Origin of the sequence: Blastopirellula sediminis (genome assembly GCF_020966755.1) — a bacterium.
GTDB lineage: Bacteria > Planctomycetota > Planctomycetia > Pirellulales > Pirellulaceae > Blastopirellula > Blastopirellula sediminis.
The window spans coordinates 4030863-4071442 of sequence record NZ_JAJKFT010000010.1; the positions used below are offsets into that span (position 1 = coordinate 4030863).

The window sequence follows — 40580 nt, forward strand, 5'->3', positions numbered from 1 at the left end:
CGAACCGCTGATCGATCGTATCGAGCGGCGCCGTTCCCAGGTACGAGACTTCGCCGTACTTCTCGGGACCTTCCAGCTGCAACCGTTGCCAGGCGTGCAGCGCCAACAGCAAACCGCCGCTGCCGACCGGTTCCAGCTTTTGCGAGAGATCCCCTTCGATCTCAATCGCCGATTCGCGACCAGCGACCGTAGCGGCGGCTTTCTGCGGCGTCAGTTCGATCTGCACCGCGTCGCCGTCGGCCAGCTGACCGCTCACTTTCCAGTCGTTCGCGTCAGACGCTTCGCCCCGCTTCCAGGCTTCCCAGGTGCGGGTTCGCTCTTGCAGATTGAAGTAGTAGTTGGCGTAGCCTGATCGCGCCTCGAACAGCTTTTTCAGCTCTTCGGAGACCGGCTTCGTCTCTTCGCCGTGATGGTCTTCCGGCTTCGAGCCATCGGGGCTCGGCGGAGCGACCGACTTTTGGATCTTGGCGAGCAGCTCTTCGCGCGAGTGAACGCCGGCCAGGCGAACGACGATGTCATGTCGGGTGCCGCCGCGGAAGAAGCCAACCGGCACGCGCCAACCGCGGGGATAAATGCCGAGGGCATTCTTGAAACCGTTCACCGTGGTGACCGGCTTCGAGCCGAATGAGACGAGCTCGTCGCCGTAGCGAAGTCCGCGGCGATAGGCGTCGGAAGTGTCGAGGATGTTCGTCACGATCACTTCCCCTTCCGAGTCGGTCGAGACCGTGGCGCCCAAGGTCGCATGGTCGACCACGCGGCCGCTCTTCAGGTAGCCGAGGAAGTTCATCACCTGGTTCATCGAAATCGCGTAACCGACGCCGACGTTGACGCGGCCTCGCTTTTCGATCGAGATACGGCCGTTGATGCCGATTACTTGGCCATCTTTGTTAAAGAGCGGGCCGCCGGAGTTGCCGGGGTTGATCGACGCATCGGTCTGGATGCAGTCGGTGTATTCGATTAGCGTGCCACTCGGGTATTGATAACGGCCGACGCCGGAGACCATGCCCCAGGTGACGGTCGGCTGCATGTCGGTCGCGAGCAAAAACGGATTGCCGATGGCGAAGCACCAGTCGCCGACCTGCACCTTGTCGCTGTCGCCGATGTCGGCGGCGGGAAAGTCGTCGCGACCTTGCAGCTTGATCAGCGCGACGTCGCCGACCGGATCGATGCCGACGATGACCGCGTCGTACAGCTTGCCGTCCGACAGACTGCATTTCATGAACGAGCCAGCCGGATCGGCGACGTGGTAGTTCGTAATCGCGTAGCCATCTTTGGAGATCAAGACGCCGCTGCCGCCGCCGGCCGCACCGGCGAAGACGCAGACTGACGAGCGAGTCGCCTTTTCGATCGCGGCGATCCGGGCGTTCTCGGCGTCCAGGACCTCTTGCGGAGGCGCAGCAATAACGCGAGACGACGTCCCCAGGGACGTCGCAGCCAAGCAAATAGCGAAACAGGCGAGCGTACGCATTATTTAATCAACCGTGGTTGGCACAGATAAACGCGGTCTCCCAAATCGCCGTTGCCAGCGAAGTCGACCACGACCTTCAGACGGCGAGCGCCTCGGACGTCGCCGTGTATATCGAGAGACGATTGGTTTTCGTCGAGGACCGTATCGATCAAGGTCGTCTTGTCGGCGGTGATCGTCAGTTTCAAAGGACCGCTCGCGCCGGCCGGCAGGCCTGCGAAGGCATGAAACTGGCGAACGTCTTCCGGCAGCAAGTAGGTCAGTTCGGTTCGAGCATGCAATGCGATACCGCTGGCGAAAGATTTCGATTCGCCGCTGAGCGACAGTTCCAGCGGCTGGGCCGTCGAACCGGTTCGGACGTCAGGAGCGTAAATCAACGACAGCTGATCACGCGACAAGTTGGACGGAATAAAGGTCGCCCACGCGTCCTGGTCCGGGGTCAGATCGGTCAGCGGAATGATGTTGCCGGCCGCAAAGTCCATCGACTCGATCGCGGCGAGCGGGATCGTAAACTTCCCGCCGGCGTTCGATTCAACCTGCAGCAGATCCCCGTCCAGCATGATTTTTCCGGCGAAAATCACTCCCCCGTCACGCAGTTGCAATTTGCACAGCGGGGCGCCCAGCTTGCGATTGTTGCGCTGATAAAAGAGGAGCCCGGCCAGCTTGCTGAGCGGAATCTTCGCTTCGAGTTCGTCGAGCTGAATTGACGCCTTGTCTTCGACGATCGACTGGATGATCGCTTCCTGGAACGAGAGGTCGTCATTGCGACGAATCACGACGGCGTCGCCGAGAATCTTTTCTTCGAGCAGCTGATCCCACCGTTTGTCGAACGAACGCTGTTCGCTATCGAACCGGAGCATTCGCAGCGCGGCGGCGGGAACTTCAAATTGCGTAAAGCTCTCCGAAGTGACGACGAACTTGCGGTTCTCGAGCGAGAACTTTTTGATGTTCAGCTGCGAACCGTCGGCGAGCTGCAACATGGCGCCCCCTTCGGCCAGCGGAACCTCTTCGCCAGGAATGTCGACCCGCATCAGCGAGTCGTACGGGAACTTCTCATCGCCGACGCTGGTGCGCAGTCCGATCTCGTCCGCCGACAGTTGACGCAGTTCTCCCTGCAGCGTGCGACCGTCGAGCGTTTCAATGTCGACGGTCACTGCGGCCGAAAGCGTGGAGGCGGCGATCAGGATCAGCGGAATGCAGTTCACTTCGATTCCTCTTCGCGGGCCAGCTTGCGGAAGTATTCTTCAATGACCCGACGATAGTGAGACGGGAATTCGTTCGAGATTTGTTGCAGCGCTTCCTGCCGTTCTTTCGGCGGCAGATTTCCCCAGTTGTCGCCGGGGTTCATCTTCTTCGGATCGACGTTGCCGGGGCCGCTGCCGCCGGCCGGCATCGTGTCGTTCAGCGGGCTGCTCGGTTGGGTGTTGCTCCCCCCTTGCTGTCCCCCTTGCGACTGCTGCTGTTGCTGCTGCATCTGCTTTTCCAGCTCTTCGATCATCTTGTCGAGCTTGGCGACGACGTCGTCTTCCTGGGTGCGAACCTTCTTGCCGGCGCGGCCCAGATCCAAGCGGCGTTCGATGTCGCGCATCAAACGAGCCACTTCGTCGAGCGAATCGGTCTCCAGCGGTTGAATGTCGGCGAGCATCAGTTTGGAAACGGCCAGATAGCGCGGAGCGATCTGCTCTTGGTTCGAGAGCAACGATCCGAGCGTCGCGACGCATTCCTTTTTCTTCAGCAGGTAGTGTTCGCAAACGGCGCGGTTGAACAACAGCGCCGCCGGGTCGGCCGCTTCGGCGACCGGAATGTCTTTCAGCTGTTGGTACGCTTCGTCGAGCAGACGCTGTTCGGCGAGCCAACGGCCATATTGGAAGCGTAGGTTATCGCGAATCCAGCTGGGATACTGCTTCGACGAATCGGCCAGCCAGGGGAACTGCGGCGTTTCCTCGGCCGAGCTCGTGGCCAGCGTCGTCACGGCGAGCTCTCGTGCGTCGGCGTCGACCACGGCGACCGTCTCCAGGATCCGAATCCCCAAGTCGGCAGGCGTCTCGTCCGGGGCCTCTTCGGGCCAAAGCTGCGAGACCGCTTTCGCTTGCGCTTCCGGCGGATCGGTTTCGGTCATCCAGTCGATCACTTTTTGCCGGATCGCCGGATAGTCCGGGTTATGCCACTCGGCCTGTTTCTTGAGAGCGTCGGCGGCGAAAACCGATCCAGCGGTCGCCAGGCCAAGGGCGATCGAGAGCAATAGTCGGGGCGTCATCATTGGTTTTTCCCCAGAACGTTGTCTTGCGTGATTTGGTAGACCCGTTGTTGCCGCTGGGCGAGTTCGCGCAGCGCGTCGAGCACTTCTTCGCTGGTCGCTTGACCGACTTCGTCATCGACGTCGCGAAGGAGTTTCGCATATCGTTCCGTCCGTTGGTTAATGCGGACCTGCATCGACTTGATCAGCTTCAGCTCTTGGATTTTGTTGACCAGCGCTTCGTCCTGCGGCTGACCTTGTTGCTGTTGCTGCTGCTGTTGTTGCTGTTTCCGTTCTTCCTGCTCCTTCTGGGCCTGCTTGAGCGCGGCCAGCAGTTCTTCCAGCGTGTCGATCACGTCTTGTTCCAGCGTCAGGGTCAACGGGTCGACCTTCGACTGGCTCAAGCGATCGGCGATATTCTCCATGTCGTCGCGCAGCTGCTGCAGCGCTTCGGGGAAGGCGATTGACGATCCTTCTTCCTGCAGCAGCGTCATCGCTTTGTCCGCTTCCAGTACGATCTGCTTTTCGGAGAAGGCGAGCTTTCCGGCCTGAATGTCTTCGGCGGCGCCGCGCTGCGCTTCGGGAACCTGCGACAGCCGTTCCGAGTCGTCGTAAACCTTCAGCTGCATCTCGAGCATCTTCGAGAAGCGGGCTTCCAGTCGCGCCAGCACGCGTTCGATTTCTTCTTCGCGCAGCTGACGCAGAACTTCTTCCAGCTCGGCGATCGCTTTGGCGAGTTCCGTTTCGGCTTGTTTCTGCTCTTCGATCGCCTCCGGCGTCTTCTTTTCGTCGAGCTTCTTCTTCGCCTCTTCCATGCGGCGCTGCGCTTCTTCGACTCGCTTGCGAGCCGGGAAGTCAGGCTGTTGTTGCTGCTGTTGTTGGTCTTGGCCTTGCTGTTGGTCCCCTTGCTGCGGTTGGCCCTGTTGGGGCTGTCCTTGCTGAGGTTGACCCTGCTGCGGTTTGCCTTCTTTCGGTTCGCCTTCTTGCGGCTCCCCTTCGCTGGGCATCGGTTCGCCCGGTTTCTGTTCACCAGGCTTTTGTTCGCCTGGCTTTTGCTCACCCGGTTTCGACTCTTCGCCTGGCTTCTTTTCGCCCGACTCTTCGTCTCCCGGCTTTTTCATTTCTTCTTCGCCCGGTTTGTTTTCACCTGGCTTGCTTTCGCCTGATTCGCCCGGTTTCGATTCGGAACCGTCCGAAGGCTTCTGCTCCCCTTCCCCGTCCGAAGGTTTCATTTCCCCTTCGCTCGGCTTCGACTCTCCTTCTTCGCTCGGCTTTTTCTCGCCGGGCTGCTGCTCTCCTTCTTCCCCTTCCCCTTCGGAAGATTCTCCTTCGGCTTCGGGCTCTTCGTTTTCTTTCATCCGCTGAGCGAGCTTGGCGGCGTCTTGCGACAGCTGGTCTTGCCCGTCGGAGAGTCGTTCGGAGTTTTCGCCCCCTTCGGTGCGACCTTGCAGACTGCGCTGACGATTGAGGAGCTTCTTCGTCTCTTTGATGTACTCGCGGATCCGCTCTTGTTCCGACTTCAGTTCGTCGTCGCGGTTTTCGCTTTGCAACAGTTGCAGCAAGTTATTGAGATCTTTGGAGACGTCCTTCTGACCGTCGACCGCACGCTTCAATTTGCCGTCGCCAAGAATCGCGACCAGCGTCTCGAGCTGCGAACGGATCAACTTGTCTTTGCTCGCGTGAGCCGCTTCGCGCAGCAGTTTGGCTCGCTCGGGATTTTCGATCTCGTCGATCTCGGCCATCTTGATCATCAGATCTTCGAGGCGCGAGAACCCTTGCGCGAGACGGGCCTGACGTTCGGCCAGCGCGGCTTCCGGTTTGGCCGGCGCAGCGGCGTCACCTGCGTCTTGAGCCGATACACAAGCGGCGAGGGATAGAAAGACGGTGACCGCAGACGCCATAAGCGAAGAATTGCGTACCTTGATCATCGTAAGGTCCCTCCTGGGCGGCATAGCCCGCCGTTACTCCAGTTTAAGCGGATTGTCCGAATCCGACGACTCTAAATTAAATAGATCGCGGAATAGCTTTTTCTGCTCCGTTTCGGTGTCTTTTTGGAGCTCTTCCTGCAATTGAATGATTTCGCGGATCTGATCGACCAGCTCGTTGAAAGTCTCCAGATCGAGCATTTTGTCCAGAACCTGCTGCATCGCCAGAATGATTTCGTCCGTTTTGGCGATCGCGGCGCCTGCCTCATCCACCGATTGGGTGGGGTTGTTGAGGGACGCTTCCAGCCGCTTGATCACTTCCCGCAGCTCCGGCTGCTGGACGTCGGCGATCTGGTTGATCGGGGCGATCACGTCGTTCTCAAGACGTTCCTTCCGTTTCTCGGTATCGACGCGATTGTTGATGATTTCTTGGCGAATCTCCTCAAACCCGTAGGCGACCCCCCGTAGTTCGTCTTCCGCCTTGCGACTCGCTTGGGGAGTTCGCTGCACGCGCAGCAGTTGCAACTCGACCGCTTGCTTCAGCTTGGCGACCGGATCGTTGTTCTCGTCCCCTTCCAGATCGCTGGAGGAAAACGAGCTCGGCCCAGTCGCAATCCGTTTGGCGTCAAGCTGCACGCGGACGAATTCTTCTCGCAGCTGTTGGGTCTCTTGCAGGATCTGTTCAAAGCGGCGACGCAGGCCAAGTTCGCGAGCTTCCAGCAGCGACAGCAGCTTGCTGGGGGTCACCACGTCGAGCGGATAACGCGTGCTGGCGCCGATGTTCGGACCGCCGGTCAAATCATGCAGGTCGGTCGCTTTGAGCAGCAGCGACAGTTGGGCGCCAGCTTCCAGCTTCGGGGCGCCTTCGGTTTCTTTCAGGTCGAGCACATAGCTCAATTCCCCTTTGTTGCTCGGCTTGATCGCAAAGGGAGTGACGTCGCCGTCGCCCGGTTGGACGTCGAGCCAGACGTCTTTCGTTTCATAATCGTCGGTAACGGTCCCGTTGAGCGGGATGCGAGCTTCCGGCGTGATCGCGGTTCCGATCCCGGCCAGCTGCAAATTGACGTTTGGCGCCTGATCGACGTTGGCGGCGATCTGCACGCGGAACGGGTTTTCGCTGTAGATGCCGTCGCTGTCGATCAGCGTCAGCTCGAGCGACAGGTCGTCGGCCAGCGGCGGGAATTCGAGTTCAAACTGGCTAGCCGGTTCGGCCAGCGTCATCTGGCGATTCGACTGCTCGCGGAGGTTGGCGATTTCGACGCGCACGATCGGCTTGTTGGTCTTGGCGACCAGCTTGTACTGCGAGCCGACCGGCAGTTCGGACGAAGCGGTCAGTTCTTCGACCCGCGGCAGCAAGTTGGTGTAGGCGGGCGGCGCGGCGTCGACTTGCATCGTCAGAATGGTCGGGCTGTCGACCGCTTCGATCCGCAGATCGCGGACCCGGTGGTCGTAGCCGATCACGTCAAACGAGATCGACGAGAGGATGCTCTTCAGCGGCTTGCGCTGGAATATGTAACGCTGATAGTCGCTGCGCGCGGTACCGACGCGCTGCATCGCGACGCTGCCGCGAGCCCCATCTTCGGTTTCGTAAACGATCGTGCAGTAGGTCGGAACAACCTGGGCGTCCGCTTTGGCGCGAACGAGCAGTTTCGGCGAAGTGCCGCGCGCGACGGTCGCGACCCCATCTTTGAACGGGATCGTTTCGACCACTTCGGCGGCGGTCACGCCATCGGCGGCGCCGGCGGGCCGCGTCACTTCGACGCCGACCACTTCGATCCGCGCCAAACGAGGCCACGCTTCGTCCGACAGCAAGTACAACCGGCGTCCCCAGATCTGGAACGAGTCGAACGAGGTGAACGCAAAGACGCCGATGCTGATCAAGAGCAGGATCGCCAACACGATGTTCCGCGTCAGCGGCCATGGATTGAAGATCTCGTTCAGCTTCACCTGGCGGCTGCTTTCGACCGCCTGGGAGACGGAGCGGCGAATCATCCCTTCGCGAAAAGCGACGTCGGTCAGCTCTTCTTCGACCGGACTTTCGATCGCGGTGAGGAGGCTTTCGTGGAACTCGGGATAGCGCCGTTCGATCAGGATCGCCATGCTGGTGTCGGACATCCGCGTCAGCAGACGAACCAGAATCCAGCGGTAGAAGATGTAGGCGCTAACGCCGTAGATCGCGACCAGGCAAACGATCCGAGCACCCCGCGGCATTTCGCTGGCGCCGAACGTGACCGGCAAGTAGTCGACTGCCAGGCCGATCCAGTAGGTCACCGCCAGCCAGACGATCAGCAGCGCGAGCCCTTCCAGAAACACGTAGAGCCGAATGCGCCGCCGCAGCGAACTGAGCAGCTCGCGCAGATCAGCGGGGACTTCGGGTTTCGGTTTGGGCGTCGTCATGGTCGAGCGCTCGTCAGGTTTACGCGAGTTTCAACAAGCGTCGCGTCAGCCACTCCAGGGCCAACACGCCGCAAATCAAGCCAAGCAGCCAGGTCCGCAGCAGTCGGTCGAACTTGCGATCGACCAGGTCCGGCAGCGCGGTGTACATATCTTGCGGGGGTAAGGTCGCCGGCAAATAGACCGCCGGTAGCGGCGATTTGCCAAGCGCGGCGTCCATCCCTACGTAGTAGACGCCGCCGGTACCCTCCGCGATTTGTCGCATTGCAACATCGTCACGTTCCGGGCGTTCAATTTCCTTGTCCGGGAGGCGAACGCGAATGTCTCGCGCCAGCAAAGCGTCTTTGCCGCCGCCCGCCAATTGCAGTTCGATGTGGTAATCCCCTTCGATCAGCGGGGTGAACTGGCCGTGGTATTGGCCCTTCCCCCCCTGCTCGGCTTGGGTCAGCGTCAGTTCGTCGCGTCGGCCGTCGGGACGGGTCACGGTCGCTTTGACGACCGGATCGGTCAGCGGCTCATGCTTGGCGTCGGTCAGGTGAGCCCGAACTTCGACCGTTTCGCCCACCAAAAGGCGATCTTTGTTAGTCAGCAGCACGCCGCGGCTCGAATCGCGGAGCAAACGCCCCTGCGAAACGTAGCGGATCAGCTTCGTGTAAAACTGCTCGAAGTAACCTTCGTGCAACGCCCGGATACGCCACATTTCGGAGCTGGCCATGAAAAAGACGCGGCCGGCGCCGTAAAACTGCGTCGCCATGTAAATCGGCGGATCGTCCCCCAGGGCGGCGTCGGGATCGTTGTAGCGAGCCAGAACCGAGGCGCCTTCCTTCTTGTCGCGAACCGCGTAGTAGCCGTAGACGCCGGGGAATTCTTCCCAGCGTGATGCGCTGGTCGAACCGTCGTTGCCAAGCCAGAGGAACGATTGCGACTGACCTTCCGGCGTAAAGACCAGCGGCCAGGCTTTTTCCGAACCAAAACGATCCAGGCCGATCGACGTGCCACGGCTGTGGAACGTCACCGGGTAAAGTTGCTTCACGATGTCGACCACCGGATCGCCGCGCCGTTGGCTGGCCCACTCGGCCGTGAAGACCGGACCGGTGGTGACGATCAAACCGCCTGCCTTTTCGGCGACCCAACGTTCGAGCAGTTCCGCTTGTTCCAGCGTCAGCTGCGACCAATCTGGATCGAACGCCACGATGCAATCGTAGTTTTCAAACAGGTCGGCGGCGTCTTTCGGGAACTCGAAGAGCAACTCGTCCGACTCTTGCGAGATGCCGGGCTTGCCGCTTTGCAGGTAAACGTGCAGCTCGACGTCTTTGTCGCGGAAGAGCTGGTTTCGCAAAAAGCGGAAGTCGCGGGACGGGCCGCCGGCCATCAGCAGGATGCGATTCTTCCGCTGAATGACTTGGACTTTCGCCTCTTTGTGATCGTCGCTGGTGTCCTGGTCCGATCCGGCCGGCGACAGGATGCGCAGTTGATAGGTCCGTTCGCCGAGCGACTCCGGCGTCACGTCAAACGTGGTCGCGACCACGGCGCCGTCGGCGCCCAGCTGCACGCGTCGAGCTTCCCCTTCCAGCGTTTCTTCGCGGAACGTGCCGTCGGCGTCGGTCGTGCCGGAGGCGAGCTGCACGTTGATGAAATCGGTCTTGGAGGCGAAGGCCTGGATGTAGCCGGTGATCTGGAAGGCGTCGTTCGGGAAGACCCGCGACGGGGCTTCGAGGTCGACCACGCGGAGGTTGATCGGGCGTTCCGACGGACCGAGCCCGATCGGGAAGACCGGCGTTTCGGAGTCGGCCGCGATTTGAATCGCTTCGCGAATTTCGAGACCGCCGTTGTTCACGCCGTCCGACAGCAGCAGGATGCCGGCGATCGGGCGACCCCGTTCTTGTTGCACGATCTGGGCGATCGCGTCGCCGATGCGCGTTTCAATGCCGCGCGGCTTCAGTTTGTCGAGCCAATCGATGTCGGCGTAGGTCGGCGCCGCTTTCTCTTCTTCTTCGGTCGCTTCGGGCGCCGCTTGTTCGGCCGCGTCGACCGACAGCTCGCCCATCGCCAATTGACGAAGACTCAGTTCCGGAGCCCGCAGGTTCGCGGTCGCGGCGAGCGAAGCTCCGACGACCAACGCAAACGCGCCAACCATCGCCCAAGCGGCCGCGGTCTCACGCCAACTGGGCGCCATCCGCCGAGTCGCGAAGGCGATCAGATAAGCGAGCAGGCTGATCACGATCACGCCGCCGCTGATCATCAGCAGCAAGCGAGCCGAACGGAAGCGGGCTTCGGTCTCGGCGGAGTCTTCGGTATCAGAGACCGTATCGGTCTGCGGTCGACGGAAGACGGCCAGTTCGGTCGGCTGGGCGGTTTGATCGAATTGATAGATCAAAACGTCGTGCTGCTGGCGAAGCTGTTCGAGCAGTTCCCCTTGCGAGAACTTGCTGACGATCTGTTCGTACCGCGGCGACGAACCGCTTTCGATGCTGTTGGCCAGCGCCATGCTTTGGCTGGTATCGACCAGCACGACGACGCGGGAGTTTTCATGCAGTTCGCTCTCGGTCTTCTTTTCGAGGTTGAAGAAGAAGAGGAGCAAGCCGGCCAACACCGCCAGGCGGAGCCCGGTCAACGTCCAGCGGACCGGACGCGATAGTTCGCGGGTGTCGCGGCGATAAAGCCAGCCGACGAAGGTGATCATCAGCACGACGATCGCGACCAGCAGCGCCCAGTGGCTCCACTGCGTCATTTCGGCCAGACGCGAGAACTCATACGTGGTTCGCGTCGCGGCGGCGTCGGTTTGGGCGAGCAATAACATTAGCGGGCGCCTCCCATCGCGGGAGGATGATAGCTCGTCAGATAGGCCAGCAGCTGTTCCACGACCAGTAGTCCTAACAGTGCGTAGAGCAGATAGTCTTGCCAGGCGAAACCTTCGCTGGCGCTCCAGCTGTAGTCGACCGACTCGACGGTGTGATAGGTAAACGTGACCGGCGCGAGCGCCGCTTGCAGTTCGTTGCGATCGGTCGTCGTCAGGTCCCCTTCCAGCGGATCGACGTTCAACGCGAACCGCCGCAAGTTAGGATGCCCGTCGCTTTGGGTGAGCCAAACGTCGTAGACGCCAGAGAGTCCGGTCAGCGAATCGCCGGTGACGTTGTTGACGCCGACGTAGTCGAGTTCCAGCAAGGCGCCGCCGTCCTGCTTGGTCAGGGTTGCGCGGTCTCGTTTCACGGTCGGCATCCGATCGGCGCCAGGAGCGAAAACGAGCGCGTCATTGCGGAAGTTCGCCGCATCAACTTCGACGCGAATCGGGCCGCCGACAAGTCGCTCGGCCGATTTCCGCGTGCCGGAAGCGAGATAGGCTTGCAGTTCGAGCGCCGTGACGATGAAGCCCGGCGTGATCGACCAGTTGTTCCAGTCGGGGGTTAAGCTGGTCAGGAAGGTGACGACGCTGCCGTCGCCAACTTGTTGTTCGACGATCAACGGGCGGCCGTCGCGGAGCTTGCCGAGGATGGCGCCCTGCTCTTCCGGCTTCCAAGTCGCGTCGAGATCGTAGTACTGATAGAACTTCAAGTCGTTGCGGAACCGGTTCTTCTCGCCACGGAAGACGGAGAAGATCGGGTGTTCCGACGGGACGAAGTCGACGGTCTCTTCACCGGCGATCGGCGGAGCCAGTTCTTTCGTGCCGATCACCTTGGCCGGCAGCAGGCCCCCTTCGTGCAGCGAATTGAGGGCGTCGACCGTCGAACCGGGACCGGCGAAAACCGCCACCCCGCGACCGCTCGCGGCGTAGTCCTTCAGCTTTTTGACCGCATCGCCGTCAAAGCGAGCGACGTCAAACAGGTAGATCGCATCGAAGCTTTGCAGCGTTTCGAGCGACGCATCGCGTAGATACTGCGGACCGACGACCAGCGGCTGGATGCCGGTGTTGACCGCTTCGCCCGGTTGGAAGACGGCGGTCATGAAGTAGGCGTTGCGCTGCTGCACGTCTCCATCGACGAGCAGGACGGGAATCGCCGGCGGAGCGTTCAAAATCTGGAAACGGCGATTGTCGGCGGCGACCGCGTCATCCGGCAGTTCGGCGACGGCGACATGCTGACCGGCAGTCGGGAAGTAGATCTGAGCGCGGCGCGTCACTTCTTCGCCCGGCGGGACTTCTTCAAAGTAGACGGTCGGTTCGCTGTGCGGAGCGCCAAGTCCTTCGCCGGCGCTGGCGAACTTGCGATCGGTGTCGTCATCGTGATAGGTCGAAAGTTTGACCTGCACGCCGGTCGCGGGAGTTTCGCTGTAGTTGCGCACCGTCACTTCCAGGAAGGTCGGCACGCCGGCGGCCAAAGTCGCCGACTCCGGAGCGAGTCGCGTAATGCCCAGGTTGATCGGGTTGCGGCGCGAGCAATTGACCAGGTGAATCTCGGCCGCCTTGTTCGAGAGCTCTTGCAGCCGCTGTTTCACATCTTGCGACTGCGACCAGTCGCGGCGGCGGAAGTCGCCGACCAGGTAAACGAGCGAGTTTTCGCTTTCGACGTTGTCGGTGATGAAGCGATTGACGGCGGCGATCGCGCCGGCCGGGCCGATGGCCAGTTCGGTCGAATCGACGACGCGGAGCGACTCTTCCAGCGAATCGCGGAAGGTCGAATCGACGTCATCGCCGCTGATGTCGACGCGAGCGACTCCGCCATCGCCGGCGGCGGCTCGCGACGTGCGGAGCAAGGTAAGACGCTGCGGCGTTCGCTTCTCGGCGGCGACTGCGGCGATTTGTTTGATCACTTCTCGGCCGCGATCCATTACTTCGACGCCGCCGGTTCGGTCCGACATCGACATGCTATCGTCGAGGATCACGTAATGATGCGTTCCCCCGCCGCCAAACAAGGTCGACCATTGATCCGAGGTGGTGAGCCCCGCCATGATCGCGACCAACAGGCCGATCGCCGCCATGCGAGACAGCAGGAGCAACAGCTGCTTGAACCAGACCGAGCGTTGATTCCGCTTCTGGCTTTCGAGCAGAAACTGCATCGCCGCCCATTGGACGCGCCGACGTCGCATCATGTTGATCAGGTGGATCAACACGGGGACGAGCAGGAGCAAGAAGCCCCAGGTCAGCGCTGGATGAACGAACTGCATAACGGAAACAATTCAGGGGTTAGTTGCGGTGGTGCATGCCAAGTCGGCTGTTCAAATAGGTCGAGAGGACCGCGCCCAGAGAATCGCTGGTGCGGACCAACGCGTAGTCGACCGTGTTCTTCGCGCAGCCGCGGCGAACTTCGTCGAGGAAGACCTGCAAAGCTTGCAGGTAGCCGTCACGGAGCGCTCGCGGGTTGCAGTCCAACTGGTCTTCGGTCTCCATTCCTTCAAAGCGGGTCGGCCCAGCGAACGGAAAATCCAGTTCGTCGTCGTCCAGGATGTGCATTACCAGCACGTCATGTCCGCGCTGGCGAAGGAGCTTCAGTCCTTTGATCGTCTCTTCGACGTCGCCGAACAGATCGGAGAGGACCACCATCATGCCGCGGCGCGGATAAGCTTCGGCCGCTTCGCGACAGATTCGCAAAAAGCTGGTCTTCTCACGCGGCTGGTTTTCGTCGAACGCTTTGATGACCGAGAGCAAGTGATTCCGTTTGCTCATGGTCGGGACGCGGGCGCGGATCTTTTCGTCGTAGATCGCACAGCCGATCGCATCTTGCTGCTTCAGCACCAGGTAAGCCAGGCTGGCCGCCGCAGTGCAGGCGTATTCGTACTTGTTCAGCGGGCCCGCGCCGTACTGCATGCTTTGGGAAGCGTCGACCAAGAGCGTACAACGCAAGTTGGTCTCTTCTTCAAACTGCTTGATGTAGAAGCGGTCCTGCTTGGCCCAGACTTTCCAGTCGATATGACGTAGATCGTCCCCGGTCGCGTATTCGCGATGCTGCAAGAACTCGATCGATTGGCCAAAGTAAGGGCTGCGATGCATTCCCGAAAGAAAACCTTCGACGATATGCCGTGCCCGTAACTCCAGCCGAGCGATCGTCTTGATCGCCTCAGGATGCAAAAATCTTTTGGAATCGGGCATCGCTCGTTAGCTCATCTTCCTTGGTGGGGGTCGATTCCAGAATTCGATCGATGATGTCGTCCGGGCTCACGCCGTCGCTTTCGGCGGCGAAGTTGACCGAAATGCGATGCCGCAGCACCGGTTTGGCCAAGGCTTGGATGTCGTCGGTCGAGACGTGCGTACGGCCGTGCAGCAAAGCGCGAGCCTTGCCGCCGAGAATCAAAAACTGAACGGCGCGGGGACCAGCGCCCCAGCTGACCAGATCCTGCACAAAGTCAGGCGTTCCGGCCCCGCCGACGCGCGTCTGGCGGACCAGCGACAACGCGTAGCGGATCACATGATCGGTGATCGGCACTTCGCGAACGATCTTTTGCAGTTCGATCAGCTCTTCGCCGCTCAAAACGGGAGCGATCTCACCTTTCGCGCCGCCGGTAGTGCGGCGAGCGATTTCAAATTCGTCGTCGAAGTTCGGGTACTTCACGTAGACCTTGAACATGAAGCGGTCTTGTTGCGCTTCCGGCAGCGGGTAGGTACCCTCTTGTTCGATCGGGTTTTGCGTCGCGAGGACGAAGAACGGGTCCGACAGTTCGTGACGGACGCGACCGACGGTCACCTGACGTTCCTGCATCGCTTCGAGCAGCGCCGCCTGCGTCTTGGGAGGCGTACGGTTGATTTCGTCCGCGAGAATGATGTTCGAGAAGAGCGGGCCTTCCAGGAAGCGGAATTCGCGATGGCCGGTCGAACGGTTCTCTTCGATGATTTCGGTGCCGGTGATGTCGGCCGGCATCAAGTCGGGAGTGAATTGAATGCGGCTAAAGCTGAGGTTCAGCGTTTTCGCCAGCGAACTGATCATCAACGTCTTCGCCAGACCCGGCACCCCTTCCAGAAGGCAGTGACCGCGGCTGATAAGCGAGATCAGCAATTCTTCGATCACGTCGGTCTGCCCGACGATGATTTGCGAAAGCTGCTCATGAATCTGACGACGAGCAGCGGCAATTCTCTCGACCGCAGCGGCGTCTGCCTGAAGGGGAGAGTCGGACATGAGCGGTTCCTTCAATCGGGCGGCAGAAAAGGTCGGCGGGCGGAAATTCGTAGGGCGAACCTGCCAGCCATTAAAACGGCGATTTGTAGACTTCGTGTCGCAATGTTCACAATTAGTTCATCGAAGTCGATTTTGGACTCCAAAAGGTAGCTCGCAAATCAACAATTGGCGGCCCCGCAGAGCTGACCGGCGGGGCTTTAACGATTGTGAGGATTGCGCTAAGTGGTTGTGCAGACAGACTTTCGGAGTGATAGGCCCGGCGACGAAGGGTTGCGGATTAACGCTTCTCTTCTACCGGGGGGTAAGTGATGGCGGGAAGGGAAGAACCGCTCGGCGCCGGAGGAGCCGGAGCGGCGGTGAAGTTGAGCGAGAACGACATCTTGGTCAGCAGCACCCGCAGCGTCTGGTTTTCGGGATCCCCAAACAGCTGGTAGGTCGCGGTGTGGTCGGTCTGGCCGTCTCGTAGCAGGACGCGGCCGTCGCGACGATCGACCAGCAGCACGATCGCTTCGTGCGCTTTCTTGTCGATCCGGTTCTGCCGCGACGCAAAGGCGAGCACCGGCAGCCGCGGCGATTGTTCCGCTTCGATCAGGTGGAAGTCGCGAATCGGTTCCGGCGTCTGCCATTGCAGCTGACCGTCCGACCGCGAGAAGCTGTAGACCCGCGAAACCGGTCCGGCAGGCTCCTTCGAGTTGTATGGAATGCTCTTCGAGGTGAAGCGGCTTTCCTTGCGGCTGGTGGTGACGATCAACTGGAAGTCGTCGGCGCCTTCAACAATCTTGATTTGCGAATCGCGCTGGCCCAGCTCTGGAGCGTCGTGCAACTTGGCGTCGATCAGCTTTTTGCCGTCGGCCAGATTGAAAACGTGGAACTGACCGTTCGGTTCGAGGATGGCGACCTGCGAGCCGAAGACCTTACCGCGAGCGCCGTTCTCTCCCTGGTAGCGCCACAGTTCTTTGCCGGTCAACAGATCGCGGGCGATCACCGTCTGATGGTCGTCTTTTTCCCAGGTCAGGTAGTTCGTGCCGTCGGTCGCCCAGATCATCTCGCGGACCGGCGCTTTGACCGTTCCAATCTGAACCCCGCTGCGCAGATCAAACAGCAGCGCTTCGGTTTCGGTAGCGCCGTCGTTTGACTTCCGCGGCGGAATCGCCGCCAGGACCGAATCGTTCGACAGCAGATAGCAACCAGGCGTAACGTTGTCCCGTTCCCAGTTCGAGTCGCCGGTCAGCGGATCGACGCAGATCAGCTTGTTGCCGCGCTGGAAGCAGAGCGAATCGTAACGGAGCGAGCTCATGTAGCCGATCGGGCGCTCGTTGAGCGAGTCATGACCGTCATACGGATAGTCGCCGAACGGGTTGTCGTTGACTTCCACTACATTCACTTTCGGCCGGCTGCGGCTGCTGCTTCCTTCGGGCGACAGATTCTCTTGCCACAAGGCTCGTTCGCGGAGATCCTCGTCATCGCCGCGCTGCAGCGTGTCGAAGGCGTGGACTTCGTTCCCGAACGAGACGATCACCAGGTGCCCGATTCGATCCGCATGGATCTGGGCCGTTTGCGAGTTGTAAAGCTGCGCTTCGTTCAACATGGTGAACGGCAGATGGAGTCGCTGGTTTCCATATTCGTCGATCACCACGATATGGCGTTCTTCGTTGTCGAGCTTGAGCGCTTCGCGGGGAATGTCGAAGCCGAACCGCTCGTCGATCCGAATCGGATGAAGCAGACGGACGGCCGCGGCCAGATCTTCGCTGCGGCGATCCAGGTTGACGGCGCCGTAGTTCCAATACGGATTGGCGACGTTGACCGCTTGTTCCATCGCCAATTGTCGGCCTGACTGGCCGTTGGCGAGTTTCTCGTTGCGGAATCGATCGGCCAGGCGGCGGTAAACGATCGACGCGTCCGCCTTATGACCGCGAGCGGCGAGCAAGCCGGCCAGGTCGGCGGTCGCTTGAGCGGCGACTTGCGGATCGTCGCCGAAGGCGAGCTGCTGCCAGATCGTCTCGGCGGCAAGTTCGTTGCCGTTCGCCAAGGCGACGCGGGCCAGTTCCAACTCGGCCGAACGGGCCAGCGGAAACGCGCCGAAACGTCGCGCGAAGCGGCGAAGCTTTTCGGCGTAGTCGTCGCTCTTCGCATGTTCTTTGGTCCCGTCCCAACGCTCGGCGACCGCTTCATTCATCGAGGCGGCGACCGTTTCGTCGACGGCGCTCCGCAGTTGCGCCAGCTGCCCGCCGATCCAGCGATCACGCTGGACTCGCAGGTTCGGCCCGATGCTCTGCAGCGGGCGTTCCGACTTCCCTTGGTCGATAATCTGATCGAGCAGATCGACGTAGCGAATGTAATCGTTGAACGCGGCTTGATATTCGCCGGCCTGATGCAGACCGATCGCGGTGACGCGGACCAGTTCCAAGCGGTCATCCATGCTCTCGACGATCGATTCGAGTTTCTGCGCCGTATCGCGATTGCCGGCGAAGTCTTCGCGCAACGCTTCGAGCGCCGTCGAGACGTAGGCCTGCTGCGTTTCGGGCGAATCGACCAGTTCCAGCGAGCGATGCAAGGTCGCCAGCGCTTCCTGGACCTTGCCGTCGTGCACCAACAGCTCTCCTTGATTGCGGAGCGCTTCGGCGTCGTTGGCGTTTTTCGCCAAGCGGACGCGGACTTCTTCTCGCAGCGCGTCAATCTGTTTGAACGACGCGACGAAGTTGACTCCTTGCGAGATCACGTAACGTCCGTGGCAGACCAGGTTCCCCAAGGTTCCTTCGGTCGGGATCGATTTGTCGAGTTTGCCGTCGCGAATGTTGATTCGCACGATCTCGTCCTGGGTCGTCGGCAAGTAGTAATAGTCGCCGCTCAAAAAGCCGCGGCCGCTCGGCAAGCCGCCGTCCGGAATCGGCTGGCTTTCCCACGCGGCGTCGCCGGTGTCGACCTTCAGGCCGTAGATGTTGTTGGCGCCGACGACCAGCGCGATGTCGCCGGAAACGGTCGCCAGGTAAACGCCATCTTCCCGCGGCTTTTCCCACAGCAGCTTGCCGGACATCCGGTCCAAGCAGAAGATCTGGTCGGTTTCCGGCGGCGTCAAAAAGACTCGATTCCCGGCGATGACCACTTTCCCGTCCGACCAGTGATCGCCGTAATCTTGACGCGATTCGGTCGGGCGACGCTGAATAAATCCTTGTCGCGGCTGGCGTTCGACCTCTTGGTACTGATAGCCCCAGAGGAGCGAACGTTGCCGAACGTCAATCGCGGCGACCACCCCGATATTGGTCGGGCAGATCAGCACGCCGTCGGAGAACGACGGCGAGGCGCCGTAGCGGCGATGGGCCGGTTCGTTCACGCTCATCCACAGCCCGTCGAGCTGCGCCAGTTGCTGCGACCAAAGCAATTTGCCGTCGGCCGAATTGAACACGAGCAGACGAATTTCACCGTTCACTTCCGCGATGGTGTACAGCGAGCCTTCGACCGGGAGCGGAACCCCCAGGAACTGCGCTTCGGCCAAGGCTGGTTCGTCGCTCATCTCGCTGCCGGCGATCCAGAGGGTCTCCCCTTCTCCGCGCAGACCAAAGCAGCGGAGACGATTGGGCGACGGAGCGCGGACCACGCTGAAGAGCGCGATACCGGGACCGCGTTGCTGCGGTTCGCTCGGGGTCGCTTCTTCGATGATGAAGACCCGCTCGCCGTCGGACGAAATTTGCCCGTAGCAGCCGTCGAGCCAGGTGCGGCGTTTGATTTGATCGAGATAGCTGGAGCCGGGATCGTTCGACATGGCGCTGAACCGCGAGTCGACCCGGCTGACGTCCGAAGCGTCCCAGGGATAGTTCCATTTCACCTTGCCGGTGCCCAGATCGACGCCGAGCAGATGCCACGGAGTTCGGACCAGCACTTGATCGCGAACGACCAGGGGCTGAGCGGCCGGCAACACGGCGATGCCGTTTTCGATAAAGCCTTGGGCGGTGTCTTCGGTTTGCTCTTCGTCATTGCTGCTGCGGGCCATCCGGACGTGCCAGTTCAAATTCCGCAGCGGTGCGCTCCCTTTGGTCGGCGCATTTCGCGCAGCGTCCCCGCCAAAGACGACCCACGACTGCGGGACCTTGGAACTGGGGCTGTTCAAATCTTGAAACTGGGCGGATAGCCACTCGCCCGGCTTGGCCGATTCGGCGAACAGCGGTTCGAGGGACTGGGGAACTTTGAAGTTCAAGTTCTTTTGAATCGCGCGGAGGTTGTCGAGCGTTTCGACGGCGTGGTCTTCGTCGCCGGCGGCGTAATAGCCGATCGCCATCAAGAGCGAGATTTCAGGTTCGTACTTGTCGAGCGCCATGCGGCTGTTCAGCAGCGGCTGCAGCGCCAGGACCGCCGACATCGGCAGACCCTGATCCAACTGCGACCGAGCAAGCAGGATGGTCGCCTGATAGCCGGCGTCAGTATGGGCGAAACGGCGCGAGATTTCGGCCAGCATGCTGGGGTCGCGTGAGGAGATCGCCTGCTTGAGCATCGCCTTGGCGTCGGCGCCGTAGAGGAGCTCGAACGCTTCCTGCCCTTCTTTGGGAAGCGAGTTGAGGAGGTCGCGGGCCTCCTTCTTGATGCTCATATCGACCGGCCCCGAAACGTTGCCCGGCAGGAAGAAGTCTTCCAACTCCGGATCGTTCAGCAGCAGCCCCAGCTCTTCGGCCGCGGCGGTCCACTTCTTCGCCTCTTTGGCTTCCCGGGCTCGTTCGATCTGGAGTCGAATCTCACGCGGGGGCGCCAGAAAGACGGCGTCGTCGTTGGTTTCTACCTGTCCCCAGACCGAAGCGGCGGTGGCGGTAACCATCAGGAGGGCGACCAGATGGATCCGGCGAAGCGGCTCGCCGCAGGTGGGGAGAGAGGGGAGAATGCGAAATTTCACGCTCGGAGGCTCCAGCGTTTTGAATAGGAACTTACTTCCTCAATTTACGACAACCGGACGAAAATGACCAATTGAATCGTCACAGGTTAGTCGCTGCGGAAAGCGATTAGTTCAGCGCCGATGGGATCGTCTGGCGCGAAAAGAGGCCCTGGGAAGCCTAAAAAAGAGGGTCGAAATGTGCCGATTCGGCGTTATTTCCCGGTTTTTCGGCGTTTTTGGCCGTTTAGCCGCGATGTCAGGCTTGAAAAACTCGACTGAAATCTTTTAATCAACGCGTTCCGCTCAACGGACGGACATACCATTCCACACTGCACAGCCTCGCAAGGAGGGAAAAAATGGCGAAAAAAGCCGCTGCGGCCACCACCGCGAAGAAGCCGCTGACGAAGACCGAACTGCTGAACAACATTGCGGAAGAAACCGGCGTCGCCAAGAAGGACGTGGCGACCGTCCTGGACGCGCTCTCGAATCAGGTCAAGAAGTCGCTGGGCAAGTCTGGCGCTGGCGCCATCTCGATCCCCGGTCTGATCAAGATCGAAAAGAAGAAGGTTCCCGCTCGTCCCGCCAAGAAGGGCGTGCCGAACCCGTTCAAGCCGGGCGAACTGATGGACGTTCCGGCCAAGCCGGCTTCGGTCAAAGTCAAGGTTCGCGCGCTGAAGAACCTGAAGGACATGGTCTAATTGCGTAGGCGATTTCTTCGCCGAACTGCATAAGACGCACGTTACGAGCGTAAGGCCGCAGGATACGAGGGGCGTGTTAACCGCACGCCTTTCCATCCTGCGGCCTTACGCCGTTTCTTGTTGGAATCTTTGGCGCCATGCTCTTGCCACGTCTTCGTGGGATGAGCATGTCTTAGCCCTGTCAGAACGCATTGAAGACATGCTCTTCCGTCGAAGACGCCGTACGAGCATGGCGCCAGTAATGCGCTAGCCGGAAGCCGCGGTTTCGAGCAAAAACGGCGGCAATTTCTCGAGATAATACGCAACCGGCGGCGTTTCCAGGTCTGGATCTTTCCCCAGATCGTCAAAGCGCCGCAGCTCGAGCGCCGCTTGCCAAAACGGCTCCTGCTCAAACTGGGCGATCTCCTCGGCTGACATCGGGCCTCCCTGCAGTTTCAAGCTTTGCAGCGATGCGGCCGACAAGCCGCGGAGGTATTCCGAATCGGTCGCACACAAGTAGCGCTTCGCCGCGACATGCAGACGTCCCGGCTCGACGATCCCCGGCCTGAAGTGCCGCGACAGAAAACGAGCTCCGAGCTCTTCGTGCTGTGCGTCGATTCCCTGGTCGGCGATCAGCTCCTCTTTGCCGGTGATGAAGTGCCCGAAGTCATGCAGGAAGCAGGCGACCACCATCTCGTCGGCGGCGCCGGCCTGTTCGGCGAAGTAAGCCGACTGCAGCGCATGTTGGCGCTCGGTCACTTCTTCGCCGTAGGTGCGATCTCCCAACTCGGCAAACTTCCGCTCGATGAATTCGATGACGTTCATTTCGGTCCAACAGACAGGGAAATAAGCCCATAAGGAGGGAATCTAGAACGAGTTACCTAGCTTATCGTCCCACGCGAAAAGCGGAAGATATTTTCAACAATCTCAAAAGAGGGAGACGTGAAGAAATCGGCCGCCAAACGGCGTCTGACTGCGCTCTGGCGAGATACGGCAGTCGTAAATTGCACATTTCCGGCGAATTCCGAGGTTCAGAGGGCGAGAGGGACTCGCGCCGTTGCGGAGAGCGCAAAAAAGAAAGGCCGAAGGTCTTTGGTAAGAAAGACTTGCGGCGTTTGCTAGAAGTGGTCAGGGCCGGAATCGAACCGGCGACACTTGGATTTTCAGTCCAATGCTCTACCAACTGAGCTACCTGACCAGTGGGCGAAAAGACAAATCTAGGTTAGCTGACCCTGGTTGTCAATTGGGGTCAGACGCGTCCCAGATAAAGAACCTGTCGTGACTTACGTCACGTGAAGATCACCGCAGTTTGCTTGACAGTTTGCAGCGGAACTTCTAGCTTGACCAGAACCTCTTCTTACGGAACATTTGCTTAACAACGTGTAACGCCTGACGCCGTACGTATCGACCCGTCGATCCGTATCAGGGTTCGCGTTCACTTTTCGTATTGCGTTAGGCCATGCGCAGCATCGGACGACGTCACTTATTGAACCACCCATGGTGGGGCGTATTTCTATTGACGCTCTGCCCTACGGTCCTTTGCGCCTTCACTCCGGAAAGTCCGGAGGTGGTTGCGATGGTCGAAAAAGGGGTGAAGTATCTCGGCGCCCAAAACCATGACCGGCCAGGCGGAAAGTCGTTGATGGCATTGGCCCTGTTAAAATCGGGGCAACCGCTCGATCATCCGCGCGTGCAATCGGGTCTCGCCGCCGCCCGCGCGATGGGCGCCAACGTTCCGTCGCACAGCGGCGACAACGTTTACGACGTTGGGCTCTGCTTGATTTTGCTCTGCGAAGTTGATCCCGAAGGGAGCAGCGAGCAGATCAAAAACATGGTCAAGTACTTTGTCGACACGCAGAAGCCGGGCGGAGGCTGGGGCTATCGGGATAACGATACCGGCGACAATTCGATGACGCAGTACGGCGCTCTCGGATTGTGGCTGGCGCAGCGGAGCGGTTTTGAAGTCCCGATTCCGGTGATCGAACGGCTCTGCAATTGGGTCCTGCGCTGCCAGGATCCGTCCGGGGCTTGGGGATACCAAGGGAACGATCCTGGCGTCGGTAATTTTCAGCGCGTCTCACAAGCCGATATTCGTTTGACCATGGTCTGCGCGGCGCTCGGCAGTCTCTACATGGGGACCGACCTGCTCAACATCAATGACCGGCGGCGCGCAGACGAAGGAAAAGGTTTCAATCTGCCGGGCTTCGTCCGCGAAGTGAAAACTCCGGAAGATTTGGCGCGGAACAAGATTCTGACGAAAGCGGTCGACGCTGGTCGCGTCACTCAGTCGAAGGCGGCGGGACGTAACTTCCTGACGGCCAATTTTACGATCGCGCCCAACATGTGGGATTATTACTATCTCTACGCGCTGGAACGTTACGAGAGCTTCCACGAGTTGGACGTTGGTCGCAAAGATCCGAAGCCGGCCTGGTACGACGCCGGCGTAAAACGCCTGCAATCGGCGCAGCAGCCCGACGGCCACTGGAAAGGGCTCAGCGAAGATGCGACCGTTTCTACGGCGTTCGCCCTGCTCTTTCTGCGACGGAGCACCGCCGAATCGATCAAAAAGCGGAGTCGCGTGTTTGACGAAGGTCGACTCGTCGGCGGTCGCGGACTGCCGAAAGTGGTCGAAGACGCGACCATCAAAGACGGCCAGGTCGTCAATAAATCGGAGCTCTTGGAGTCGGAAAAGTTCCTCTCGATGATCGAGGCCGACGACGCCGAACTGGAGCGTTTTCTGCACGAAGACGTGCAGTTCGAGTTGAGCGAAGATGAGCGGGGACGCTCGGAACAAATCGTTCAATTGCGGCGAAAGATTCGCGAAGGTTCCTTTGGAGCTCGACTGTTAGCGATCCGAGCGATTCGACAGTCGAAGGACTTTGACAGCATCCCGGTGTTGATTTACGCCCTGACCGATCCGGATGGGCGCGTCGCGATCGAAGCGCGTGACGCCCTGCGGTTCATCTCGCGTAAATTCAACGGCTTTGGGATGCCGCGCGGGGCGGACGTCATGCAGCGGTCTCTTTACGCGAACCAATGGAAGCAATGGTATCGCTCCGTACGCCCTGATGCTGAGTTCTTGGACTGAATGGCTGGCTCTTCGATTTCATCTTCTTCCGCAGCCTCCCGGCCGAATCGTTCGACGCCGCCGATGAAGGTGTCGTCGTATGATCGCGTCGCCAGCATGTTGGTGGCGCTGCTGGTGTTGGTCGGCGTGGCGGTCTTGATCCTGTTCGGCATCTTCTTGACCACCCGCACTTATCCAACGCAAACGGCGGTGCCGGTCGTGCTTGAAGAAGTCTCGGGCCGCGGCGAAAACGCGGCCGGCGTCGCTCGCGATCTGGAAGCCCCGGGCCTGGACGAGCTGAACGAAGAGGTCGAGCCGCAGCTCGACATGTCGGCCGATGCGATCAGCGAAGCGGTCTCGTCGCAGTCGACGGCTTTGGCCAATCTGGAAGGGCAACTCAGCTTCTCCAGCGGCGGCGGAGGACTGGGCGACAGTCGACCGGTTGGGCCGCCGGGCGACGGCGAAGATGTGATTCCTCGCTATGAGCGGTGGGAGATTCAGTTTGAATCGTCCGACCTGCCGACCTACGCCAGACAGCTCGACTTTTTCAAGATCCAGCTCGGCACGCTCGCCGGCGGCGACAAGGTGATGTACGCGTCGAGCTTGTCGAGCAAACCGCAGCGAAGCGAAGGCTCGACCGCCAAAGAAGAGCGACTTTACATGACGTGGCGCGACGGTTCGTTCAAAGAAGCGGACAGCGAGCTATTGGCCAGCGCCGGCATCACCCCGGGGCCGGTCGTCATGCAGTTTTACGATCCCGAAACGGAAAACCTGCTCGCGTATCTCGAAAAGACCTACGCCAAAGATCGGACGATCGGTGAGATTCGCCGCACCTATTTCGGCGTCCGCCGCAAAGGGAACGAGTTTGAGTTTTACGTTTTACGACAGGAATATCGCAGCGTTCGCTAATTGAGCCGGCGCTTTACGTTTTCACTTCCAATAAGGTTCCGGCAACTCGATGGACATCAGCGGCCTCACCACAATCTTCGGTTACGTCATCTACGGCGCACTTGCGCTGATTGCACTTTGGGGCGCCTTCTGCGTGATCGTGGTTTGGATGCGCGTCGCCGAAAAGCGCTTCCGCAGCGAAGCGGAGCAGGACGAATTCCTCGACGCGATCGAAGAGCCACTTGCTCGCGGCAACTACGCCGCCGCCGAAGAGCTGTGCGAAGATGACGCGCGAGCCGTTCCGCAGCTCGCCCTGCTGGCGCTTCACATGCGCGACAACAGCTACGCCCAGATCAAGCAGATGATGCTCGATCGCTTTCAGCGCGACGTGCTGTCGGACCTCGAGTATCGCTTGAGCTGGGTTTACACCGTCATCAAGGGCGCCCCGATGGTCGGACTGCTCGGTACGGTGGTCGGTATGATGGGGGCGTTCGGCAAGTTAGCGGCCGGCGAAAGCGGCGGAACCGACATCGCTACGCAAATGGCCGAAGATATCAGTCTGGCTCTTATCACCACCGCGTGCGGTTTGGCGATCGCGATTCCGCTCGTCTTTTGCACCGCCAGCATCAACGTCCGGATTCGCAAGATGGAAGACCTGGTCGGCGTCGGCGTGACGCGGTTTCTGGGCGCACTCCGCGAATGTCTGAGCCGGGAAGCGTAAACATGTCCGACGCAGGTCAGCACAAGACGAAAGACGGGGCGTTGCCGGTCGAGCCGGAAGCGATCACGTTCAGTCGTCCCAAGGTAAAGAAGGATGAGGCCGATCTCGACATCACGCCGATGATCGACATCACCTTCCTGCTGCTGATCTTCTTTCTGGTCGCGTCGCGGCTCGATTCCGACTCGGTTCGCAATCTGCCCGACGCCAAGCAAGGAGTCAGCATCTCGGCGACCAACACGGTGATCCTGACGGTGACCGCTGACGGACCGGATGGCGCCGCGGTCGTCTTCTTGGGAGACGGCCCGCTCGCCGACACCCAAACGTCGGATGGACTGGATGCCCAAGAGGCCGAGATCATGGACTACGTCGAACGAGAAATGGCGTCGCGCCCCGCGCGGTCCGTCTTGATCAAAGCCGAAAAGACGGTCCGGGCCGGCGATGTGGTCCGCGTCATGCGGGCGGCGGCCAGCATCGAAGGCGCCGAAGTTTCCAAGGCCTACATCGGGGTAAAGGACGGAGCATGAGCGAAAAGCTGTTTCGATTCCGCTGCCCTGCTTGCGGAGACGTCCTTTCGGCGAGCACCGACATGATCGGCGCCGAAATCAAGTGCGCCAACTGCGCCACGCGTCTCGAAGTGCCGGCCCCGGCCAAGCCCCGCTCTACTCCGACTGACGAAGAAGAGTCGAGCGGCAAGACGAGACGATCCGACGATGCGATCGCCGACGAGACGCCGGTCAAATTTGGCAATCGCGGTCCGCTGGAAGAAGATGAAATGGATCTCACGCCGATGGTCGACGTGACGTTCCTGCTCCTCATCTTTTTCATGGTGACGGCGTCGTTCAGTTTGCAGAAGACGCTGGAAACTCCGGCGCCGCGCAACGATTCGGCCAGTGCACAGTCCCGCACCATGGACGAACTGCTCGACGATCCCGACTATGTGGTCGTCCGCATCGACTCGTACAACACGTTTTTCGTCACCTGCGCCGCGTGGGGAGACGAACGGGAAGCCCCCAGCCGCCAAGAGCTGCTGGTGCAAATCCAAGAGGCTCGCAACTCCAATCCGGCGTCGCCGCCGGGGACGCTGCTGGTCAACGCTCATGTCAACGCATTGCATGAAAAGGTGGTCGCGGCGCTCGACGCCGGCAACACCGTCGGAATGAACCAAGTCAAATTGTTGACGACCGAGGAAGAGTAATTTTCCGGTAGTCGCTTCAATTCAACCGCTAGTAAGCTGAACGAAACGCTGTCCGCTATGATGAACGTCCCTGAGTTTCTCGATCTGCTCGATACGTATGAGTATCTGGCCGAAAACCAGATCGCGGCCTTGCGCCGTCAGCTTACGCAGATGGACGCGGGCATCACGCCGGAGCAGATCGTTAACGGCTTGCTGCAGCGCGGTCACTTGACCAAGTACCAGGCCAAACGCCTGATCGCCGAATCGCAAAGCGGCGCCTCGCAGCGTAAGCAAAGCGTCAGCAGCGGTCGCAAACGGGCCCAGGAAAAGTGGCTCAGTTCGGCGCCGGTCGAAGAAGAGATCGTCGATCTGGGCGCCGGCGACCTCGTTCCGCTGGATGAAGACGCCCCCAGCGCCTTTGACGACGTCCTCGGCGACGACGCGCTGGTCGAAGATGAAGGGCTGTCGCCGCTCGGCGGATCGCGATCGGGCAAGGGAAAGAAGTACGTCAAGAAGGAGCAGCGGAAGAATCGCTGGGACTCTCCGCTGTTGATCTTCGGCGGCGCCGGCCTGGTGATGCTGCTGTTGGCCGGCGGTTTGCTCTTCGCCTGGCTGTCTTGGGACAGCGGCGATTCGGTCTTCCAACTGGCGGAAACCGATTACGAAGGACGTAAGTACGCCCAGGCGGTCTCGAAATACGACAAGTTCCTCGGTTCGTTCCCCACGCACTCGCAAGCGCCGACTGCCCGGGTGAAACGCGGCTTGGCGAATCTCCGTCTGGCGATCGAAGGCACCAACAACTACGAAACGTCGCTGGTCCGGACTGAAGAGATTCTGGGCCAAATGAAGGATGAGGAAGAGTTCGGCATCGCGCGGCCGGAACTCGCTTCGCTCCTCCCCGATCTGGCCAATGGTCTCGCCCAAGCGGCCCTCGGCGAAGATACGATCGACAAACGCCGCGAACTGGTCGGCAAAGCCCGCGAGGCGATGACCTTGGTCGACGACAGCAACTATCTGCCGACGTCGCTCCGCAGCGGTCAACAGACGCGGATCGACGGGATCGTCGCCGACATCCAGCGCGTCGAACGAGGGATTTCCCGCGATGAAGAACTGGCCGCCGCTGTGGCCGACATTCAATCGGCCGCCAAGGGGAATGACTTTGAAACGGTCTATCGACGCCGCTTGGCGCTGCTCCGCATTTATCCAAGCCTGAGCGAAGATCCGACGCTGCAAAGCGCCGTCTGGGAAGTGGTGACCGCGCTCGAGTCGCAGGTCGTCGTCTCAGACGAAAAGATCTCCGCCGAGCGGCAAGACCATCCGCTTGGACCGGCCCGAACCGTGATGATCGCCGCGCGGAACAGTTCGGCGACGCCGCAGCCCGCCAAAGATGCGGTCACGGTCGTTCTGGACGGCGCCGTTTACGGACTTGATCGTCGCGCCGGGACACCCCTTTGGCGCCGTTTCCTCGGCTTCCCCGATACGGTCGATCCGCTGATTCCGGCCGATCATTCGGCGATCATTGCGTTTAGCAGTCAGCGCCACGAGCTGGTGCGGCTCGACGCGCTGACCGGCGACTTGAAATGGCGTTTTCCGATTGCCGAAGAAGTGGTGCAGCTTCTTTCTTTGGGGAATGACCTGTTGGTCGTGACGCGGCAAGGGAAGCTGCTTCGCTTGAATCAAACCTCCGGCGAACAAACGCAGAGCGTCCAGTTGCCGCAACAAGCGGCGGTCGCCGCCACCGTCGGCAAGTCGCAAGATCGCATTCTGGTGGTCGGGCTGCACTCAACGCTCTACGTGCTCGACTCGAAGAGCCTGGCCTGTCGACAGGCCCTCTTCCTGGGGCACGAAGCCGGCGCCATCGTCACTCCGCCGGTCATGACCGAACTGGGACATTTGTGCTTGTTCGAGAACGCCGGCGCCGACTTCTCGCTGCTGCATGTCCTCGGTGAGCAAGAGAAGAAACTGACGCAGTTGCAACCGCCAACTCGCTTGCCAGGCCTGATCCTGGCGCAGGCCCTGACCTTCCAATCGCGCGTCGCCGCGGCCAACGACCGAGGCGCCATCTTCGTGTTTGAAGGGGGAATGTCGAAAGAGAACCCGGTGCGCTTGCTCGCTCAGACGAAAGCGGAACGGGGCGAGCGGCTCTATTCGCTGATGGGGCTCGAAAATGGCTATCTCTGGGTGGGGGACAATCGGCTCTCACGCTACGCGTTGCAGCTGTCGCAGCAGTCAATCGTCCCGCGAGTGGTCGAATACGATCGAGACAATTTCGTCTCCCTCCGCATCGATGGCGATTTGCTCATTCATGTGCGGCGACCTTCGCAAGGAGGAGGCGTGATCGTCTCTGCCGCCGACTTGAACGACAGCGGCGCCAAGCAGCGCTGGGCGACAACCTTGGCCGCGCCGCTGACCGGTCCTGCGTTTGCGATGGAGCAGCAAGGTCCGCCGCTGGTGATGACGTCGCGAGGCGATCTGTTCGAGCTGACCAGCGCCGCGGTGCAAAACGGCGTCGCCGACTCGCCGACCGACTCGTCCAATTACGTCGCTCCGCCGCTGCTGAACAAGCAGGTATACGTTTCGCCGGCGCAGCGTTTGTTTACGGCGGCTTCGCCTGAGAATCGCGCCCTCTTTTTCAACGCCGCACGCAGCGGCAGCTTGTTGAAGCAAGTAACGCTCGAAATGCCGAGCGACAGCGTCACCCCTGGCGCCGTCTTCGCCGGAACCGGGGTGGTCGCCCCCAGTTCGCAAGGGCAAGTCTTCTACTTGGATCCCGCCACCGGCGCCGCGGCGGCCTTGCCGTTCCAGCCGCGACTGGCGTTGGGAGAACAGCTTGACTGGAACGTGCCGGTCGCTGATGGAGATGCGGCGATTGTCTTTGACGGCCGACAGACTCTCTATCGCCTGCAAGTCAACGATCCGGCGGCGCCGCAATTGACCGCGGTCGCCGAATGTGCGGTCGACGGCAAATTGGGGCCGCGGATGGCGGTGATGGGACCGATGTTGATCGCCCGGAAGATTGGCGACACCTCGGACGAACTGGTCTTCATTTCGCTCCCCGATTTGCAATCAACCCAGAACGTGCCGGTCGACGGCCGCGTGATCGCGGGGCCGTTCGCCGTGGGAGATCGCACGCTCGTTCAAACGTCGCAAGGCGTGCTGGCCGCCTTTGGCGGCGATCAACAAGAGCAATGGCGCGTGCCGACCGATACGTCGGTCCTGGTCGGTGAGCCGATTGTCGACGGCGAGAAGATTGTGATCGCCTGCGAGGATGGGCGGATCCTGCAAATCAACTCCGCTACCGGCGAGATCATCAATTCGCTGCAGCTCGACGAGCCGCTCGCCGGCGGGCTAATGTTGCAAGACGGCCAGCTGTGGGTCAATGGATATGGCGGCGTCGTTCACCTTTTGAATTGGCAGTAACGAATCAACGTGACGCGACTTTCCTGGACAATTCGAGCGATTCTGCTGTGCGGCGTCTGTCTGACGACGTCGACGCTGGCGGCGCAAGATACGCCTCCGCCGCGCGCCGTACGCCCTGACGATGTTCCGTTCGAGCGGGTCATCATGCGGGAAAAGAACGACTACTTCGAGCTCAACATCCGGCCGCTGGTCATCCCGAACGGGAAGTTTTGGGACACGATGAAAGAGACCGAGCTGGTCCGGATCGTGACCGAAGATGGTCGCACGCTGGAGGTGAAACGGAAGTTCATCACGTCGTACGTGAAGTTTCCGCAACTGCTGCTCGACGAGGCGAATCGATTGACGTCGATCGGCCAATTGGACGCCGCCTATATCTTCTACGATCGATTGCTGTCCGATTATCCGCAGTACGAGGGACTTTCGACTTCCCTTTCCGGCTACTTGTACGAGAACGCCAAGGTTGCGTTTCGCGGCGAGAAATATGGAGAAGCGCTCGGCTTCTTAGAAGAAGCGAACTCGTATCGCCCGCCGGTCGATAACCTCGATACGGCGATCAACGCCGCCGCCGACAAGTTGATCGGCAACTACGTGCTGAAAAAGGAATACGCGTCGGCACGCGATTTGATCGCCCGACTTTCGCAGCGGCGGTTCGGCAATGTCGAAGCGGTCGCCAAGTGGAAGGCTCAGCTTGAAGGAGAAGCGGCTCAGAAGCGAGACGAAGCGAAACGGTTGCTGGCCGCGGGCGACTTGAACGGCGCCTTCGTCGCCGCCAAGCAGATGCGGTTCATCTACTCCGACGTCAGTGGCGGCGCCGAGCTTTCGGAAGAGATCGCGCGGCGGTTTCCCTTTATCCGCGTCGGCGTCACGGTTCCGTCCGTTACGACCAACTCGGCCAGCATGACCTTTGCCGCCACCCGCGATCGTCGACTCTTTCAGCGTAATTTGACCGAACTGATCGGCTTTGGCGCCGACGGCAGCCAATACGCATCGCCGTTCGGCACGCTGGGACGTTCGGCCGGCGGCGTCGAGTTCAGTCTCCTCTTCCGCAACCCGAGCGAAGCCTACCCCTGCTCTGCACAACTGCTGACGCAGCCTGCCACTTCGCCGCGACTGGCGCTGTTGCAAGAGTCGCTTTCGTACGTTGATCTGGAGAACGGACGCGAGCTGCGGGTGCAGCTAAAGACGCCGCACGTTCGCCCCGAAGCGCTCGCCCGTCTGGAAGTGGTTGATCAACTTCCCGAAGCGGTTCCGTACCAGGACAAGACGAGCGGCGGTCTTCGCCGGTACGTGGTGAATCCCAACTACGCGATGCGTAACCCGCTGCAGCCGCAAGCGCTGGAGATCGAAAACTTCCAGTACTCCAGCCGTGCTCTCGCCTCGCTCCGAGCCGGACAGGTCGACGTCGTCGATCGCTTGTTTCCGACCCAGGTCGATGAGGCGAAGGCCGACAGCTCGCTGGTGGTCGACTACTACCGGACGCCGTCGGTTCATTTCCTGGCGCCCAACTTCGACAACCCGCTGATGCAGTCGCCGACCTTCCGGCGCGGATTGCTGTACGCGATCAATCGAGGCGCCATCCTCAACGGCCGGCTCTTGGCTGGCGCCGAGATTCGCGGTTGCCATTTGATCAGCGCCCCGATTCCAGCCGGCCTCGAAGCGGATGATCCGGCCGGCTATGGCTACGACAACTCGATCAATCCTCGCCCCTACGAACCGGAAATGAGCGTCACCCTCTTCCGCTTGGCCCTGCTCGAATTGCAGCAGCAAGCCGAAGCGGCCGGTACCGAGGCCCCGGCGATGCCGAAGCTCCTGAAACTCGGCCATCCCGACAGCGAAATCTCCCGCGAATCAATCACCGCGATCGCCAAATACCTGGAGCGGGTCGGGTTTGAGACCGAAGTGGTCGTTACTCCTCCTGAAGCGATTCGCGCCTCCGACGCTGGAGTCGATCTGCTCTACGTCGAAGCTTGCGTGCAAGAGTCGCTGGTCGACATTCCTTTGCTGCTTTCGCAATGCGTTCCCGAAGAACACCAAAGCCGCTATCTGCGAGCCGCCGTGCGTCGTTTAAACGAAGCGACCAACTGGACGCAGGTTCGTGAACGCTTCTGGACGGTCCACCGCTTGACCTACGACGAAACGACCCTCATTCCCCTCTGGCAGATGCGCGACTACTTTGTCCGCTCGGCCGAGTTCGGCGGCATTTCGCGTCAGCCGATGACGTTGTTTCAGGATGTCGAACGCTGGTCGGCGCTTTCCCTTTCGCCTGGCAAGGGGAACAACTGATGCGTACCGCTTGGGCATTGCTGATCGTTGGATTCTCGCTGCTGATCGCCGATACGGCGTTGGCCGTGCCGTGGGAATTTGATCCCTATCGGATCGAAGTTTGGATCGCCGCCGATGATCCGCGGTTGATCGAAGAGTCGGCGCAGCAGCAACTGCGCGAGCGGATCGAGCAGCGGAGCTGGATCTCGGCCAAAGCGGTCTGGGAAGTCGACGCTCTCCCCTGCCCTGCCGATCTTCGCTGGGATGCGTTTCACAATCTCAGCGGGCTGACGCAGCCCGTAAAGCCGCTGGCCATCGAAGTCCCCAAAGACAAGATCATCCTGGTGACCATTCAGTCGCAAGGAACGCAACTGGAACTGGCGGCCCGGCAGTTCGACGTCCGGACGCAGCGCTGGAGCGGCGTCCATCGCGACCAGATCGGCAACATTCATTTGGTCAGCAGCGTCGTGGTTGATTTGCTCCGCCGCTGCTTCGAGCCGATCGGTCAGATCGAACGAGTTGATGACAAGGAAGCGCTCGTCGTGATGAAGGCGCAAGGCCTGGCCGAAACGCCCGATTCCCCGGCGGTCGTTCCGCCTGGAGCGGCGCTCACCGTGGCGATGCGGCGACTCAATCGCGTCGGTCAGTTAGAGAAGAACGGCGTGCAGACGATTGACTGGACGCTGCTGGAAGTCCTCGAAGATCAGTTCCACTTCAAACGCTGCGAGATTTTTTCCGGCTTTCGTCGTCCGCTCGCCGGTCGCAAAAGCATCCGCGTCGAACGTTTGGCGGTCGCCGTGAAACCATCGCACGAGCAAACCGAACTGCGGCTCGCGAGTCGTCAAGGGAGCCCGCTCCCCGGCTACGAAATCTACGCGAAACAAACCCGCACCGGCGATAGCGAGCGTCTGGCCGAAACCGACGAGCATGGCAACATCGACCTGATCCAAGATCCGCAGCATCCCTTCCGCTTGCTCTATGTCCGCAGCGGCGGCAGCTTGCTGGCCCGGTTGCCGGTTGTGCCGGGACTCGAACCCGAATTGACCGCGACCGTCAGCGACAACGCGCGGCAGATCGAAGCGGAAGGGTTTGTGCTTGGTTGGCGGCGAAAGATGCTCGACGTCATCGCGCGCCGCGAATTGCTCGCCGACCGCATTCGTCGTCGGATGGAAGAAGGGGACGTCGCCGGCGCCGAGATGTGGCTCGAAGAGCTGCAGAAGATGACGACCATCAACGATCTCCTGTACCAGTTCCGCCAGGCGAAAAACGACTTCCTCGAAGGGGAAGCCTCCGATCCGCGGACCAGCGCCCAGATCTCGCAGCTCTTCGACAAGGCGCAGCAACTGGCCAGCAAAAACTACAACCGCAATCTCGAACGGGATCTGGCCGAAGAAGTGAAACAGATGCGCAAGTCGCAAGACAATTTCGGCGGTTCTAGTGCGGCGCCGATCAGTTCCGACGAATTCGGAAAGTAGCGGCTAACGCGCGGCCAGCGCCAGATACGTGACGAGGGCGCCCATGATCGCCGACAGCGGCAAGCCAACCAACAACGCGATCGTCAGCTGACGTTCGCGGCGAGTTTGACGCGGCTGAAAGAGAAGCCGCGAAGAACTGGGGGACTGAATCGCCGCCGTATCTTGCGAGGCGAAGAGCGACTGTTCGGTCGATTGCGAAGTATGGCTCGGACTATCGTCGGGGCTTACTTCGTAAGCGTTGGAGCCTGCTTCCGTATCGTTGAGGTGACCGCCGTTGGCGTAAACCGGCGGCGGAGGTTGCCACGCCGGCTGAATCGTTTGGTTCAACTCAAACTGGCGCGAGTCCGATACCCACGGTTCCAATCGCGCCGCTACTTCAGCCGCTGATTGAATCCGCTTGTCCGGATTTTTCTCCATCATCTCGGCGATGACGTCGACCAGGTCGCGGTCGATGTCAGGATTGAATCGATGCGGGTGGAGCGGCGGTTCGTCGCGATGGCGACGCGCTTTGTCTTGGACCGATCCGCCCGGGAACGGCACCTTGCCGGTCAGCGCGTAATAGAACGTACAGCCGAGCGAGTAGATGTCCCAAAGCGGCGAAACGTCGAGCGGATCGCGGATTTGTTCCGGCGCCAGGTAATCGATCGTCCCGACGATCTTCCCCGAGGCGCCGGCGCTGCTCGCTTCGTTCATGAAGTCGGCCAGACCCAGGTCCGAAACCTTCGCTTTGCCGTCCGGAGTTACCAGAATGTTGCCTGGCTTTACGTCGCGATGGCAGAGATCTTTTTGGTGGGCGTATTCCAAACCGCGGGCTGCGTGCGAAACGATCGTCGCCGCGTGGTACTGCGTCAGATGTCGCTTCGCCCGGATCAGACGCCGCAGGTCGGTCCCCGGCACGTACTCGGTAACCAGATAATGGACATTGCCGTCCTGGCCGGCGTCGTACGCTCGTACCAGGCAAGGATGATCCAATTGGGCCTGCATGCGGATTTCGCGCATGAACCGGTTGATCGCTTCGGGGGTGCTCCGCTGCAGCGGCAACACCTTGATCGCGACCTGGCGACCCATAAAGTTGTGTTCGGCTTTGAAGACCTGACCCATCCCCCCCTGACCGATCCAGTCGGTAATCACATAGGGGCCGAGAGTCAGTTTGGTCAGCCCTTTGCGGAGCTGATCGGCCTGATACTGGGTCAGCATCTTCCGATCGACCAGAGCGGCGGCGAGATCCTCGTCGCTGATGTTGCGACGGATCGACGCCGCATTCAGTCGCTGGATCGTCTCTTCAATCTGCTCCGAAGAGACGAGCCCGCTAACTAACGCGGTTTCTCGAAATGATTTAGCGGACCCAGTGGACACGGCGTTCTTGCCAGAAAGAGAAGTAGTTGAGTTGATTTTACTCACTCCCGCCGCTGTTCAAGAGGCGAGAAAAGGAAATTAAGCATTTTTCAAGTTTGCGTCATTTCTACGTCAAAAGTAGGGCTGCCACGCCTCCGGCAGAGGAGCTTCGATCGTAAGTCTGGTCTTCAGCGTTGGATGCGTAAACACAAGCCGCCGAGCATGTAACGCAATTCCAGGTGCATAGCGGTCGGTCGAACCATACTTTTTGTCCCCCAGGATCGGCGCGCCCCGGCTGGCGAGCTGCAATCGGATCTGATGCTTTCGCCCGGTGATCAATTGGAGATCGACCTTCTGGCAGTTCCGGAGCCGCTCCTGAGCGACGATTTCCAGCTCCGCCTTGTCGGCGTCGGCCGTCCCTTCCGGAACTACCACCATGCGGTGGAGCCGGTCTTCCTTCCGCATCCAGTCGACCAGCTTGCCGCTCCGAATTTTAGCGCCGGACGGAATCAGGGCGCTATATTCTTTGAGGGTCGAACGATCCCGAAACTGTTCGGAAAGACGCGACGCCGCCTTCGACGTTCGCGCAAACAGCAGGACGCCGGTCACATGCGCATCGATCCGGCTGACGATGCCGACATAGACGTTACCCGGCTTATCGTACTTCCGTTTCAGATAATCCTTCGCCCACTCCGCAGCGCTCGGTTCACCTTCCTTGGCGCCCATCGTCGCCAACAATGCAGGTTTCGAGATAGCGAGTAAATGGTTATCTTCGTAAAGAACTAGCGGAGTCGCAAACTTCATAGGATGATCTTGGCACTGCGCGAAAACATCGATTCTACGCCTCCCACGCCTCCTTGTTCCAGTCCTGCGAATGTATCCCAGCTTGATCTTGGCGAGCGGCTCTCCTCGACGGCGCGAATTGCTGACCATGGCCGGCATCCCGTTTGAAGTCGTTCTGCCGGCCGATCATGCCGAGACCGAGCCGCATCCCAGCGAGTCGCCGCGCGAAACGGTGTTGCGTTTGGCCCGCGACAAAGCGGACGATGTCGCCCAGCGAACCAGCGAAGGAATCGTGCTGGCGGCGGACACTTTGGCCGAATGCGACGGGCAGCCCCTCGGCAAACCGCGCGATCGGGATCATGCCCGCGAGATCTTGCAGACCCTCCGCGGCCGCGAACATACCGTGCTGACCGCGATCTGCTTGTGGCGTCGCCCGGAAGATTTTGTGGCCCTCGACGTCGCCGAATCGCATCTGAAGATGCGGATGTTGAGCGACGAAGAAATCGAAGAATATCTCGACACCGGCCTCTGGGAAGGAAAAGCTGGCGCCTTCGGTCTACAAGATCGCATCGACTGGATCGAAGTCACCAGCGGCAGCCAGTCGAACGTGGTCGGATTGCCGCTAGAACTGCTGGCGATCCTGCTGCTGAATTTTCACGAGTAGCGAAAAACGGTGCGCCACTGCTGGCTTGTCCAGCAGTGGGAAGCGGGCGCCAATTGCCCACTGCTGGACAAGCCAGCAGTGGCGCCCCAAGACTAGAACCCGCCCTGGTAATCGGCGATCAATTCCCGATCGCTCAAAATCGACGGGCTCTTCCGGCCAATGAAGAAGAAGGCTGACGCCGCATCAAACGACGCTTTTTGGCGCGCGAGGTAATAGTCGAAGTACTTCAGCCAAAACAAACTGCATCGCGCCGCCAAGCTGGCGGCCGAGCGAAGACGTTTCGACTGGAAAAAGCTCATCATGAAATAGCGCGCCGTCCAGGCGAGCGCCATTCCGGGTCCGCAGGTCACGCCGCTTTCGACTTCTTCAAAGTGGCGAAACAAGCGGCGATGTCCCAGTCGCGTGAATCGGGTGAAGTCGAACTGACGGCCATGCACTTGTTGGATGAACGGGGTGTCGGCATAGACCAAGCCGTCCGACTTCAGCACGCGATAGATTTCTTCGACGCAGCGCTGCGGATCGAGCACATGTTCGAGCACCGCTTGGACGATTACCGCGTCAAACGCGTCATCTTTGAACGGCAAATTGTGGGCATCGCAGATCAACTGCGTCTGCGGTCCCCACGAAGCGTCGGTTTCGACCACTTCGATTTCGGAATCTTGCAGCAACTCGTCGAGCCCGGCGCCGACAACTCCCCCGCCGACGACCAACACGCGAACCGGCGCTTGGCGGGCTTTCAGCAGTTGGGCGAGCGTTTCGAGATTGCGTTTGGCCGAGACGTTGCACGATAGATCGGGCAGATGTTCGCTGATCCACTCATGAATCGGGTGATTGGAGCGGAAAAAAGTCTCTTCGTCCGCTTCAAAGCCGCTGGTGTCGAAGATGCTATTCGCTTCGTTGATCAAAATCGGCACGGCGCGCGACGACGGGAAGACCTGGCCGCACTCCGGCGACTGGCAAACGAGCTTTTCGTCCTGGTTGGCGAGCGACTGCCCGCAAATCGGACAGGCCAATACGTCTAACGGAAGCGACATGGCGAAATTACGTCTTGAGGGAACGAACGCCGCGCTCGCGCGCGGTTCAGATCAACCATAGGTCGCCGAGAGATGCGGGAAAAAGAGAAGCGGCGGTTTTCGGTGGTCTGGCGCGGCGAATTCCCGATAACCGGTAGAATCGGAACCGTCTATTGCAGCTCGAACGTGCCGTGATCGGTTTCGAGCGCCGCCGATTCGTAGTTTCCCTGGTTATCCATCTCGGTCACGACCAGAACGCCGCTCCCTTTCGTCCCTTTGAGATCAAAGACGACGACGTGGACATGCCGCGTTCGTTCGTAGTTCCCTGTCTTTTGCAGATTGGTCGTGCACTCTTCCCACTCGCCGATATGTTCCAGGATCACTGGATTATCGGCGAACGCCTTGCGGGCTTCTTCTTCCATGTGATCGCTGGCCATCGTGACGACGGTGTAGGCGAGCACTCCGATTGCTCCAGCGGAGAAGAGGCCGACCAGGATCCAGAGGACGATCTTCGTCGCGGCTCCGTGTCGTAGGGGAAAGCGAAAAGCAACGCGACGACGAGGTGGGATTGAAATGGACATGGCGAGCGCCTGCGGAAGGTGGGAATCAGCAGAAGCAGTATAAGGGGCTTGCCGCGAAGATGCACCAATTAACTGGGAGATCGACCGAATTCATCGCCGGGCTGTTACTTGGGACGGCCGGGGCCTAGTTCGTACGTTTCGTCGCCGACTTTCAAAAAGGCCTGTGTGAAATAACCCTCCTGATCAATATCGATAGGGCCCATAATGTAGAGTCGCCCGGTCCCCTTCGAGCCAACGACGTCCATGCAGAAAGTGGCGCGGCCAAATTCTGCAGCCAGTTCTCCATTGTGGGTGAAGTTGATCGAGCTGGACTGCCACTCGCCGATGTGTTCGACCATCGCGGGAGAGTGCCCGTAAGCCGCTTTGACGTTCCGTTCCAGGTAATTCGACGTCGGCGTATTGAAGTACAAGTAGCCGATGCCGGTACAAAGCAGCGACCCAATCAGGAATGTGATGACGAATGAGAGGAGAACGATCTTCAAGGCGCCGCCACGTCGCTTTCGCAAGGCATTGTCTGTTTTCACAAGTCTCGACTCAAAACTATCGGTCAATGGAGAAATCGCTTCACGCACTTTCCTTGCGATTCGAACACCAATCAACGTCTAATCGGCGTCTTCCTCTGCGCCGACTCCAACCTTCAGATCGACGACCCTTTGCCCGATCTCTAACTTCGCAGATTCCAAATCTCCGTCGTCGTTAAGGTACGACGTGATCCGGCCGCGTCCCTTTTCGCCCACGACCTCATAATGGAACGCGTTGAGATCGTCATCGCGCAGGGTGCCGCGAAAGCTATGCTCCAAATGCTTGATTTCTCCCAGCTCGGCTTGCAAAACCGGAGAGTCTTCAATATCCACCAAGAAGCTGTCGTCCACGCTATACTCCGACGGGTCAGGATCTTCGACTTGCAGATCCCATGACTTGCCATCCTTTTCCAGTACCATCGAGATGACGAAGTCCCCCACGTAGGAAGCCTTAAGCTTACCGCTGCCGTTTTCGCCGGTCACATTGAAAACCTTCTTGTCAGATCCTTCCGCAAGAAAATTGCCGTAATCAATACTGGCCGAAGCGTTCTTCCCGATTTCCGCCTGAAATGTGGGGTCATTCTGGACAGCTGCGACCGCGTCCTGGGCGACTCGATTTCCACCAATCACAAGCACTGCCCCGCAGCACCCGCAGGTAAGTAGAAACGGCGTAAGGATCGCAGCAAAAACACATCCCAGGATCCAGCGTCCTATTCCCCCGCTCGACTTGGTCTGCGGCGAGTTCGGGGGGACATGATCTTCTACGACAAAGCGATCGTCTGCCATCGTGCGGTTCTCTTCGGGGCTAGCGTCTACCTCAACTGGGAAGAGTATAGCTATGCCCCCCGCGGGGTGCGACCATAAAACGGCATGCTGGACCCATAAAAAAGCCCCAGCAGGGACTGCTCGGGCTTTGTGGTTAGTGCTTTAATTCGGCGATCGGCTCACTTCGATCGGGATCGTTGCGGGGACTTGTAGATCATTTCTTCTTCTCCGTCGCGCAGTTTCGCCCAAATGACGCGATCGTCTAACAGATCGATACGCGCCACGACTTCGGCCGTTCCCTTTTCTCCAGAAACTTGAACCACGTAGAGGTCGTCGTCTCCTTCTTCCTCCGCCAATTGCTGCGTCGGCCGCCAATCGACTTTGGCCGTCTGAACCGGGCCGATCTTCTTCTCGAGGGCCGGAGATGTCTGGATCGCATCCAGGACGACCTGATTTAGCCGGGGATCGTCCTCCGGAATGATGATCAGGTCCCACGATTGTCCTTCCTTTTTCAACTCCACCGAGACGAGAAATGGCCCGAGCATGTCGGCGTGAAGCTGGCCGCTTCCCTTTGTCCCGGAGACGTCGAAGACTTTGACGCCATTTCCCGTGTTGAAGGAGTCTCCCCAAGAAAACGCAATACTCTCAATCGAGCCGATCTCGGCCAACAGCGTTTCGTCGGTCTCGATCGCCGCTCGCACCATTTCCGCATCTTCTGCGACGCCGTCGCGGATTGCGAAACCGCAAAAGCCGCAGCACAGCAGCATGAGCGAAGAAAAGACGCCGATCGCAATGAGCGGGATGCGCGAACTCGACTTCCGCTTCTTCGGCTCGGGCGGCAGCGCTTGCACGAACTCCGACTCGTTGTTCATCATGGGGGCAATCCTACGGGGGGCTGAAATTCGACTGCGACGAATATAGCAGTCGACGTTTCGTAGGGCGATTAGAAGACGGTGCAATAGCGCATAAAAAAAGCCCCAGCAGAGACTGCTGGGGCTTGGGAAGTGTAAATAAATCCGGCGATACCTACTTTCGCGCTTTTGGCACTATCATCGGCTCGAAAAGCTTGACGGCTGTGTTCGGAATGGGAACAGGTATGACCTTTTCGATATGGTCACCGGAAGAGACTTGCGTTCACGTGCGGGCGAACGCGAGCCTAGTGACTCATGGCAAACGGCGGATCGCTTTTGGCGATCCGCAGCGTAGTGGCCACTGGTCGCACGTCTGAAGCATTGAAGCTTCGTTAATCGAGCCCAAACGGGGTTGAGCTTAAACGTGCGACGGTTATTCGTTTGAATTGGTAGAGAATGCTA

28 protein-coding genes, 1 tRNA gene and 1 rRNA gene (1 of these 30 only partly in view) are annotated in these 40580 nt (G+C 60.0%); 10 read left to right on the forward strand and 20 right to left on the reverse strand.

The annotated features are described in order from the left end of the window. The 10 genes from LOC68_RS27965 to LOC68_RS28010 all read right to left on the reverse strand — a co-directional run. Window positions 1-1468 carry the 5' portion of a S1C family serine protease gene (locus LOC68_RS27965; protein ID WP_230225104.1) on the reverse strand. It extends 254 nt beyond the left edge of the window, so only the first 1468 of its 1722 coding nucleotides appear in the window; the start codon lies at window positions 1466-1468; its stop codon lies off the left edge, out of view. Next, window positions 1468-2670: an NPCBM/NEW2 domain-containing protein gene (locus LOC68_RS28690; RefSeq protein ID WP_230225105.1), complete on the reverse strand. Its 1203-nt coding sequence runs from the start codon at window positions 2668-2670 to the stop codon at window positions 1468-1470. Before LOC68_RS28690 ends, LOC68_RS27965 begins: the two co-directional genes overlap by 1 nt. Next, window positions 2667-3725 carry a hypothetical protein gene (locus LOC68_RS27975; RefSeq protein WP_230225106.1) on the reverse strand — a complete coding sequence of 353 codons (1059 nt, stop codon included), beginning with the start codon at window positions 3723-3725 and terminating at the stop codon, window positions 2667-2669. Before LOC68_RS27975 ends, LOC68_RS28690 begins: the two co-directional genes overlap by 4 nt. Next, window positions 3722-5629 (reverse strand): hypothetical protein, encoded by a 1908-nt coding sequence (locus LOC68_RS27980; RefSeq protein ID WP_230225107.1) that lies wholly within the window; start codon window positions 5627-5629, stop codon window positions 3722-3724. The genes LOC68_RS27975 and LOC68_RS27980 overlap by 4 nt, the downstream gene beginning before the upstream one ends. Before the next feature lie 33 nt (window positions 5630-5662). Then, on the reverse strand, window positions 5663-8023 hold the full coding sequence (locus LOC68_RS27985; RefSeq protein WP_230225108.1) for a hypothetical protein: 2361 nt from the start codon (window positions 8021-8023) through the stop codon (window positions 5663-5665). 19 nt (window positions 8024-8042) lie between these two features. After that, complete coding sequence (locus LOC68_RS27990; protein ID WP_230225109.1) at window positions 8043-10820, reverse strand: hypothetical protein; 2778 nt, start codon at window positions 10818-10820, stop codon at window positions 8043-8045. Continuing rightward, on the reverse strand, window positions 10820-13120 hold the full coding sequence (locus LOC68_RS27995; protein WP_230225110.1) for a BatA domain-containing protein: 2301 nt from the start codon (window positions 13118-13120) through the stop codon (window positions 10820-10822). Before LOC68_RS27995 ends, LOC68_RS27990 begins: the two co-directional genes overlap by 1 nt. Window positions 13121-13139: 19 nt before the next feature. Then, complete coding sequence (locus LOC68_RS28000) at window positions 13140-14042, reverse strand: DUF58 domain-containing protein (RefSeq protein ID WP_230225111.1); 903 nt, start codon at window positions 14040-14042, stop codon at window positions 13140-13142. Continuing rightward, window positions 14011-15063, reverse strand: a complete 1053-nt coding sequence (locus LOC68_RS28005; protein WP_230225112.1) for an AAA family ATPase — start codon at window positions 15061-15063, stop codon at window positions 14011-14013. Before LOC68_RS28005 ends, LOC68_RS28000 begins: the two co-directional genes overlap by 32 nt. 277 nt (window positions 15064-15340) lie before the next feature. Further along, entirely contained in the window at window positions 15341-19942 is a 4602-nt protein-coding gene (locus LOC68_RS28010; RefSeq protein ID WP_230225113.1) for an outer membrane protein assembly factor BamB family protein, read from the reverse strand. 335 nt (window positions 19943-20277) lie between these two features. Between LOC68_RS28010 and LOC68_RS28015 the strand changes: the two genes are divergently transcribed. Beyond that, window positions 20278-20619 carry an HU family DNA-binding protein gene (locus LOC68_RS28015; protein ID WP_230225114.1) on the forward strand — a complete coding sequence of 114 codons (342 nt, stop codon included), beginning with the start codon at window positions 20278-20280 and terminating at the stop codon, window positions 20617-20619. A 246-nt stretch (window positions 20620-20865) separates the two neighbouring features. Here the strand turns inward: LOC68_RS28015 and LOC68_RS28020 are convergent, their stop codons facing one another. Further along, window positions 20866-21423 carry an HD domain-containing protein gene (locus LOC68_RS28020; protein ID WP_230225115.1) on the reverse strand — a complete coding sequence of 186 codons (558 nt, stop codon included), beginning with the start codon at window positions 21421-21423 and terminating at the stop codon, window positions 20866-20868. A gap of 300 nt (window positions 21424-21723) precedes the next feature. After that, window positions 21724-21796: transfer RNA gene (locus LOC68_RS28025), tRNA-Phe, on the reverse strand. Between the two features lie 318 nt (window positions 21797-22114). Here LOC68_RS28025 and LOC68_RS28030 point away from each other — a divergent pair. The 8 genes from LOC68_RS28030 (at window position 22115) to LOC68_RS28065 (ending at window position 33605) form a co-directional block, all read left to right on the forward strand. Next, a complete protein-coding gene (locus LOC68_RS28030; RefSeq protein WP_230225116.1) occupies window positions 22115-23686 on the forward strand; it encodes a terpene cyclase/mutase family protein in 1572 nt (523 codons plus the stop codon). Window positions 23687-23749: 63 nt separating this feature from the next. Further along, window positions 23750-24574 (forward strand): hypothetical protein, encoded by an 825-nt coding sequence (locus LOC68_RS28035; protein ID WP_230225117.1) that lies wholly within the window; start codon window positions 23750-23752, stop codon window positions 24572-24574. Window positions 24575-24623: 49 nt separating this feature from the next. Beyond that, window positions 24624-25274: a MotA/TolQ/ExbB proton channel family protein gene (locus LOC68_RS28040; protein ID WP_230225118.1), complete on the forward strand. Its 651-nt coding sequence runs from the start codon at window positions 24624-24626 to the stop codon at window positions 25272-25274. A 2-nt stretch (window positions 25275-25276) separates the two neighbouring features. After that, the gene (locus LOC68_RS28045; protein ID WP_230225119.1) at window positions 25277-25798 is read left to right on the forward strand and encodes an ExbD/TolR family protein; all 522 of its coding nucleotides are present in this window, start codon (window positions 25277-25279) and stop codon (window positions 25796-25798) included. After that, a complete protein-coding gene (locus tag LOC68_RS28050; RefSeq protein WP_230225120.1) occupies window positions 25795-26469 on the forward strand; it encodes an ExbD/TolR family protein in 675 nt (224 codons plus the stop codon). Before LOC68_RS28045 ends, LOC68_RS28050 begins: the two co-directional genes overlap by 4 nt. A gap of 57 nt (window positions 26470-26526) precedes the next feature. Then, window positions 26527-29868 (forward strand): outer membrane protein assembly factor BamB family protein, encoded by a 3342-nt coding sequence (locus LOC68_RS28055; RefSeq protein WP_230225121.1) that lies wholly within the window; start codon window positions 26527-26529, stop codon window positions 29866-29868. 9 nt (window positions 29869-29877) lie between these two features. Then, on the forward strand, window positions 29878-32151 hold the full coding sequence (locus LOC68_RS28695) for an ABC transporter substrate-binding protein (protein WP_230225122.1): 2274 nt from the start codon (window positions 29878-29880) through the stop codon (window positions 32149-32151). After that, window positions 32151-33605, forward strand: coding sequence for a hypothetical protein (locus LOC68_RS28065; protein ID WP_230225123.1), 1455 nt, complete (start codon window positions 32151-32153; stop codon window positions 33603-33605). The genes LOC68_RS28695 and LOC68_RS28065 overlap by 1 nt, the downstream gene beginning before the upstream one ends. Before the next feature lie 3 nt (window positions 33606-33608). On the opposite strand, the gene LOC68_RS28070 is transcribed toward LOC68_RS28065, so the two are convergent. Further along, window positions 33609-34961, reverse strand: a complete 1353-nt coding sequence (locus tag LOC68_RS28070) for a serine/threonine-protein kinase (protein ID WP_230225124.1) — start codon at window positions 34959-34961, stop codon at window positions 33609-33611. Between the two features lie 111 nt (window positions 34962-35072). Then, the gene (locus LOC68_RS28075) at window positions 35073-35744 is read right to left on the reverse strand and encodes an RluA family pseudouridine synthase (RefSeq protein WP_230225125.1); all 672 of its coding nucleotides are present in this window, start codon (window positions 35742-35744) and stop codon (window positions 35073-35075) included. Between the two features lie 70 nt (window positions 35745-35814). Between LOC68_RS28075 and LOC68_RS28080 the strand changes: the two genes are divergently transcribed. Next, a complete protein-coding gene (locus tag LOC68_RS28080) occupies window positions 35815-36387 on the forward strand; it encodes a Maf family protein (protein ID WP_230225126.1) in 573 nt (190 codons plus the stop codon). A 92-nt stretch (window positions 36388-36479) separates the two neighbouring features. Here LOC68_RS28080 and LOC68_RS28085 read toward each other — a convergent pair whose 3' ends face one another. The 6 genes from LOC68_RS28085 to rrf form a co-directional block, all read right to left on the reverse strand. Continuing rightward, on the reverse strand, window positions 36480-37421 hold the full coding sequence (locus LOC68_RS28085; RefSeq protein ID WP_230225127.1) for a methyltransferase domain-containing protein: 942 nt from the start codon (window positions 37419-37421) through the stop codon (window positions 36480-36482). A gap of 149 nt (window positions 37422-37570) precedes the next feature. Then, window positions 37571-37981 (reverse strand): hypothetical protein, encoded by a 411-nt coding sequence (locus LOC68_RS28090; RefSeq protein ID WP_230225128.1) that lies wholly within the window; start codon window positions 37979-37981, stop codon window positions 37571-37573. A gap of 104 nt (window positions 37982-38085) precedes the next feature. Then, entirely contained in the window at window positions 38086-38487 is a 402-nt protein-coding gene (locus LOC68_RS28095; protein ID WP_230225129.1) for a cytochrome c oxidase assembly factor Coa1 family protein, read from the reverse strand. Between the two features lie 96 nt (window positions 38488-38583). Next, entirely contained in the window at window positions 38584-39288 is a 705-nt protein-coding gene (locus tag LOC68_RS28100; protein WP_230225130.1) for a cytochrome c oxidase assembly factor 1 family protein, read from the reverse strand. Window positions 39289-39446: 158 nt separating this feature from the next. Then, window positions 39447-40142, reverse strand: a complete 696-nt coding sequence (locus LOC68_RS28105; protein WP_230225131.1) for a hypothetical protein — start codon at window positions 40140-40142, stop codon at window positions 39447-39449. 139 nt (window positions 40143-40281) lie between these two features. Beyond that, window positions 40282-40389: ribosomal RNA gene (rrf, locus tag LOC68_RS28110) — 5S ribosomal RNA — on the reverse strand. Between the last annotated feature and the right edge of the window lie 191 nt (window positions 40390-40580).

Excerpts from the sequence above, each read along its gene's own strand:
- LOC68_RS28005 (WP_230225112.1), bottom strand. The coding sequence starts at position 15,063 with ATGTCCGACTCTCCCCTTCAGGCAGACGCCGCTGCGGTCGAGAGAATT.
- LOC68_RS28050 (WP_230225120.1), top strand. The coding sequence starts at position 25,795 with ATGAGCGAAAAGCTGTTTCGATTCCGCTGCCCTGCTTGCGGAGACGTC.
- LOC68_RS28055 (WP_230225121.1), top strand. The coding sequence starts at position 26,527 with ATGATGAACGTCCCTGAGTTTCTCGATCTGCTCGATACGTATGAGTAT.
- LOC68_RS28035 (WP_230225117.1), top strand. The coding sequence starts at position 23,750 with ATGAAGGTGTCGTCGTATGATCGCGTCGCCAGCATGTTGGTGGCGCTG.
- LOC68_RS28090 (WP_230225128.1), bottom strand. The coding sequence starts at position 37,981 with ATGTCCATTTCAATCCCACCTCGTCGTCGCGTTGCTTTTCGCTTTCCC.
- LOC68_RS28040 (WP_230225118.1), top strand. The coding sequence starts at position 24,624 with ATGGACATCAGCGGCCTCACCACAATCTTCGGTTACGTCATCTACGGC.
- LOC68_RS27990 (WP_230225109.1), bottom strand. The coding sequence starts at position 10,820 with ATGTTATTGCTCGCCCAAACCGACGCCGCCGCGACGCGAACCACGTAT.
- LOC68_RS27975 (WP_230225106.1), bottom strand. The coding sequence starts at position 3,725 with ATGATGACGCCCCGACTATTGCTCTCGATCGCCCTTGGCCTGGCGACC.
- LOC68_RS27985 (WP_230225108.1), bottom strand. The coding sequence starts at position 8,023 with ATGACGACGCCCAAACCGAAACCCGAAGTCCCCGCTGATCTGCGCGAG.
- LOC68_RS27995 (WP_230225110.1), bottom strand. The coding sequence starts at position 13,120 with ATGCAGTTCGTTCATCCAGCGCTGACCTGGGGCTTCTTGCTCCTGCTC.
- LOC68_RS27980 (WP_230225107.1), bottom strand. The coding sequence starts at position 5,629 with ATGATCAAGGTACGCAATTCTTCGCTTATGGCGTCTGCGGTCACCGTC.
- LOC68_RS28100 (WP_230225130.1), bottom strand. The coding sequence starts at position 39,288 with ATGGCAGACGATCGCTTTGTCGTAGAAGATCATGTCCCCCCGAACTCG.
- LOC68_RS28045 (WP_230225119.1), top strand. The coding sequence starts at position 25,277 with ATGTCCGACGCAGGTCAGCACAAGACGAAAGACGGGGCGTTGCCGGTC.
- LOC68_RS28065 (WP_230225123.1), top strand. The coding sequence starts at position 32,151 with ATGCGTACCGCTTGGGCATTGCTGATCGTTGGATTCTCGCTGCTGATC.
- LOC68_RS28015 (WP_230225114.1), top strand. The coding sequence starts at position 20,278 with ATGGCGAAAAAAGCCGCTGCGGCCACCACCGCGAAGAAGCCGCTGACG.
- LOC68_RS28105 (WP_230225131.1), bottom strand. The coding sequence starts at position 40,142 with ATGATGAACAACGAGTCGGAGTTCGTGCAAGCGCTGCCGCCCGAGCCG.
- LOC68_RS28085 (WP_230225127.1), bottom strand. The coding sequence starts at position 37,421 with ATGTCGCTTCCGTTAGACGTATTGGCCTGTCCGATTTGCGGGCAGTCG.
- LOC68_RS28020 (WP_230225115.1), bottom strand. The coding sequence starts at position 21,423 with ATGAACGTCATCGAATTCATCGAGCGGAAGTTTGCCGAGTTGGGAGAT.
- LOC68_RS28075 (WP_230225125.1), bottom strand. The coding sequence starts at position 35,744 with ATGAAGTTTGCGACTCCGCTAGTTCTTTACGAAGATAACCATTTACTC.
- LOC68_RS28080 (WP_230225126.1), top strand. The coding sequence starts at position 35,815 with ATGTATCCCAGCTTGATCTTGGCGAGCGGCTCTCCTCGACGGCGCGAA.
- LOC68_RS28000 (WP_230225111.1), bottom strand. The coding sequence starts at position 14,042 with ATGCCCGATTCCAAAAGATTTTTGCATCCTGAGGCGATCAAGACGATC.